The sequence below is a fragment of the Parasphingomonas frigoris genome (genome assembly GCF_036663815.1).
GTDB lineage: Bacteria > Pseudomonadota > Alphaproteobacteria > Sphingomonadales > Sphingomonadaceae > Sphingomonas.
Map to the genome: position 1 here is coordinate 498,861 of NZ_JAXOJQ010000003.1, position 57,096 is coordinate 555,956.

Annotated in this window: 49 protein-coding genes and 2 riboswitches (2 of these 51 running past the window's edge); of the genes, 23 read left to right on the forward strand and 26 right to left on the reverse strand. The window is 65.1% G+C overall.

All coding sequences use genetic code 11. The annotated features are described in order from the left end of the window. Window positions 1-1,721, reverse strand: partial view of an EcoAI/FtnUII family type I restriction enzme subunit R gene (gene hsdR / locus U1872_RS12785; RefSeq protein WP_332793277.1) — the 5' portion only. Its footprint begins 628 nt before the window's first position; the window shows 1,721 of its 2,349 coding nt (coding positions 1-1,721); it begins with the start codon at window positions 1,719-1,721; its stop codon lies beyond the left edge, outside the window. Window positions 1,722-1,813: 92 nt separating this feature from the next. Next, the gene (locus U1872_RS12790) at window positions 1,814-2,749 is read right to left on the reverse strand and encodes a hypothetical protein (RefSeq protein ID WP_332793278.1); all 936 of its coding nucleotides are present in this window, start codon (window positions 2,747-2,749) and stop codon (window positions 1,814-1,816) included. Window positions 2,750-3,210: 461 nt separating this feature from the next. On the opposite strand from U1872_RS12790, the gene U1872_RS12795 reads away from it, so the two are divergent. Together U1872_RS12795 and U1872_RS12800 are read left to right on the forward strand one after the other, a co-directional pair. Then, the gene (locus U1872_RS12795) at window positions 3,211-4,050 is read left to right on the forward strand and encodes a bis-aminopropyl spermidine synthase family protein (protein ID WP_332793279.1); all 840 of its coding nucleotides are present in this window, start codon (window positions 3,211-3,213) and stop codon (window positions 4,048-4,050) included. After that, window positions 4,047-4,619, forward strand: a complete 573-nt coding sequence (locus U1872_RS12800) for a hypothetical protein (protein WP_332793280.1) — start codon at window positions 4,047-4,049, stop codon at window positions 4,617-4,619. The genes U1872_RS12795 and U1872_RS12800 overlap by 4 nt, the downstream gene beginning before the upstream one ends. On the opposite strand, the gene U1872_RS12805 is transcribed toward U1872_RS12800, so the two are convergent. Genes U1872_RS12805 through U1872_RS12815 form a run of 3 tightly spaced genes read right to left on the reverse strand, consistent with a single transcriptional unit; the run spans window position 4,605 to window position 7,030 of the window. Next, the gene (locus U1872_RS12805) at window positions 4,605-5,267 is read right to left on the reverse strand and encodes a hypothetical protein (protein ID WP_332793281.1); all 663 of its coding nucleotides are present in this window, start codon (window positions 5,265-5,267) and stop codon (window positions 4,605-4,607) included. The two genes, U1872_RS12800 and U1872_RS12805, sit on opposite strands and share 15 nt — an antisense overlap. Then, window positions 5,260-6,252 (reverse strand): ImmA/IrrE family metallo-endopeptidase, encoded by a 993-nt coding sequence (locus U1872_RS12810; protein ID WP_332793282.1) that lies wholly within the window; start codon window positions 6,250-6,252, stop codon window positions 5,260-5,262. The genes U1872_RS12805 and U1872_RS12810 overlap by 8 nt, the downstream gene beginning before the upstream one ends. Window positions 6,253-6,310: 58 nt before the next feature. Further along, a complete protein-coding gene (locus U1872_RS12815; protein WP_332793283.1) occupies window positions 6,311-7,030 on the reverse strand; it encodes a hypothetical protein in 720 nt (239 codons plus the stop codon). 1,685 nt (window positions 7,031-8,715) lie between these two features. Between U1872_RS12815 and U1872_RS12820 the strand changes: the two genes are divergently transcribed. Next, window positions 8,716-9,231 (forward strand): zinc ribbon domain-containing protein, encoded by a 516-nt coding sequence (locus U1872_RS12820; protein WP_332793284.1) that lies wholly within the window; start codon window positions 8,716-8,718, stop codon window positions 9,229-9,231. Window positions 9,232-9,285: 54 nt separating this feature from the next. Here the strand turns inward: U1872_RS12820 and U1872_RS12825 are convergent, their stop codons facing one another. From U1872_RS12825 to U1872_RS12845, 5 genes are all read right to left on the reverse strand, one after another. Next, window positions 9,286-9,885, reverse strand: a complete 600-nt coding sequence (locus tag U1872_RS12825; RefSeq protein ID WP_332793285.1) for a hypothetical protein — start codon at window positions 9,883-9,885, stop codon at window positions 9,286-9,288. Between the two features lie 316 nt (window positions 9,886-10,201). Beyond that, window positions 10,202-10,471, reverse strand: a complete 270-nt coding sequence (locus U1872_RS12830) for a hypothetical protein (RefSeq protein WP_332793286.1) — start codon at window positions 10,469-10,471, stop codon at window positions 10,202-10,204. Between the two features lie 135 nt (window positions 10,472-10,606). Then, entirely contained in the window at window positions 10,607-10,747 is a 141-nt protein-coding gene (locus U1872_RS12835) for a hypothetical protein (RefSeq protein WP_332793287.1), read from the reverse strand. Then, the gene (locus tag U1872_RS12840) at window positions 10,744-12,396 is read right to left on the reverse strand and encodes a DUF262 domain-containing protein (RefSeq protein ID WP_332793288.1); all 1,653 of its coding nucleotides are present in this window, start codon (window positions 12,394-12,396) and stop codon (window positions 10,744-10,746) included. Before U1872_RS12840 ends, U1872_RS12835 begins: the two co-directional genes overlap by 4 nt. Window positions 12,397-12,413: 17 nt before the next feature. Further along, window positions 12,414-12,806, reverse strand: a complete 393-nt coding sequence (locus U1872_RS12845) for a hypothetical protein (protein WP_332793289.1) — start codon at window positions 12,804-12,806, stop codon at window positions 12,414-12,416. A gap of 2,051 nt (window positions 12,807-14,857) precedes the next feature. Between U1872_RS12845 and U1872_RS12850 the strand changes: the two genes are divergently transcribed. Continuing rightward, window positions 14,858-15,100: a helix-turn-helix transcriptional regulator gene (locus U1872_RS12850; protein ID WP_332793290.1), complete on the forward strand. Its 243-nt coding sequence runs from the start codon at window positions 14,858-14,860 to the stop codon at window positions 15,098-15,100. Further along, a complete protein-coding gene (locus U1872_RS12855; RefSeq protein WP_332793291.1) occupies window positions 15,025-17,220 on the forward strand; it encodes a phage/plasmid primase, P4 family in 2,196 nt (731 codons plus the stop codon). Before U1872_RS12850 ends, U1872_RS12855 begins: the two co-directional genes overlap by 76 nt. Here U1872_RS12855 and U1872_RS12860 read toward each other — a convergent pair. Then, window positions 17,217-18,518 (reverse strand): tyrosine-type recombinase/integrase, encoded by a 1,302-nt coding sequence (locus U1872_RS12860; protein ID WP_332793292.1) that lies wholly within the window; start codon window positions 18,516-18,518, stop codon window positions 17,217-17,219. The genes U1872_RS12855 and U1872_RS12860 overlap by 4 nt on opposite strands. Before the next feature lie 355 nt (window positions 18,519-18,873). Here U1872_RS12860 and U1872_RS12865 point away from each other — a divergent pair, with 355 nt between their 5' ends. Continuing rightward, window positions 18,874-19,239, forward strand: a complete 366-nt coding sequence (locus U1872_RS12865; protein WP_332793293.1) for a hypothetical protein — start codon at window positions 18,874-18,876, stop codon at window positions 19,237-19,239. Between the two features lie 63 nt (window positions 19,240-19,302). Here U1872_RS12865 and U1872_RS12870 read toward each other — a convergent pair whose 3' ends face one another. Together U1872_RS12870 and U1872_RS12875 are read right to left on the reverse strand one after the other, a co-directional pair. Continuing rightward, the gene (locus U1872_RS12870; RefSeq protein ID WP_332793294.1) at window positions 19,303-20,091 is read right to left on the reverse strand and encodes a glutaminyl-peptide cyclotransferase; all 789 of its coding nucleotides are present in this window, start codon (window positions 20,089-20,091) and stop codon (window positions 19,303-19,305) included. Then, complete coding sequence (locus U1872_RS12875; protein WP_332793295.1) at window positions 20,088-20,669, reverse strand: helix-turn-helix domain-containing protein; 582 nt, start codon at window positions 20,667-20,669, stop codon at window positions 20,088-20,090. The genes U1872_RS12870 and U1872_RS12875 overlap by 4 nt, the downstream gene beginning before the upstream one ends. Before the next feature lie 90 nt (window positions 20,670-20,759). Here U1872_RS12875 and U1872_RS12880 point away from each other — a divergent pair, with 90 nt between their 5' ends. Together U1872_RS12880 and U1872_RS12885 are read left to right on the forward strand one after the other, a co-directional pair. Next, the gene (locus U1872_RS12880; protein WP_332793296.1) at window positions 20,760-21,257 is read left to right on the forward strand and encodes a DUF6456 domain-containing protein; all 498 of its coding nucleotides are present in this window, start codon (window positions 20,760-20,762) and stop codon (window positions 21,255-21,257) included. A 98-nt stretch (window positions 21,258-21,355) separates the two neighbouring features. Further along, window positions 21,356-21,595: a hypothetical protein gene (locus U1872_RS12885; RefSeq protein WP_332793297.1), complete on the forward strand. Its 240-nt coding sequence runs from the start codon at window positions 21,356-21,358 to the stop codon at window positions 21,593-21,595. A gap of 6 nt (window positions 21,596-21,601) precedes the next feature. Here the strand turns inward: U1872_RS12885 and U1872_RS12890 are convergent, their stop codons facing one another. Together U1872_RS12890 and U1872_RS12895 are read right to left on the reverse strand one after the other, a co-directional pair. Continuing rightward, window positions 21,602-22,396, reverse strand: coding sequence for an ABC transporter ATP-binding protein (locus tag U1872_RS12890; RefSeq protein WP_332793298.1), 795 nt, complete (start codon window positions 22,394-22,396; stop codon window positions 21,602-21,604). Next, entirely contained in the window at window positions 22,390-23,397 is a 1,008-nt protein-coding gene (locus U1872_RS12895; RefSeq protein ID WP_332793299.1) for a FecCD family ABC transporter permease, read from the reverse strand. The genes U1872_RS12890 and U1872_RS12895 overlap by 7 nt, the downstream gene beginning before the upstream one ends. 99 nt (window positions 23,398-23,496) lie before the next feature. Between U1872_RS12895 and U1872_RS12900 the strand changes: the two genes are divergently transcribed. Continuing rightward, window positions 23,497-24,357, forward strand: a complete 861-nt coding sequence (locus U1872_RS12900; RefSeq protein ID WP_332793300.1) for an ABC transporter substrate-binding protein — start codon at window positions 23,497-23,499, stop codon at window positions 24,355-24,357. A gap of 12 nt (window positions 24,358-24,369) precedes the next feature. Here U1872_RS12900 and U1872_RS12905 read toward each other — a convergent pair whose 3' ends face one another. Next, complete coding sequence (locus U1872_RS12905; RefSeq protein ID WP_332793301.1) at window positions 24,370-26,310, reverse strand: TonB-dependent receptor plug domain-containing protein; 1,941 nt, start codon at window positions 26,308-26,310, stop codon at window positions 24,370-24,372. A 183-nt stretch (window positions 26,311-26,493) separates the two neighbouring features. Beyond that, a riboswitch (cobalamin riboswitch) is annotated at window positions 26,494-26,726 on the reverse strand. 167 nt (window positions 26,727-26,893) lie between these two features. Here U1872_RS12905 and U1872_RS12910 point away from each other — a divergent pair. Both U1872_RS12910 and U1872_RS12915 read left to right on the forward strand, forming a co-directional pair. Next, window positions 26,894-28,369: an ATPase domain-containing protein gene (locus U1872_RS12910; protein ID WP_332793302.1), complete on the forward strand. Its 1,476-nt coding sequence runs from the start codon at window positions 26,894-26,896 to the stop codon at window positions 28,367-28,369. Window positions 28,370-28,376: 7 nt separating this feature from the next. Beyond that, the gene (locus tag U1872_RS12915; RefSeq protein WP_332793303.1) at window positions 28,377-31,244 is read left to right on the forward strand and encodes a GAF domain-containing hybrid sensor histidine kinase/response regulator; all 2,868 of its coding nucleotides are present in this window, start codon (window positions 28,377-28,379) and stop codon (window positions 31,242-31,244) included. 13 nt (window positions 31,245-31,257) lie between these two features. Here U1872_RS12915 and cobU read toward each other — a convergent pair whose 3' ends face one another. Beyond that, on the reverse strand, window positions 31,258-31,779 hold the full coding sequence (gene cobU / locus U1872_RS12920; protein WP_332793304.1) for a bifunctional adenosylcobinamide kinase/adenosylcobinamide-phosphate guanylyltransferase: 522 nt from the start codon (window positions 31,777-31,779) through the stop codon (window positions 31,258-31,260). A gap of 45 nt (window positions 31,780-31,824) precedes the next feature. Between cobU and U1872_RS12925 the strand changes: the two genes are divergently transcribed. From U1872_RS12925 to U1872_RS12935, 3 genes are read left to right on the forward strand one after another with little or no spacing between them, the layout of a single operon-like run. Then, a complete protein-coding gene (locus U1872_RS12925; protein ID WP_332793305.1) occupies window positions 31,825-32,835 on the forward strand; it encodes a threonine-phosphate decarboxylase in 1,011 nt (336 codons plus the stop codon). Beyond that, window positions 32,828-33,766 carry an adenosylcobinamide-phosphate synthase CbiB gene (gene cbiB / locus U1872_RS12930; RefSeq protein ID WP_332793306.1) on the forward strand — a complete coding sequence of 313 codons (939 nt, stop codon included), beginning with the start codon at window positions 32,828-32,830 and terminating at the stop codon, window positions 33,764-33,766. The genes U1872_RS12925 and cbiB overlap by 8 nt, the downstream gene beginning before the upstream one ends. Further along, on the forward strand, window positions 33,754-35,226 hold the full coding sequence (locus U1872_RS12935; RefSeq protein ID WP_332793307.1) for a cobyric acid synthase: 1,473 nt from the start codon (window positions 33,754-33,756) through the stop codon (window positions 35,224-35,226). Before cbiB ends, U1872_RS12935 begins: the two co-directional genes overlap by 13 nt. On the opposite strand, the gene cobS is transcribed toward U1872_RS12935, so the two are convergent. The 4 genes from cobS to cobO all read right to left on the reverse strand — a co-directional run bounded on the left by cobS (window position 35,191) and on the right by cobO (window position 38,502). Further along, window positions 35,191-35,904 (reverse strand): adenosylcobinamide-GDP ribazoletransferase, encoded by a 714-nt coding sequence (cobS, locus tag U1872_RS12940; protein ID WP_332793308.1) that lies wholly within the window; start codon window positions 35,902-35,904, stop codon window positions 35,191-35,193. The genes U1872_RS12935 and cobS overlap by 36 nt on opposite strands. Further along, a complete protein-coding gene (locus U1872_RS12945; RefSeq protein ID WP_332793309.1) occupies window positions 35,901-36,470 on the reverse strand; it encodes a histidine phosphatase family protein in 570 nt (189 codons plus the stop codon). The genes cobS and U1872_RS12945 overlap by 4 nt, the downstream gene beginning before the upstream one ends. After that, window positions 36,467-37,480, reverse strand: a complete 1,014-nt coding sequence (gene cobT, locus U1872_RS12950; protein ID WP_332793630.1) for a nicotinate-nucleotide--dimethylbenzimidazole phosphoribosyltransferase — start codon at window positions 37,478-37,480, stop codon at window positions 36,467-36,469. The genes U1872_RS12945 and cobT overlap by 4 nt, the downstream gene beginning before the upstream one ends. A 177-nt stretch (window positions 37,481-37,657) precedes the next feature. Then, window positions 37,658-37,846, reverse strand: a riboswitch (cobalamin riboswitch). Window positions 37,847-37,896: 50 nt separating this feature from the next. Next, window positions 37,897-38,502 (reverse strand): cob(I)yrinic acid a,c-diamide adenosyltransferase, encoded by a 606-nt coding sequence (gene cobO, locus U1872_RS12955; RefSeq protein ID WP_332793310.1) that lies wholly within the window; start codon window positions 38,500-38,502, stop codon window positions 37,897-37,899. Between the two features lie 171 nt (window positions 38,503-38,673). On the opposite strand from cobO, the gene U1872_RS12960 reads away from it, so the two are divergent. Continuing rightward, the gene (locus tag U1872_RS12960; RefSeq protein WP_332793311.1) at window positions 38,674-39,363 is read left to right on the forward strand and encodes a response regulator transcription factor; all 690 of its coding nucleotides are present in this window, start codon (window positions 38,674-38,676) and stop codon (window positions 39,361-39,363) included. An 83-nt stretch (window positions 39,364-39,446) separates the two neighbouring features. Here U1872_RS12960 and U1872_RS12965 read toward each other — a convergent pair whose 3' ends face one another. Continuing rightward, window positions 39,447-42,095 carry a TonB-dependent receptor gene (locus U1872_RS12965; protein ID WP_332793312.1) on the reverse strand — a complete coding sequence of 883 codons (2,649 nt, stop codon included), beginning with the start codon at window positions 42,093-42,095 and terminating at the stop codon, window positions 39,447-39,449. 348 nt (window positions 42,096-42,443) lie between these two features. Here U1872_RS12965 and U1872_RS12970 point away from each other — a divergent pair, with 348 nt between their 5' ends. From U1872_RS12970 to U1872_RS12995, 6 genes are all read left to right on the forward strand, one after another. After that, window positions 42,444-43,751 (forward strand): Hsp70 family protein, encoded by a 1,308-nt coding sequence (locus U1872_RS12970; RefSeq protein WP_332793313.1) that lies wholly within the window; start codon window positions 42,444-42,446, stop codon window positions 43,749-43,751. 13 nt (window positions 43,752-43,764) lie between these two features. Further along, window positions 43,765-44,145: a reverse transcriptase-like protein gene (locus U1872_RS12975; RefSeq protein WP_332793314.1), complete on the forward strand. Its 381-nt coding sequence runs from the start codon at window positions 43,765-43,767 to the stop codon at window positions 44,143-44,145. Continuing rightward, complete coding sequence (locus tag U1872_RS12980) at window positions 44,145-44,759, forward strand: glutathione S-transferase (RefSeq protein WP_332793315.1); 615 nt, start codon at window positions 44,145-44,147, stop codon at window positions 44,757-44,759. The genes U1872_RS12975 and U1872_RS12980 overlap by 1 nt, the downstream gene beginning before the upstream one ends. A 140-nt stretch (window positions 44,760-44,899) precedes the next feature. Continuing rightward, complete coding sequence (locus U1872_RS12985) at window positions 44,900-45,493, forward strand: SRPBCC family protein (protein ID WP_332793316.1); 594 nt, start codon at window positions 44,900-44,902, stop codon at window positions 45,491-45,493. Then, window positions 45,493-46,674 (forward strand): zinc-dependent alcohol dehydrogenase, encoded by a 1,182-nt coding sequence (locus tag U1872_RS12990; protein ID WP_332793317.1) that lies wholly within the window; start codon window positions 45,493-45,495, stop codon window positions 46,672-46,674. The genes U1872_RS12985 and U1872_RS12990 overlap by 1 nt, the downstream gene beginning before the upstream one ends. Before the next feature lie 131 nt (window positions 46,675-46,805). Next, window positions 46,806-47,591, forward strand: a complete 786-nt coding sequence (locus U1872_RS12995; RefSeq protein ID WP_332793318.1) for an SDR family NAD(P)-dependent oxidoreductase — start codon at window positions 46,806-46,808, stop codon at window positions 47,589-47,591. 27 nt (window positions 47,592-47,618) lie between these two features. Here the strand turns inward: U1872_RS12995 and U1872_RS13000 are convergent, their stop codons facing one another. From U1872_RS13000 to U1872_RS13015, 4 genes are all read right to left on the reverse strand, one after another. Then, a complete protein-coding gene (locus U1872_RS13000; RefSeq protein WP_332793319.1) occupies window positions 47,619-49,112 on the reverse strand; it encodes a tryptophan halogenase family protein in 1,494 nt (497 codons plus the stop codon). Continuing rightward, window positions 49,109-50,089 (reverse strand): cupin-like domain-containing protein, encoded by a 981-nt coding sequence (locus U1872_RS13005; protein WP_332793320.1) that lies wholly within the window; start codon window positions 50,087-50,089, stop codon window positions 49,109-49,111. Before U1872_RS13005 ends, U1872_RS13000 begins: the two co-directional genes overlap by 4 nt. Further along, entirely contained in the window at window positions 50,086-50,817 is a 732-nt protein-coding gene (locus tag U1872_RS13010) for a SapC family protein (RefSeq protein WP_332793631.1), read from the reverse strand. Before U1872_RS13010 ends, U1872_RS13005 begins: the two co-directional genes overlap by 4 nt. A 116-nt stretch (window positions 50,818-50,933) precedes the next feature. Next, the gene (locus U1872_RS13015; RefSeq protein ID WP_332793321.1) at window positions 50,934-54,071 is read right to left on the reverse strand and encodes a TonB-dependent receptor; all 3,138 of its coding nucleotides are present in this window, start codon (window positions 54,069-54,071) and stop codon (window positions 50,934-50,936) included. Between the two features lie 354 nt (window positions 54,072-54,425). On the opposite strand from U1872_RS13015, the gene U1872_RS13020 reads away from it, so the two are divergent. Next, entirely contained in the window at window positions 54,426-55,436 is a 1,011-nt protein-coding gene (locus tag U1872_RS13020) for a LacI family DNA-binding transcriptional regulator (protein ID WP_332793322.1), read from the forward strand. 135 nt (window positions 55,437-55,571) lie between these two features. Then, on the forward strand, window positions 55,572-57,096 hold the 5' portion of the coding sequence (locus U1872_RS13025; protein ID WP_332793323.1) for a glycoside hydrolase family 3 protein. Its footprint extends 1,007 nt past the window's final position; 1,525 of the gene's 2,532 nt are visible here — the first part of the coding sequence; the start codon lies at window positions 55,572-55,574; its stop codon lies beyond the right edge, outside the window.

Sequence of the window (57,096 nt, forward strand, 5' to 3'; positions counted from 1 at the left end):
TCCGGCGGGACGGGATCATCGTCGTTGTTGGGTTCGTAGATGACGACCGGCGCACCGTCGAAGGCGTCATCGCGGAACAGCTCGGTCGCCTTTTTGAAATCCATGATGGTGAAAAAGAACTTGTTGTTGTCCTCGTCGATCCGCGTCCCACGGCCAATGATCTGTTTGAAAATGGTCATGGACCTGATCGTCTGATCGAGCACGATCAGCTTGCAGGTTTTGGCATCGACCCCGGTGGTCAAAAGCTGCGACGTGGTGGCGATAACGGGATAGGGCTGTTCGGGGTCGATGAAATTATCGAGCTGGGCTTTGCCTTCGACGCTATCGCCCGTGATTCGCATGACATACCGGGGGTTGTCACGCGCAATCTTGCCAGCCGCGTTGACAATGGCCTTCCGCATCCGTTCGGCGTGGTCGATGTCCTCGCAAAAGATGATGGTCTTTGCCATTGGATCGGTCGCGTTGAGGTATTGCATAACCCGCTTGGCGACGAGCTTTGTCCGCTGATCCAGAACAAGAATGCGATCCATATCGGCCCGGTTGTATTCGCGCTGCTCCACCGGGTTGCCAAGGTCATCGACCATCCCCGCCGGGGGCGTCCACCCCAGGACGTCCTTGTCGATGTCGATGCGAACGACCTTGTAAGGTGCAAGGAAACCGTCCTCGATGCCCTGCTTAAGGCTGTAAGTGTACACCGGATCGCCAAAATAGGTGATATTGGATTCGTATTCCGTTTCCTTGGGCGTGGCGGTCATGCCCACTTGAATAGCACCGTTAAAATAATCGAGAATTTCGCGCCATGCGCTATCTTCCGATGCGCTCCCACGATGGCATTCGTCGATCACGATCAGATCGAAGAAGTCACGGGACACGGACTTGAAAATTTTTTCGGATTCCGCCGGGCCGGTCAGCGCCTGATACAACCCCAAATGGATTTCATAGGCGGGGTCGATCTTGCGATTCCGCACCTTGGTCATGGCCTCGCCGAACGGCTTGAAGTCGTTCACCAATGTCTGGTCCACAAGGATGTTGCGGTCTGCGAGAAAAAGGATGCGCTTGGCCTGTCCAGCTTTCCACAAGCGCCAGATTATCTGGAAGGTCGTGTAGGTCTTGCCCGTACCCGTCGCCATGACCAGCAACACGCGCCGTTGCCCTTTTGCGATTGCCTCAATCGTCCGGTTGATAGCCTCAACTTGGTAGTAGCGCGCTTCTTTGCCCGAACTGTCGAGATAATAGGGCTGCTCCACCAAGGGTTTTTCGTCCGGCTCAATGCCGTGGAACAGGCAATAACGCGCGTACAGCGATTGCGCGTCGGGGAATGCGTCCATTCCAAGCGATTTCTCTGTGTCCTCACCATCGGCGGCGGCGCGATTGTGTTCCGCAAAGCCATCACCATTGGAACTAAAGGCGCTCGGCAAATCCAGAATGTCGGCGTAGCCGAGCGCCTGTTGCAAGCCATCGCTGACGCCGTGCTTATTGTCCTTCGCTTCAACGATGGCAAGCGGCAGACCGGGCTGCCATGATAAAACATAGTCAGCGAATTTCTTTTTCTTCTTGTTTCGAGACGAAAGATTGCCCCGCACAATGACGGGGCCGGGTGTCAAAGTGACCTCGCGACGAACTTGTTTGAATTGATCCCAACCGGCCTGTTTGATGGCAGGTGTGATGAACAAGTCACAAATATCGCTTTCACTCAGTTTTCGCTTGTCAGCCTTATCCACACCGCCCCCTTATCGTCGCAATAGTGCAAGAATTTGGTCGTGGACGCCACCATATTTGCACTCGGCTACAGTTAGATGCCGCCTTAACCCGGTCATGCCCGCAAAAGCTGGAACGACACTTTGTAGCGGAAGAAGCTGACGCTTGGCACCATCGCTAGCGCACGACGGATCCGGTGGTCGTCATCGAGGGCTATTACAGCACCTTCGACCGTTTGTCCTTCTTCCGCCAGCTCATATTGCACGAAGCCCATGTAGCGAAGGATTTGGCCGACAACCGCATCGCTCGCCCGCCCCTTTTTCAATTCGACCACAAGGAGGCGCTTTCGATCCTTGCTGATCGCCAGAATGTCCAGCGCGCCAGTGTCTGTCGGATATTGCTGACCGACAATTTCGCCCTCGTCGGTGTAGATGTCATAGTCGCGGCCAAGTTCAGTCTGGCTCCAGTTGGAAACCAGAAAATCTTCCAGATGCTTCTCCATGCCGAATGCAACAGGGTCTTCGACCAAGCCTTCACTCGTCATGACCGGAGCGAGGGCTGGCGCGGGCAAGCCGCCGATCAGAGCCTCAATCTCTTCGGCATGGCCATTGATGTTGGAGACGGTCCCGATTGATCCGGCCGAGTTCCGAAGTGCCTCGCTCATCGCTGCCCGGTCGATATAAACTTCATGCCAGTGGACTGTCCGACGATGCGGGAGAATTTCGCCGTCCGCATACCAGTATTCGCCCTCAATTTCGCCCACGCGGTAGCGGCCTGTGCCATCCGGCGAAAGGATCACGTCGCCAGGACGCAGCATTTTGGAAACCGTCCAGATGGCTCCGCAGGCCAAGCCGGCCGCCACCTTACTCTTGTCGGGGTGGATTTGGAGATAAACCGGCACATAGGTCGCATTGAAAGGTCGCCACGTCTCAGTGAGTTTGCCGGCCAGATCTTCGTGGATGTCGAAATGCGTGCCTGTGAACCCGCCCTCGAAGCACGCCCTGGCATGGACGCTTTTTCGTCCGAGCATGACGCGGTAATAATTTTTCATTGGTACTGCCCCCGTTTTGGCTGCTCCAGACGGACAGCTGCGTAGAGCAGCCGCCTGACGGGCTACCTAGCATTTCATGTGCGCTGTATCTGCCTTATTTTCCCTTGTTTTATTAGACGAGCCAGCAAACGCGACATACTCGTTCGCTCGATACTGCCAACGAAATTCTCGCCAACGCGATGCTTCAGGGCCGGGGGAGGCTGCCCCTTGGAGTGACACACGGCGCCTCGCCCGATCCCCGAAACCTGCCAGTTGTCCACGATCTGGTTGTAATTAATATCAGTCGCTGAGCGTCTCTTTAGGACACTCTCGTCCGATCGACGCCGGCATTGTCAAAACCATGAAAGCTCTGGCCCAAACGATGCCGTTAGTTCATTCGTAGCGGATGCAATTCGTGTTTCTGGTAATGTTGCGCGCTGCGCTAATCCGTTAGCGTCCCCGCAAACAGGGAATTGATCAGCATGACCAAGGTGCGACGGCAGATAGATCTTCAGATCGCGGTCAACGCGGTTTCAGACGTCGTCCAGAACCGACCCAAACCAATCCGGAGCATTGACCAGATCTACATGAAGACCGGCGACATGGTGATGCAGGCCGAGCTGGTGGCACACTGGGCCGACAAAAAGAAACTCGCTTTCATCGGCGACGGCGACGCAATAAGCGTCTGCGTTGCCTATCTGAAAAGCGAGGGGATCATTGACTATGGCCCCACTCAGATCACGGTCTTCGACTTTGACGAGCGGCAGGTCCAGGCGATAAAGAGCTTCGCGGAGCGCAAGCACATACGGCACCTCAACGCCGAACTTTACAATGCCCGCGAAGCGTTTCCCAAGGCGAACAGGTTCGACCGCTTCTACACCAATCCTCCCTGGGGCCAGTCGAACGACGGAGCCAGCGTCCACGTCTTCATGGAGCGAGGCATCGAAGCCTGCGGCTACGGCGGTCAGGGAATGATCGTGATCGCCGACGACGAGGAGCTCGAGTGGCCGAAGCGCGTATTGTCGACGACGCAGAGGCGCGCTTCCGAACTTGGCTACTTCGTCAACCGCATGCAGCCGTTGATGCACTCCTACCACCTCGACGATGACGCCCTGCTCCGATCCTGCAACCTTTTTGTCGAGGCACTTCCCGGCAACGTAACGCGTGGAAAGAGCAGAGCGATTGAGAAGGAGCGACTGGTCAACTTCTATGGACGCGACCAGAACCTCCGGATGCGCTACATCCGGTCGAACCGTCCGCTCACGCTTGAAGGCGCGGACGAGAATGAGTGGCGACCCGAGAACTACGAGGACACCGAATGAGCGACATCATCCATCCAGGCGCCGGCGTCTTGTACATGAAGGTCGGCACGCATGCGAAGGAGGGTTTGGCCGAGATCATCGCGCGCAAGCGCGAAGAGATCGACAAGGCCGGGTTCGCCATGTGGGGATACGGCGGCAGCACTTGTTATCCGACGTCGATGGTCCAGCCGTTCGCACGCGCATTCGCCGAGAAGAAGCAACCCATCCACCTCGTCATGCACAAGATGAATTCCCGGCACTACGCGGAGCAGGTCCGCGCCGCCCGCTTCTCGGTGGACGGCCAGAGGTGGGAGACCATCCCGGAGGCCATCAATGTGCTCGGTTCACGCTACGCGCTGATGATCAAGAACCTGCGAGAGCACGAGGACGAGCTCGACCTGGGCGCTACCCGCGTCGCGGTCGGCCGTAACGAAGGGCGCCTCGGCAGCCGTTACGTCCAAGGCCAGGCCGACAAAGCCTGTCTCCTTGTCACCGAGCCCGAGCTGGTCAACGCTGAACACAAGAAGGTGAAGATCGACCTCGTGGCCGAGCTCATCGACCCGTACGCAGTTTTTCTAAGCGAGCGCTGAACCAGCGAGCAGCAGGATCCCCGCTCGCTTGCGGACGTCGCCCACGAAGCTCTCGCAGGCCTGGCCGAGCTGCCCAGGATCCCATTCGGCCTGACCGCACGAGCATGCGAGACGCATGCCGCCGTCGACTTCGGGCTCCGCACAGATCTTGTCGCGCACGGCTTTTGCGCCGACGAGGCCGGCGATCGCGGCAACGACTTGCTCAAAGCATGCCAAGCGCCCCACGAGAACGTCTCTCGTAGGTGTACCGTCCGTAAGGTCGGCGAGCGCTCCGATCGCACGCTTGTCACCCGTCACGAGAAGAGGCAGCCCGCGCTTGACCACTATCGCCGCCAGCTGCGCTTCTCCGGCATCCAGAGGCAGTCCCTTCGCCTGAGCGACCGAGGCGAACTCCGCCGCTAGCATGATCTCCAACTCGTCCGGCTCGAGACGACCCAGCGTACCAAGAAGCGCCGCCAGTTCCGCCTGCGCCAATCCGATGTCGCGCACGCCGCGCTTGCGCGCCATCTGCCTCGCCGCGATCAGGTGGGTCAGGCCGAGCGCCATCGGCCGCCCGTAGGATTTAAGGACGTCACCGCATTCCGCCGCCATTCGAAGGGCGGCGGCCTTCAGAAGCACGTCGGTGTCGACGGCGGCGCCGTCAGACATCGCCTATCCCCAGCGTCCGCTCGATGAAAAAGGCAGTGTCGGAGCCAAGCCTACCTAAATCGAGTTGCGTACGCGCGACTTCGTTGACCAGATCCGACACGACGATCGGTTCGGGCTGGATCAGCTTCATCGCCGCCATTGCGACGGGCCACGCATTCCGACGGTGGGCGACTGCCAGTGCGAGCGTCCCCGGATCGATGCCGTATATGGGACTGGCCCGCATCACAGCGTCGGCCAGCTCCGCATGGTTGAAGGTATCGAAGTCTATGCGGATGTCGGGATCCGGGTCGCCGAGCAGCACCTCGAGGGCGTAGCGGTCGGCCGCGGACTCCTCCGCATCATGATCCGCCTGTCCCGCGGGATCCTCCGCATCGACTAGAACATCGTCTGGCGGAACATGGCCGAGCGCAACGTGGCCAATCTCGTGGGCCAGTGTGAAGGCGACCATGGCGGGGTAACTCGCCTCGCGGCTGAAGAGGATGGCGTGCCGACCGCGCTGGCCAACCACCATCGCGTGCATCGCCTTCTGCGCGAGCGGCCAAACCCTGAGGTGCGCGACCGGGACCCCGATGGCCCAGCAGACTGTCAACAAGCCGGCCAAGTCCGGAACGCCCATCTCGAGAAGAAGCGCCCTGAGTTCTGTGGCGGGAAGCCCGACAAGATCACCATTGCGCGCGGTCGCCTCGATAAGCGACCGGCCTACGCTGACCCCAAAGGAGTTAAGCGCCGCGATTGGTATCTCATCCTCGGCGCGCAAATGCTTGAACCGCGCCCGGTCCCGCCAGACGAAGTCCACTCGCTCACCGACCAGCTCCCTCGGCGCAAGACCAAGGTTCCTAGCGACTGCTAGTCTCAACTCGGTCCGCGCTGACACCGATGCCTCCGCCTCGTTGCTCCACCACTCTGGCCACGCGGCATCGACGGCGGCACGGCTCAGACCCGCGGCGCGAAGTTCAGATCTCAGCGATTCCGCGTCGCCAATCATCCCAGACCAATCCTCTGCACGTCGGCTGCGTCAAGACTAGCAGGACTTGCACCTGAGATCAAACAGCGAACAGGGAGGCCTGATGAGCAGGGGAGTATGGGGCGACAGGGCGCCCATGGGAGCGCGCACCGTCGACCAAATCAAGCCATGCAGCCTCGTCTGCCGGCTCTTCCTCGAGCGCAATGCGCGCCGGGCCGGAGAGCTCGATCGGGTCGATCAACTTCACCCAAAGGCTTCCGGTTAGGCGGGCACGCATGGCGATACGGTAGTTGGCCGACCCATCCGGTGCACAACGCTCAAGAAGCGCGGTGACCTGCGACGCCCCGACCGCCCCACCTGCTCCGTAATTGCGGCAGGCTGCCGGGTCGAACGGCCCTTCGTCCGCAACGTTCAACGGCACCTCCGACCGGCAGATTAGCGCGTAATGGAAGTCGCGGCTTCCAGCTCTACTCGTGACGAGAACGTTTCGGGGGATCGGACGCACCGTACCTTCGGCATCAATATAGCGTTGCCACACGAGCACCCGCTCGGGAGCCACGTCGCGCAACTTCGGCTTGGACTTCATCACCGAAAACAAGACGTCGATCGCAGCGGCCGTTCGCACAAGCGCTGGAATCGCGCGTGACGGCGCGTTTCCAACTCCCCAGAAGAACAGGCCGTTACCGCTCCGACGCTCCAGATCCTTCCGACGCACGATCCGCGAAAGCCCCTCTCCGGCCTCGGACTGCATCCGGGTCCAGCAGAAACGCTCCGAAACCATACCCACCGCCAGCGACACCGCACACTCCAATTGTTTCCATAAGCATACCAGGTTGCATACAAGCCTGCCACAGAATTCTCTATTTTTGCCTTTCTCGGTGTGGATAAGGTCGGTATGACCCTGCGGATAACCCTCGCAAAACATACTTGCGTGACTATGCGTGTAATTTATTCCAATATCATTCCGTGAAGGCGGGACGGACACCGAATTGGAATATCATCGCGGATGTCGAGCCAACGACTTGGCTTGAGCCGGTTGAGCGGGCGTCGGACGATCGCCTGCTGATACCAGTCAGCCTCCGCAAGCGAGTCTCGTGGAGCGAACCGAGCTCAACCTTGGGGCTTATGGCGACGATTGGCGCCGACGGCGGCGTGACCGTCATCCCGATGTCCGATGCGAGCTCGGAGCTTCTAGCAATCGGCTCGGTCCTCGCGGCGAGTGAAACGGAAGAACGCGGCCGTCTCGCCTTTGCGGCGATGGCGATATACAGCCGGATATCCCTACAGCCTGATGGTCGACTACGTCTTTCGCCCCCCTTGGCACATCACCTGTTCCCCGACGACGGGGGGAGGGTGTGGGTGGGGGCGCACGGAGGCGCGATCACCCTTTGGTCGGAGCGTGACTGGGCAACGACCCTCGCGCGGACGTCATCGGCTCTCCGGGAGGCGATGACGGCTGCGGCCGAGAACCTATCGCCCTAAAGCAGATAGATCGCCGCCGCGACGTTCACCCGCGCGGACGGGCGGGCACCGACCGCGTCGCTACATCACAAGGGTCCGGCATAGCAAACCAGCTTAGGCCGGTGCACTCAATGCCATTGCTCCTGAGCGGCTTAAGCAAGCGGCAAGCAACCTCGTATACATCGCTGAATACACGACGGCAGTCGCCGGGTTCGGGCTAGCGCTCTCGAAACGGGATAGGCTACGGATGCCCTGCTCTCAAGGGAGAGGGTCGCTTCCCGGCCGCCTTCGCAATAACTTATGCGCGGCATATCCGCCGTGTTTTCCTTCGCTGATTGAGGAGATCAGCGAATGCGTAAGGTCCACTTATTCATCACTGCCAACGAAGTCTTGGTTGAGGCCGCCCACGCCGCGCGCCGAGCGGCTAGGGCCTGCCGCCGCTGGGAGCTGGGAGGCCCATCGGAGCCGGTCGGGGATACAGCAGACGCCGCGCTAGCAGCCACCGAGCGGGCGATGAGCGCGATACGGCAGGAGGACGACGCCGTTCTGACCATTAGCGACCCCGGGACGAGGCGGGGTCGGTTAGCGCTGGCCGGTTATCTACTCCTGTTGGCGGGCACTGACGAACATGGCGAGAGCTGGGACCTTACGTCCGCGGGGGCGACATTTCGCCGCGCGGCCGTCGCATAAATAAGCTGCGTCGGTTGCCTGCGCCTAATCTCGACGATGTTTGCAAGCGCCCCAATGATTGCGCAGAGCCGTTCCGCGTGCTCAAATGATCCCGGAGCCGCCACGCACGGCTCTGGGGCTTAGTAACCCCTTACTGAACGGTTTGGATCGCCCGCCGCGGTCCACACATCCTTGACCCTTATGGTCGGGGAGCCTGCGACGCATGTCCAGGGCTCTCCAGCCTAAAGGTCGTAGGGACCGTTTCAGTACGGTTTACTAACTCCCCGATCACCAGGGCTTGGTGTGATGTCGAAGCGGGGGCGTACCGCGATCGACATCTCGGGGAAGTTCGAGATGGCTCTCATCAGTTGTAACGAATGCGGGTCGCAGGTTAGCGACGCCGCGAAATCGTGCCCACAATGTGGCGCAAAGGGCAAAACTCTCGTCGGACAGAAAAAGCCCGGAAAATGGGGGAAGACAGCTCTGGGATTTTTCGGGGTGTTTATTCTCGCCGGTGTCGTCGGAAACATAGGCAGCCCGCCGCATGTTCAAACAGCGGCCGAACGAGTGGGGGAAAAGCTTCTTGAAAAGCGCGGCGCCAATATCGCGCTGTATGCAGCGTCGCTTCGGGCTACTATGCGTGATCCAACGTCGTTGTCGTTTGACGAAGTGTATTCCAATGACGACGGCTCACTCGTGTGCTTCAAATATCGAGCTAAAAACGGCTATGGCGGCACCAATCGAGATATTGCCGCATTTTCACCAGATGGGGGCTCTCAGAATCGGAAGCTGGTCAAAATGATATGCGCCGACAAGGTCATGAAAGACGTGACCGAACAGGCGAAGGGTGCGATCAAGCTCCTGGAATGATCGTGAGTCTGAATCTTTTAGCCTGGTGAAGCTTAAGGCGGGGGGCTTTGTCATTTACAAGCCGAGCGTCCTCAGCGCCTGCACCACCTGAGGGCGCATCTGCCACTCGAAATGCAGGGTCTCCATGTTTCGCGACAGTGCTTCGAGCATGGACGTGTCGGGATATTCAGTGTCCATGGAGGTGTCCCGCGCGATCGCGCAGGTCCAAATCTCCGTCCCATCCTCCCTACGTGGCGGACCAAATCCGATCTCTTCCGCAACACGCTGTCCCAGTTTGCCGTAGTGGAGATTGGCTCCTTCGTAACCGGAATAGCCGGCTGCTTCCGCCAACTTTGTAGCCGAGATGAGATGATCGGGGGCGGCCAAGTGTGCACGCAGCATGGCGATGTAACTATCTGGCATGTCTGGCAGCAGGTGCCCGAACGCACGCTCATATACGTTGGCCGGCGGCGCACCCTCGGCATCGCACTCCGAAACGGCAAGCTGCTCCATTCGGTCCAGTTCGCACTTAAGACTAGCGATCGCTTCTTCCCTGGTGGCGCCGGCCGCCTTCGCGACGACAGTTTTGTGTAGAATAGCGTTAGCTGCCCAAGCACCGGCCAGCGGACCAGATTTGATTCCATAGCGACCGTGTACCTCTGTTACGAATGCCATTCGGCTGCGCTCCTCAGTGTGTCTGCCAGTAACTTACGAGGTCCTACCGCGAAATCTACGGGGTGTAGGCGCACTTTTGCAATTACCGGTCGGTGGCCATGCCGCCGTGATCAAGGGAACGGATGGCACTGCAATGACTGGTCCCAAGTAAAGGCTTGTTGCTAAGATTTGGGCGCATTCCGGACTGCCGGTTACGCCAATGGAGTGGTAACGATTATCACGTCGAACATGCAGGCGTAATGATGTCCCGAGCCTTCGATCAGCGCTACGGCGAGATACCTAGCAGAGCCAATTTCGAATTTTGACTCGTCGGTCGTCAAGCGAGCCTCATCGCCACAGGCAGCCCCTCGTGCAGCTTCAGATCGATCGCGATCGGCGAGGCGTCGTCGATAGGATTTCGCATCGCGACCTTCAGGCCGTCCAGAATGGAAGCGTTCTCTCGCTCGATCCTGGAAAAGAGGCCATCTTCCCTGTGAGGACAGCCTCCAGGGAACCGGATTTCTACCTCTGACATATCTACCAAGATCCTCCCTATGAATGTCAGGGTGTCAGGTTTTTTTTGGGAAAGTCGAGAAGTCGCATCCATCGAATATCGTCGCATCGCATCGAGATATTTCGTGGCCCTGACACCGCCTTGCCCCGCGCGTGTCAGGAGGTGTCAAAAAACCTCTGGCTGATCGTTCAGCCTCGGCATTATCGGTCGTCCGGACGGTTACGGTAATCAAAAGATCGCGTCGGCCTTCAACCTTATGCCTGCGATCACTCGGACCGCTTGGTCCCCCTTCACCATCGTCTTGCGATCGAGAACAAAACCTTTCGCTTTCATCCGCTGCGACAACCGCCCCTTGACTGAGCCGGTCATGCCAGATTCCAAACGTTGGACATGCGGGCGAGCAGTTTGGACTGCCGCTCCTTCAGCACGTCCGTGGTCCAGACCGGTTCCTGACGGACTTGGCTGGTTAAAATGAACGACGTGTCACCATTCTCGGCAAAGTATTTCGTTTTCTTGAAGTCGAAGTCGTAGTTGCTGGCGGCGGGGTTTTTGTATTTCGACAGCAGCACGAGATTGGCCAAGCGATGGACCCAGCCGTCCCGCATTTCAGCTTCGGGGAAGTTCGCGATCCATTCGCTATCCGGAGCGGGCGTCTGCGGTAGCACGTGTTCGATTGTTATTAGGCTATGGTCGTAATGGGCTGTTCCGTCTGTCAGCATGCCGTCTAGCCGCAGCAGGATCGGCCGCCGTGTGCGCTGATTTAGATAGACGTCGCCGTCCAGGGCTCGAAGCAGGTCCTGCTTCTCTTCCGAGCTCAGGTCAAAGGCGACGCCACCAGCTAGTGCGGTACCCGCTTCGATCTCCGTCAGCAGAGCGCCATAGCGTCCGAGGCGGTCGTTCACGTTCGCGCGCGTTATAAATAGGAAGTAGGCGAGGCGATCCAGTCGCATGATAAAGGCATCGATCGCAACGTCGTCATCGTGATGGTCGACCATGAATTTGATCGCCGGCGGCTGCCAGTCCTGGTTGTCGATCTGATGGAGCCCTTTGAGTAGGCGATGTCTCACCGGCTTGGAGAGGTCGGGTTCGAGTATGCGCCCAAAGACATCGGCGCTCGGCCGGAGTTCCTCGTCAATGAATTGCAGCGGGCTATCCTTCGGCTTCACGTAGTCGCGGAACTCGTTCTCGATCGTCGCGCGCATTTTTTGCTTCCGGTGGATCATCCGGAGATGGGCGAACAGATCGCCGAACGCCTCTCGGCCGAGACCGTCCTCGAGAACTTCCCACTTCTCGTTGTACGCGACCTGGAGCTTTTCGTCTGGGATCGCGCCAATAATCTCGGACTTCAGTATGTCGGTCGCGGTGAGATCCAGCCCACGGTCGTTCATGACCGAAAAAATGCGGTAGGCCGACTCCGGGTTCGATGCCTCGACGATTACGAGAAAGCATCGCTGCACGCAGAACGGCAGAAGCCGATCCCGCGTCTCCGGCGTCATCTTGGTCAGTGCGGCACGTAGAAAGTCGCGATTGGCGATCATTCGCCCCCTAGCGTCCGTGTCGGCTGCTTCGAGCACGCCACCGGGCTCGCCGTCCTGAATGCGGATGCGGAAGAAGTCGGCGTCGCGTTTGCGGACCGTTAGTCGCAGGACGTCCTCGGTGCCCAAGAGCGAGTTGCCCTTCTGACGGAGGAAGAGGTCGATGTTCGATTTTTCAACGTCGTTCGATGCCAATTCGCGCAGCACGCTCATGAGGATGGTAAGCGTCGTCAGGCGCTGCTGGCCGTCGACGACGTCGGACTCAGGCTTCTGCGGATCCTTGATGACGACAACGCTGCCGAGGAAATACGGCGGCCTGCTTCCAGGCGGGGCGCTTCCGGCGGCCCAGACGAGGTCGTCGAGGAGTTCGCCTGCCTGCTCGGTCGTCCACGAGTAGGGGCGCTGGTAAGGTGGGATCCGGAAAACGTAGTGGTCGCAGAAGACATCCTTGAGTGCCTTCTCTGCGGCCTTGATCGTGTCCATTCGAAAAACTCCCTAACTCAATACTTGCAGGCGTGACCGTAGATGTTGGCATCCGGGCTGCTGATACCGCGGTATACCTCGAAGGCCTTCCCTAAGATGATATTCGTCACGACGACGCCCTCGTCGGTGATTAGCTCCTCGAACGTCGCGTTGAGCGCGTTAATATAGGACTGCAGGAAGCAAGCTGCGGTGTTTTCCATGGTACAGATCGTAGCTTTCATCCGGATCACTGCAACCCGATCCCGCGGACGGCGACGCATCGACGTGCGATCTGAGGCTCTCAAGCGCAGCCGTCCGCGCCCACGGATGTTCACTACGCGATCGAGCACGGGCGTCGGGCAGACCTCTGCGCCGTAGCTGCCCGGGACGCTTGCCAGCCGGTCGACGCCCCGCAGCATCGCGTGTACCATGCTTCCCGCTTGCGAACGGCGGGTTTGGGCGCAAGTTGACCTTCAGGGCTCATCCAGGAACGACCGTTTTGTCTCAGCTCTTGCTACTCGGCAGAACTAGGGGAGCACACAATCGAACGGTGGCATCGAAATCCTATACCTGGCCACAAACAGGATGAATTCTGGCAAGGAGAGGGTCGCAAGCGCTTCCCGGTCGGAGAAATCTGCATCTCAAAGTATGATGCGTCTGCGTGTAGCTCGTTGTGTATCCGCGGCGATCTAGAATTCAATCTCAAGCCATCTCAAATCTGTGATCACCATGATAGCAGGATGCTAAATGGTTACCGGTTCCTGATCTATCCGCGGTGCTGACGTAGCTCCGGACCCGTCGGAGGTATTCGTCTGGGATTTAGCGCAGCCGCCGGACCCAGCATCGCTATCCGCCGGGGCGGCGCGCGACGGATAGGTACGAGGTCGCCACCTCTGCCACCGGCGCGCTAATTCGCTCGAACGGATACTGTCATGACGCCCTGACACTCCTGACACCTCGTCGGACCGTCAGGGATACCGGACCATGTCCGCCAATCGGCGTCGCCAGCCGCCTCTTCTTCTTCCAATTCCTCCCCCCGTCAGGGTGTCAGGGGGGTGGTAAAAAGGCGGGTCGCCTCTTTCTTCGGCTCTCATGGGTATCGATCGGGGATCACTGGCTTACTGACAGCGAAATATCTTCCAACGTCAGGGGCCGTCAGTTTCATGCGGCCGCAAGGGGGGGGACTTGTCGTGTAATTGGCACCGGACCTAGTCTCGAGTCGGGATAGTTGATTCTTGACTCGAGGAGATGGTGATGACTACCGACGCTGCAAAGCCGGGCCGCGGGCGCCCAAAAATAAATGTCGATAGCGAGATATTGGCCTTCGTTCGGGCCGAACAGGCCAAAGGCCGATCACTGTCGAGCATCGGCAAATCCGGGCTGACGATTTACGAGCAATGCCCCCGGGAAGGCGGACCGGTACCCGTGCGATGGCTCAGGGGGAAGTATTTGGAGACGACGTTTCGCAAGATCGAGGAAGCGAACACTCCGATATGGCTCAGGCCGGGCTATGTAGGCGGGGAGATACTGTTTATGGGCAGAGCAATGCCTGCGCCTCTCGGCTGTGTCGCGCTAGGCACCCGTAAAGCTGGCCGACCGAGGAAAAGTCGGGGGTGATGCACACTATCCGCTTTCAACGACCAATTTCCCTGTTGCAATGGGTGACCCTCTTTACGAGCCGGAGGGTCACATGAGTCGGAACGTTGAAACTGCGCATCAGGAGATCGCCGAGTGCCGCGATCGGGGTGCGAATGCGCTAGCGGTATCCCCGAATAACATGGAAAAGGGTCAGGCCGATGTTGCGTGACTTTAGAGCCATCGTCATCCGCGAAAAAATTCTAAGATATGAGAATTCCAACTGGGAATTCGAACAAGATTTTGGAACGAGTGTCGCGCACCTTGATCAAGGCTCCTGGCAAGCAGCGATCCGTGGGCGATCAACATTCAAGATGCTCGCCGAGAACATCGACGTTGATCTCGAATTATTTCTCTTGTCACTTCGAGGTCGATGTTGTCCCTATAAACTAGATGTCTGTGTTAATGGTAAATGTAATGTATTTTCAGCGCAGTATAATAATACAGGTATGAAGGTTATAAGTTACACCCGCGGTACGTGGGAGACACATTACTTTGGTCTACCGTCCACAAAATCTAAGGCATCGCCATATCACACGGACCGGTTCATGTGATGTGCGTAACCTTGGACAGCGTATAGATGCTATCACGCCGAAAAACCGCTGAACATATCACTCTAAACTAGCAATCTTCGAATTTTGGCAAACTCCCATTCCGCGTGCGGGGGGGGAGGGTGTCGGGCGGCGCCTGCCGCCGTGTTGGGAGAGGGGGTGGCTAGTGCCCCCGATACGTCCCGTGATTTTACGGGTGGTGCCGATAGCGGACGATCCAGACCGCATGTCAACTCTGATACGCGGTCATGCAGGGATTGTTTGCTCCTGTCGGCTCGACAGCAGGAGTCAATTACATGGAACAGGAAAAAGTTTCGGCCGCCAGCGGCCCCCGCGCATCAGACCGCTACCTCCGCCACAAGGAGGTGCTTCAGCTCGTCGGCGTCTCCTGGATGAGTTTGCGCCGATGGGAGCAGCAGGGACGCTTTCCCAAGCGACACAAGATCGGGGAACGTACCGTCGTATGGCTGGAGTCCGAGATCAACGCGTGGATCGCGGACAACCGCGACCGCGCCGCGGGTGGGCAGAACGCGTCGTGACAGAGACCCTCCTAACAGAAGCATATGCGCTTCTTCATCTCGGATACGTTCCGCTTTATGTTGCGCATAGAACTAAGGCAGCGAAGCAGCCCGGTTGGCAGGTTATGCAGCCGTCCGAGGAAAGCATTGCGCGCGATTTCGCACGCCGGAGCAATCTAGGCGTCCGGTGCGGTGACCTTAGGGCTGATGGCACGCGATTGTTGGCGCTCGACATCGACCGCGACGACGTGAATTTAATCCGCTGCGTCGAACAGGCAATTGGTGAGGTGGTGCCTACCAAGATAGGCAAGAAGGGCGCGACCTATTTCGTGCGGGTCGACTATGAGCAGAAGACGAGCAAGCTGAAGCTGCACCGGGATGGAAAGAAGGAGCCTGTTATCGATATCCTGTGCCTTGGCGCACAGGCAGTCGTGCCGCCGTCGATCCATCCTGACACCCTGCTGCCGTATCGTTGGATCGCAGGCGCGCCGCTTCACGAGGTCGATTATCGAACTCTTCCAGTATTCGGGCCCAGCTTAATTGATGAAATCCGGGGCTACCTCGAAAATGCCGATGACCCGATTTACGCGCTGAACGACATGGAGTGGAAGGGCGTGGGGGGAGCGGGGTCAACGCACGATGTTTGCGTCTCGGCCGTGATGGCGATGGTGCGCCGTGACTGGTCTGATGGGGAGATCCATGATCGCACCAATCGGGCGAAACGGCTGGCCTGTGAAAATGCTGGTGTGGCCTATAACTGGCCAGAGGCACAGAAGGTAATTCAAGAGTGGATTGACAGCGCCAAGGCGAAGGTAGGCACGGCGCCACGCAAGTTAAGACGCGTAAGCCACGGCGTACTGGCCGACGGCTTTCTGTCTCAGGCTCGTGACCATTTCCGGTACGATCGTGAACGTGCGTGCTGGTACTTTTTCGACGGCATCTGCTGGCGCCAGCAGAATGAGTTCCGGCTGCGCTACGCCATCGATCAATATCTGCCGGATGAATTGCGCGATAGTCAGCGGATCTCGGGAGTCGAGCGCTCCCTGCGAGATCGACCCGAATTTTCCATGGATCAAGGTAGCTGGGATCCCGACACCCACTTGTTCAACACGCCTGCTGGGACGGTCGACCTCAAGACGGGCGAGGTCCGGCCCCAGCAGCCGCAGGACTATATCACTCGGTGTGCCGCCGTCTCCCCTGCCGAAAGCTACGAAGGAGCGCTCTGGCTTTCGAAGCTGCCGGAATGGTTCGGAGATGATGAGGCGGAACTGCGCTATATCCAGAAGCTTGCAGGGCTGTTCCTTATCGGCGGTAATCCTGAAGCTTGCTTGCCGCTGTGGATCGGCCCGGGCGGGGACGGCAAATCTGTCATCTCCAATACCTTCCGCTATATCCTCGGAGACTATGCCCGAACCTCGACCGATACCGCCTTCCTCGAGAACCGGCATGGCCAGCATCACGAGGAAATTGCCTGGCTCAAGGGTGCGCGGTTGGTCCTGGTCAACGAGATCAACGGCGGACTTGCATGGAACGATGCTCGGATAAAATCAGTGACCGGCGGCGAGAGTCAGTCGGCATCCTTCAAGGGCGGGCACCTGTTTGAGTTCCAGCCCGAGTTCAAGCTGCTGATTACCGGCAATGAAGCGCCTAGCCTGCGCTCGGTCGGTCCAGAGTTCCGGCGACGCTTTCATGTCCTGAAATTTACCAGGGGAGTGACGGCACCAGACCCATACCTGACGGAAAAACTCCGGGCGGAGGCGGGCGCAATCCTACGTTGGATGATCGACGGCGCGGTCCTTTATCATCAAGAAGGGCTTAAACCGTCCCCGGCAGTCAAGGCGGCAACCGCCGAATATTTCGAGGAGAACGACACTCTCCAGCAGTGGCTCGACGACTCGACGGAAGCGGGTCCGGATTTCCGAGAGAAGGCAGACCGCGTTTATGCCAATTACCAGGCTTGGGCGACTGCCCAAGGGTTCAAATACCCGCTCACTCGACCCAAATTTACAGCCAAGCTCAAGACGAAGGGTATCATCTGCAAGCCTGCTTCGCTTCGCGGCGAGATCAACTCAGTGCGGTGCTATATCGGCATAAAGATTGTGGCGGAGCATGATAGCAACGGCCAGTTTGCGCCTTTTTAGACGCTTGGTCCTGTCGGCAGCGGCGTACGCGGGGGCATATTCGGCATGCGCGCAATCGCGCATATTTTGGTCATATGATCTGACCAGGTGTTGAGAGCTTCTTTCCGTTCGTCGTCATACCGGTGGTGCAGGTAGTGGGCTCCGGCCCCCTTCCGGGTGCTGCCAACGTGGCCGATGACTTGATCGGCGATATCCGGGCGGAAGCCAAGGCGCTGAAGGCCGGTGGCTATGGTTCGACGAAAATCGTGGACGCACCAATTTTCCGGTTCTTTGTCGTTGGTCTGGCGCCAAGTCTCTCGCATTCGCCGATCGATCCGACCCTTTACCTTCTGATCGCCGGACATCGGCCGAGTTGGATTTCCGGCCGCCGGGAACAGCATATCGATGCCCGCATAACGCGGCACGGCGTCCAGCACTTCCAGCATGGCATCCGTCAGATAGACGGTGTGGGAATAGCCGTTCTTGTACCGCTCTGCCGGAATCGTCCAAAGCCGAGTTTCGAAATTAAATTCTGACCAGCGTGCGCCCCGGACTTCCATATTCCTGCCGCCGGTCAGGATCAGCAATTTGATCCAACAACTCCAATGCCCTTCGACCTCACTGGCCAGCCAGATCGCGCCGACCTCATCGTCGGACAGCACCCGAGTCCGGATGGAATTCGCATTCTTGGTTTTACGGATGCGAGCGAACACGTTGCGTTCGACGTGGTCGCGTTCGATCAGCCATTCGAAGAATGCGGCTCCTTCTTGACGCACTTTGTCCGCCATCGGCCGCTTGCCCTGATCGACCAGCGTGTCAATTGCCGCGAGGGCATGGGTTTTAGTTATCTCGGTGACGCAGAGACCGCGCACGGTCGGCAAAATGTATTTGCGGAAAATGCGATCTTTCTCGCCGCGGGTTCTAAGCTGGCTGGCAACCAGCCGCATGTATTTTTCCCACATGCGCTCGGCGTCCAGGCCCTCCTTGGTAGCGTCCTGCCGACGCTGCTCTATTTCCAGCCGGCGTTGGTTCAACTTCTCGCCGTGCGGGTCTCCGCCGGCCTCAATATTGCTCCGAAATTGCCCGGCGAGCTTGCGCGCGTTGCCCAGGGTCAATCTCTTAGCGTTGCCCAAGGTAAGTTTCTTGCGTTCACCATTCGCGCGGTAGTTTAGGCCGTAACTCGTATGGCCAGCGGGTGTGTGAACCAAGACGAAGCCCGGAACGCCACCAAGGGAGCGGTGCTTGATCGTCGTTGGAAGAGTTGCTGTTAACTTCTCCACTTCCTTCACGGTCAGTGGTTTTAGTCTGGATGCGCCCATAATGTGCTTCCCGTGTATCCGGCCGTGTACACGAAGAGCTCGTGTCTTGGCGTTAGCGTCTATATACGGGTATAGCATAACAATCGCTTAAAATCAATATTTTACGATAAAATGCGGCCCTTTCCTGTTATTCTATGATAGTACACTATAATAATATTACGCTGCTTTACACCGAGAATGTCGGCGGTTCGAGCCCGTCATCGCCCACCATTCCCTCTCCTGCACCAGCGCCGCCGCCGGCGTCGCCGCGTCCCGCGACAGGCTGGGTCCGAAATGGAGCCGTATCCGCGAAGCAGAGCGGCAAGTCGTGATATCTGTTCCCCGCCACAATTGGGCACAACAAGGGAGCAGGATCATGGCTACGGAACACTATCCTTCGTTCGACCACAAGATCATCGAGCAGTCGCTGGCCGCCGCGCACGAGAATGGCGAAATGCTGCGCCATTCGTTTTCGGCTGGCGAACCCACGCTGACCGACGGCGCGCTGACGATCGCCGCGCAATGCATCAGCGTGACTGTCACCAACGGCAAGGTGTGCCTCAACCTTCCGCTCGGCATCGGCAGCAAATGCTTTGCGGTGCCGGCGTGGGTGCCCAACGGTACGGCGGTGCAGGCATGCCTCCACATCTGCACCAAATGGGGCATTCCGTGCGGCATCGAGCTGACGCTGTCGGTCGCCGGCAAGATGATCCTCAAGAAGGGCTTCGGCTGCAGCTGCTGAGCCCAGGCCCAGCGTTGCGGGCGGGGGTGGCGTCGCGCCGTCCCCGCCCTTTTCCTGTGGCGATCAGCGCACGCGCGGCGGCAGCGCGATCTCGAACAGGCTCGGCCAGTTCTTGCCCGTGACATAGAGCTTATGCGCGACGCGATCATAGGCGATGCCGTTGGGCACCGAATCGGGATCGGTCAGCGCCACCTTCGCGACCAGCGGCGACACGTCGATCACGCCGGTCACCACGCCGTTCGCCGGGTTGATCCGCGCGATGTACGGCGTCATCCAGATGTTGGCGAGCAGCTCGCCGTCGACATATTCGATCTCGTTGAGCCGTTCGAGCGGTCGGCCGCGCAGCGTCACGGGCAGCCGCCGCACCACCTTCTGCGTCACCGGGTCGAGATAGCGCAGCACCGGCGTCCCGTCGGACAGGATGAGGTTGTGGCCATCCTCGGTCATCGCCCAGCCTTCGCCGGTATAGCGGAAGCCACCGGCGCGCTGGAGCCCGGGCAGGGTCCAGCGAAAGCCCTGCCCGCCATGCCAGGTGACGCTGAACAGATGCTGCTTCCACGCGACGATCCCCTCGCCGAACAGGCTTGGCGCGAGCTTGACGCGCGCGAGCACGCGCCCGGTGGCGAGCTCGACGCGGCGGATGTCGGACTGGCCTTCGCGCCCGGTGCTTTCATAGAGCGTGCCGCGGTCGATCAGCAGGCCCTCGGTGAAGGCGCTGGGGTCATGCGGATAGGTGCGCACGATCTGCGCCTGCGTGACGACCGGAGCTGCCACGGGCGGCGCCGCATCAGGGGCGGGGGCGGCGCTCGCCTGGAGCGCGAGCAGACCGGCGGCGAGGAGCGTGCGGATCACAGGCTGCGCACCAGCGTGACCGCGGTCGCGATCCACGCGGGATCGGCGACGACCTGCTGGCGCGCGCCGGGGCCCAGCGGCAAGAGATGCAATTTGCCCCCCACCGCCTCAGCCGGATTTTCACGCCCGATCAGCCGCCCGAACAGGAAGCGCCCAGCCGGGCGCGGCACCAGCACGTCTCGGTTGAGCGCGCTGGCGAAGCGATCGGGTGCCAGCCGCGTGCACCAGATCTGGTCGCCCGCACGATAGTCGCCGACGCCGGCCTGCACCGACACCGCGACATGCTCGGGCGCTGCGGTCGGCGGCACGATCGTCGCCGCGGTGCGCGGGGCATGCGCGCCGCTCGTATCGAGCAGGGCGGCGACCGCGATGTCGCTGCGATCGGGCAAGGTGACGAGCGCCGCCGCCTGCACGCCGAGCGCCGCGGCGATACGGTTGAGCCAGCCGATCGAGACGGTACGCGTGCCCGTCTCGAGCCGCCCGATCGTCTGCGCGGTGGTCGGTGGAACGCAGGCGCGGGCGACGTCGTCGAGCGTCATCCCCTTCGCGCGGCGCACTTCGCGAATCGCGGTGATCATTACCAGCTCCTAACCATATCGGTTTTTATCTGTCCTACAGACCAGCGCCCGTGGCAACGCCTTTCGGGTATCAAGCACGGGAGAGATGGCATGCGCGACCTGGTCGAACGCGAGATGGTGGATGGGCGGATCGAGCCGGCGCCCGGATCGGAGGCGGGGTCGAAGTCGGGGCCGGCACCGCGTCGCGCGCGCCGCACCGTCACGGTCAATCTCGCCGAATCACCGCTCGGCTGGCTGCGTTCGCGCGGGCTGGTCGATGCGCGCCAGTTCGAGGCGGGCGAACGTTTGCGCGCCGACTATGAGCGCGCCGCGCTCGCGCCGCGTGTGACGATGCAGTGGCGCGCGCGCGTCGACGGCGGCGCGGCGGCGGCGATCGATCCGACCCTCGCGCAGATCTCGGCAAAGCGCCGCTTCGACGCCGCGCTCGACGCCGTCGGTGGCGGTCTGCGCGACGTGTTGTGGCGGGTGGTGTGCGCGGGCGAAGGCCTGCCCGCTGCAGAAAAGGCGCTGCAATGGCCGCAACGCGCCGGGCGCGTCGTGCTGACGCTCGCGCTCGACCGGCTCGCCGATCATTACGCGCTGCGCTGACGCTCCCACGCGCACCCCGCATCCGCTTCCAAGCGCCTATCGCATCTTAACCTTGATCAGGCACGCTTCGCTAAGGCTCCGCGCGGCAAGGAACGGTCATGCACCGATCGAGCCTTACAGCGCACCTCCAAAGCCAGATCGAAACGCAACTCGCGCTGGCTGCGCTCGCAACGGTCGACCGGATTCGGGCGATGCACGAGGATCTCGAAAAACTGTACCGCACGCAATTGGTCGCGGTGGTGCTCGCCGAACGGTTCCCCGGGCGCGATGCACCGCCGTTTCCGCTGCATCTCGCCGCCACCGCGCTGGCCCAGCCGGCGCGTCTTCCGCTCGACTGAAGCCGCTCAATCGCGCGGGCGCGGCGGGCCCGCCAGCCGGTCGAGCGGGACGAGCAGCGCCGCGCCATCGACCGCGCCGCGCCAGGCCCGGATGCCATAAACCGTCGCGAGCCGTGCGTCGCTGAGCACGGCGTCGGGCGGTCCGTCGGCGACCAGCCGCCCGCCGTCGAGCAGCAGCAGCCGGTGGCAGAAGCGCGCGGCGAGCGACAGGTCGTGGAGCACCGCGACGATCAGCGCGCCGGCGCGGGCCTGGGCCTGCAGCAGCGCCATGATCTCGAGCTGATGGCCGGGGTCGAGCGCGGTCAGCGGCTCGTCGGCGATCAGCGCTGGGGCGCCCGTCGCCAGTGCCCGCGCCAGCATCACGCGCGCGCGCTCGCCGCCCGACAGCTCGGTGACGATGCGCTGCGCCAGGTGGGTCGTGTCGGTCGCGAGCAACGCCGCGTCGATCGCCGCCTGGTCGGCCGCGCCGATCCGCGAGAAGGGCGCGAGATGCGGCAAGCGGCCAAGCCCGACCAGCCGCGCGACGCTGAGCGGCCAATGCACCGTGTCGCTCTGCGGGAGATAGGCGATCGTCCGCGCGACGGTTGCCCGCGAAAGCGTCGCGCGGTCCGCCCCGTCGATCGTCACACGCCCCTCATGCGCGACCAGCCCGAGCAGGGCGCGCGCGAGCGTCGATTTGCCCGCGCCGTTGGGGCCGATCACGCCGATCAGCGCGCCGCCACCGAGCGTCACCGAGACGTCGGTAACCACGCGTACCCCGCCGAGGCGCACCGACAACGCTTCGGTGGCGAGCGTCACCACAGCCGGCGCTCGCGCAGGAGATGGTGGACGAACACCGGCACGCCGAGAAAGGCGGTCAGCACGCCGAGCTTGAGCGGGCTCGCCGTCGGGATCAGCCGCGTGCCGAGATCGGCGAGCGTCAGCAAGGCGGCGCCGGCGAGCGCGGCGGGCAGCAACACCGCCGACGGGCTGCGGTCGGTATGCGGCCGCACCAGATGCGGCACGATCAGCCCGATGAAGCCGATGCTCCCCGACACCGCGACCACGCCGCCGACGCCGATCGCGATGCCGAGCATCAGCCGCAGCCGGACGCGCGCGAGATCGACGCCGAGCGCGCTCGCGCCATCCTCGCCGAGCGACAGCGCATCGAGCGCGCGCGCGTCCCACAGCAGCAGCGCCATGCCGATCGCGACGCACGGCAGCGCGATCCAGACGTCGGCGAAGCTGCGATCCTCGAGGCTGCCGAGCAGCCAGGTGGTGATCTCCATCGCCGCGAACGGGTTGGGCGCGAGATTGAGCGCGAGGCTGATCCCGGCGCCCGCTAGCGTCGCCACCGCGACCCCGGCGAGGATCAGGCTGAGCGAACTCTCGCCGCGCCGCGCCAGCCACACCAGGGGCAGCAACGCGACGAGCGCCGCGACGATCGCCAGCACCGGCAGCACGACCGGATGCACACGCGCCAATTGCCAGTAGATCGCGACCACCGCGCCGAGCGCCGCCGCGCTCGACACGCCGAGCACGCCGGGGTCGGCGAGCGGGTTGCGCAGATAGCCCTGCATCGCGCCGCCGCCCATGCCGAGCATCGCGCCGACGAGCAGGCCGAGCAGCAGCCGCGGCAGGCGCAGCTCGAACAGGATCGCGCGGACGATCGGATCGCCATGCCCGGTCGCCCCGGCCCACAGGGAAGCGAGCGGAATGCGCGCTGGCCCGACCAGCAGCGAGCCCAACGCGATGAGCAGGACGAGCGCGAGCAACCCGGCGACGAGCCATGCGGGATTGCGCGCGGGCGGAAGCTTCGGCACGGCGGTCCTCGTCATGAGCGGTGCGACCCGCATCGACGGGTCGCGCGCGGTGAGCCGCTGGGGTAGCCGCACCGCGCCGCAAAGCGAAGGAAAACAGAGGTGCGCCGACGGTCCGTCCTGCTGGTTGCGTTGGGCGCGTTCGTCCTGCTCGGCGCGGCCCCCCCGCAGGCGGCCCCGCGTCGGATCGTTTCGCTCAACATGTGCGCCGACCAGTTGCTCGTCGCGCTCGCCGACCGCGGACAGATCGCCGGGCTGACCGAATGGGCGCGCGATCCCGAACTGTCGGCGGTCGCGGTGACCGCGCGCAGCCTGCCCTTCACGCACCGCAGCGTCGAGGAAGTGCTCGCGCTACGGCCGGACCTCGTCGTCGACGCGCCACCGCGGCTCAAGCAGGCGCTGGCGGCGCATGCCGGATACCAGGTCGGGACGGTCGACCTGCCGTTCAGCACCGGCCTCGCCGATATCGAGCGCTCGGTCACGACGCTCGCCGCCGCGATCGGCCATCCCGAGCGCGGCACCCGGCTGATCGCACAGATGCGGCGCGATCTGGCCGCGATCGGGGCGCCGCCCGGGCGGGGGCGGGTCGCGGCTTATTATCAGCGCGAGGGCTATCTGACGGGCACGGGCACGCTGGTCGACGAAATGCTCCACCGCGTCGGCTTGCGCAATCTCGCCGGCCGGCTCGGGCGGCCGGCCTTGTCGAAGCTGTCGCTCGAGGAGATGGCGCTGGCGCGGCCCGACTTCCTCGTGCTCGAGGCGAGCACGCAGCCGGTGACCGATCGCGGCACGGCGGCGCTGACGCATCCCGTGCTCGACGCCGCCGTGCCGCCCGCGCGCCGCCTCTACATTCCGCAGGCGATGACGGTGTGCGGCGGCCCGGCCTATCCGCGCGGCGTGGCGCTGCTCGCCGCGCAGATCCGCGCGATCGATCACCGCGACCGCCCCCGCAACCGCCCCTGAGCGCCGCGACCATCAGAAGCGCACCTTGACCCCGCCATAGCCGGCGCGCCCGGCGGTGGCGTAGCTGAACACCTCCTCATAGCGCTCGTCGGTCAGATTCTCGATCCGGCCATAGACCGAGACCGTCTTGCTCAGCTTGTACTCGGCGGCGAGGTTGACCAGCACATATTCCTGCAGCGACACCGTCACCGGGACAAAGCTCGGGTCGGTAAAGGCGACATCGGTCTGCCGCCCGTTGTAGCGCAGCGTCAGCGTCGTCGAGAAACGCTGGTCGGCGCTGAACACCGTCGTGTTGAGGCTGGCGATATGCTTGGGCCGGCGCACCTCGACCGCGCCATTCTCGCGCGCATGCAGATAAGTGTAGGCCAGGTCGAAGCGCAGCTGCGGGATCGGCGTCGCCGCGACGAACAGCTCGACGCCGTGCTGGCGCGACAGCGTCGTGCGGTTGGCCGGTGTCGCGACGAAAGCGGGCGCGGGAAAGGTGGTGAAGATCTCGTCCTGCAGCCGGCTGTCGAAATAGGTCACGCCGACCGTCGCCTTGGTCCCGGCAAGGCTCTGTTCGGCACCGACTTCCCAGCCCTTCGACTTTTCGGGCTTGAGGTTGGGGTTGCCGATGTAGACGCCGTCCGAATAGCCGTAGAGCTCGTAATAGCCCGGATTCTTGACCCCGGTGCCGTATGCCGCGCGGATCCGCGTGCCGCTGTCGAAGCGGTAGCTGCCCTGCGCGCGCCACGTCGTGACGTCCTCGAAGCGCGTGTTGAGATCGCGCCGGATCGATGCGCCGAGCGACAGCCGGTCGTGCACCAGCAGGTCATATTGCCCGACCAGGCCGATATTGTCGGTGTGGCGCTCGCCGTTGAAGGCGAAGGCGGTGATCGGTGCGGTATTCTGGAAGGTCTCGCGCTCGACATCGACCGCGCCGGTCACGCGGCTTCGGAAGGAATCGGGGCCGAAGCGGAAGCTCGATTCGAACGTGCCCTTGTAGCGGCGGCCGGTGTCGCCCGAGTCGAACCCTGCCGCGGTGTAGCCCTTGCGCGTCGTGTCGGCGATCTGCCCCGACAGCGCGTTGGTCCAGCGCCCGTCGGCCAGCGTGAGCTCGGCGCGGACCAGGCCGTAGACGGCGCGGTTGGTGAAGCGGTTGCCGGGCGTGTCGACAATCGTGCCGAACAGCGGGCTCGCCGGATCGGTCTGCGTATCGTTGAGCAAGCCGTCGGTATGGCTGTAGCGACCGACGCCGGTCAGCTTGAAGGTGGTCGACGGCGTCCAGGTGAGCTTCGCGCTCGCGCCGGCGCTCGTCGATCCGATGTCGCGCGTCCCGCCGCGCGCGGTCGGCGTGCCGTCGGTGCGGTAGAGCGAGCCCGACACCGCATAATCGAGGTCGCCCGCCACGCCCGCGACGCGCGCTCCGCCCGAAGCCGTGCCGAACGATCCGCCCTCGGCACGCGCGGTGATGCCGGGCGCTTCGGCGCCGGTCAGCGTGATGTACTGGATCACCCCGCCGATCGCGTCGGAGCCGTAGAGCGACGATTGCTGGCCGCGCAGCACCTCGATCCGGGCGGCCTCGTCGGCGATCAACGTGCCGAAATCATATTCGCCGAAATAGGGGTCGGACGCCTTGATCCCGTCGATCAGTACCAGCACGTGGTTGCTCTCCGACCCGCGCACGCGGACCTGGGTGAAGCCGCCGACGCCGCCGACGCGGCTGACCGCGAGGCCGGGCACGTCGCGCAGCACGTCGGACACGATCCGCGTCTGGCGCTGCTCGAGCGCGGCATCGTCGAGCACGGTGACCGAGGCGCCGAGATCCTTGACCGCGATGCCGTCGCCCGAGCGCGAGGCGGTGACGATGATCGCGTCGCCGCTGTCGTCGGTGGTGGCGAGCGTCGGATTGCTCTGCGCGAGCGCGGGCGTCGCGGCGATCAGCGCCAGAATGGAGACGAAAGACTTGGTCATGGCAGTACCCCCGGGGCGTCGCGCGACAGACGCGGCCGGGGCAGGTGCCGGTCTCGGCGAGCGGTCGAGCAACGACGGGCGGACGCCGAGGCACCCGTTCAGCCACGCAACCGCAACGGCCCCCGCCGCAGGATTCGTCGCTCAGACGGAGGACCGTGCCTTGGCCTGTTCCTGGACCACGACAAGAGCGACACCACGCCGGCAGGTCTCCTGGCTCACGGGTCAAGGCTTGCTGCACGCCTTCCCAGCCGATGCGCTTTCGCATCGCCCAGTGGCCGTCCGGAGCGCTTCCGGACCCGTGCACCGCGCTCGCCGCTTACAGTTGCAGGGACAGCTGTGGAGTAGGGGGCCGAAGCCATCCGCACCACATTCCCGTTTTAAGCCCCTTGCGGGGCACCGACGCGATCTGAGCGGCGCGACCGCGGTCGCACCGTTCACGCTCGCCCATACGCGCAAACGCCATGCGCGCCAATCGCAATGTCGCGTGGCGCCGCCCGCCGGACCGGACCGGCTTGATTTCAATCAATGTCGAATGCTAAAGTTGGGCATAGTGCTACAGAGAAGCACTCTGTGGCGAGAACGAATGAGCAATTGCGTGACCGGGGTGTCGGGCCTCGACGAGATCCTCGCGGGTGGCCTCGCTCGCGGGCGTCTGTTCCTGGTCGAAGGGGCGCCCGGCACCGGCAAGACGACGATCGCGAGCCAGTTCCTGATGGCCGGCGTCGCCGCCGGCGAGCGTGTGCTTTACATCACGCTGTCCGAGACCGAGGAAGAATTGCGCGACGGCGCGGCGTCGCACGGCTGGCATTTCCCGCCCGAACTCGACGTGTTCGAGCTCGTCCCGCCCGAAAGCCTGCTCGACGACGACCAGCAGCAGAGCCTGCTCTATTCGTCCGATCTCGAGCTCGGCGAGACCACCAAGCGCATCTTCGAGGCGTTCGAGCGGATCAAGCCGGCGCGCGTGGTGCTCGACTCGCTGTCGGAAATCCGCCTGCTGGCGCAAAGCTCGCTGCGCTATCGCCGGCAGATCCTCGCGCTCAAACATTATTTCTCGCGCCACGATTCGACCGTGCTGATGCTTGACGATCTCACCGCCGACGTGATGGACAAGACCGTCCACAGCGTCGCGCATGCGGTGATCCGGCTCGAGGAACTCTCGCCCACCTACGGCGCCGAACGGCGGCGGATGCGCGTGCTCAAATATCGCGGGCGCAAATATCGCGGCGGCTATCACGATTTCGTGATCGACACCGGCGGGGTCCGCGTCTTCCCGCGGCTGGTGTCGGCCGAACATAAGGCCGCGTTCGCGCGCGAGCGCATCCCGCTCGACAATCCCGAGTTCAACGCGCTGGTCGGCGGCGGTTTCGAGCGCGGCGCCAGTACGCTGATCCTGGGGCCGGCGGGCACCGGAAAATCGCTGCTGACGCTGAGCTTCGTCCAGTCGGCGATCGCGCGCGGCGAGCGTGCCGCGATGTTCGTGTTCGACGAGGAACTGGGGCTCTTGTTCGAGCGCGCCCGCGGGCTCGGCATCGATCTCGCCGCGATGGTCGACACCGGGCAGCTCGTGATCGAGCAGATCGACGCGGCCGAGCTGACCCCCGGCGAATTTTCCGAGCGCGTCCGGGTCAGCGTCGAGCAGCGCCAGGCGCGGACCGTCGTGGTCGACAGCCTCAACGGCTATCAGGCGGCGATGCCCGAGGAGCAGGCGCTGATCCTGCACATGCACGAACTGCTGCAATATCTGAACCGGCAGGGCGTGATGACGTTCCTGACGGTCGCACAGCATGGGCTGGTGGGCGATATGAAGTCGCCCGTCGATGTCACCTATCTTGCGGATACGGTGATACTTCTGCGATATTTCGAGGCGCAGGGGCGGGTCCGAAGGGCGATCTCGGTCGTTAAGAAGCGGACCGGCCCCCACGAGGACACGATCCGCGAATTCATGATTGGCGACCGCGGGATCACGCTGGGTGATCCGTTGGTCGGGTTTCAGGGCGTGTTGCGCGGCGTACCGATGGTGTTGGGGGATGGTGAAGGGCTGCTAGAACCGAAGGCGTGATCGACCGTTGAACCGCACGTTTGCAGAAGGTGCCGTGGTGCTCGCACCACGTGGACGCGACGGTTCGGTCGCCACGGCGATGCTGGCGGAGGCCGGCCTCGTCGCCGAGACGGTGCCCGACCTGATCGCCTTGGCGGCAGCGCTGCGCCGCGGCGCGGGTTTTGCGATCATCACCGAAGAAGCGTTGCGCGGCGGCGACCTGCGCGATCTGGCGGGCTTCCTCGGCACCCAGGAGGAATGGTCGGACTTTCCGTTCATCCTGTTGACCGAGCGCGGTGGCGGGCTCGAGCGCAATCCCGGTGCGGTGCGGCTGCTCGAGACGCTCGGCAACGTCACCTTCCTCGAACGGCCGTTCCATCCGACGACGTTGGTCAGCCTCGCCAAGGCAGCGCTGCGCGCACGGCTGCGGCAATATCAGGCGCGCGCACGACTAGAGGAAATTCGCGACGGCCAGGCGAGCCTCAAGCTGGCCCTGGCGGCGGGTGGGCTGGGCACCTGGGCGATCGACGCGCCCGCCCTGACGCTGACTGCCGCGCCCGAATGCAAGGCGCAGTTCGGTCGCCCGCAGGATGCCGCGTTCGACTATGCCGATCTGATCGCGACGATCCATCCGCAGGATCGCGACCCGGTGGAACGCGCGATCGCGCATTCGATCGAGACCGGTGGCGATTTCGACATCGAGCATCGCTGCATCTGGCCCGACGGCTCGCTGCACTGGATCCAGTTCACCGGCCGCGCCGAACGCGATCGCAAGGGCGCGATCCGCCGGCTGGTCGGCGTCTCGCACGAGATCAGCGAGCGGCGCAACGACGAGATCCGCCAGCGCGCCTTGCTCGAGCTGGGCGATGCGCTGCGGCACATGACCGATCCCGACCGGATGTCGTTTCTCGCCGCGCGGATTCTCGGCGAAACGATGGGGGTCAGCCGCGCCGGCTACGGCACGATCGATCCGGTCCGCGAGACGATCACGGTCAAGCGCGACTGGAACATGCCGGGGATCGACAGCCTCGCCGGCACGCTGCACTTTCGCGATTACGGCAGCTATATCGAGGATCTCAAGCGCGGTGAGCTCACCGCGATTGCCGACGTCCGGCGCGACCCGCGCACCGCCGCGACCGCGGATGCGCTCGAGGCGATTTCGGCGCGCGCCTTCATCAACATGCCGATCGTCGACGGCGGACATTTCGTCGCCTTGCTCTATCTCAATCATGTGGCGGTCCGCCCGTGGTCGGACGACGACATCGCCTTCATCCGCGACGTCGCCAACCGCACGCAGTCCGCGATCGAGCGGCGCCGCGCCGAGACCGAACTCGCCACACTTGCCGAATCGCTCGAACGCGAAGTCGCGGCGCGCACCCGCGAGCGCGACCGGACGTGGCAGAATTCGCAGGATCTGCTCGCCGTGGTCGACGCCGACGGCTGCTTCCGCGCGGTCAATCCAGCGTGGACGGAGATACTGGGTTGGGCGCCGCGCGAGGTGGTCGGGCGCGAGCATATCGAGTTCATCCACGGCGAAGACGTCGACGCGAGCGAGGCGGCGCATCTGCGCGCGCAGCGCGGCACGCTGCGCCAGTTCGAAAATCGGGTGCGCCACAAGGATGGCAGCTATCGCTGGGTGTCGTGGGTCGCCTCTGCCGGCGACGGCCTCGTCTACGCCAGCGGCCGCCACATCACCCCCGAGAAGGAGGCGCGGCTCGAGCTCGAGGGCGCGCAGGAGCAGTTGCGTCAGGCGCAGAAGATGGAAGCGGTCGGCCAGCTGACCGGCGGCATCGCGCACGATTTCAACAATCTGCTGACCGCGATCTCGGGCAGCCTCGAGCTGATGCAGGTCCGCGTCCGGCAGGGGCGCTCGGCCGATGTCGAGCGCTATATCGAGGCGGCGCAGCAGGCCGCACGGCGCGCGGCTGCGCTCACGCACCGTCTGCTCGCTTTCTCGCGCCGCCAGACGCTCGATCCGCGGCCGACCAACATCAACCGGCTGATCGTCAGCATGGACGATCTGCTGCGCCGTTCGGTCGGTCCGACGATCGAGCTGGAAGTGGTCCAGGCCGGCGGGCTGTGGACCGCGCAGATCGATCCCAATCAGCTCGAAAACGCGCTCCTCAACCTGTGCATCAATGCGCGCGACGCGATGCCCGACGGTGGGCGGATCACCGTCGAGACCGCGAACAAATGGCTCGACGCCAAGGCTGCGGCCGATCGGCGCCTGCCGCCGGGGCAATATGTCTCGCTGTGCGTCACCGATACCGGCTCGGGCATGTCGCCCGAGACGATCGAGCGCGCGTTCGATCCGTTCTTCACCACCAAGCCGCTGGGCGAGGGCACCGGGCTCGGCCTGTCGATGATCTACGGTTTCGTCCGGCAGTCGGGCGGGCAGGTGCGGATCTATTCCGAGCTCGGGCAGGGCACGACGATGTGCCTCTACTTCCCGCGCGTGATCGGCGCCGATACGACAGAGGAGGTGGTCGCGCCGAGCGTCGAGCCGCTGCCGCTGGTGAGCGGCGAGACCGTCCTCGTCGTCGACGACGAGGCGGCGGTGCGGATGCTCGTGACCGACGTGCTCGGCGAGATCGGCTGCAACTATCTCGAGGCGGCCGATGGCCCATCGGGGCTCGCCATCCTCGAATCGACGACGCGGATCGACCTGCTGATCACCGACGTCGGTCTGCCCAAGGGGATGAACGGTCGCCAGCTCGCCGACGCCGCGCGTGTCCACCGACCCGACCTCAAGATCCTGTTCATCACCGGCTATGCCGAGAATGCGGTGATCGGTAACGGCCATCTCGACGCCGGGATGCACATCCTGACCAAGCCGTTCCCGATGGAGACGATGGGCGCCAAGATCCGCGAGCTGATCGGGCAAGGCGAGACCTGAGCAGCGCGCCCGGTCAGCCCTTGATCCGCAGCGGGATCCCCGCGACGACCAGATCTACCTGCGATACACTCGCCGCGACGCGCTGGTTGAGCAGCCCCGCGGTATCGCGGAAGGCGCGGGCGAGCGCATTGTCGGGCACGATGCCGAAGCCGACCTCGTTCGAGACGAGCAGGATCGTCGCGCGCGCCGCGGCGATCTGCGCGAGCAGCGCGCTGCCCGCCGCGTCGATATCGGCGTCGGCGAGCAGCAGGTTCGACACCCACAGCGTCAGGCAATCGACCAGCAGCGTCGCGCCCGGCGCATCGGCGGCGGCGAGCGCCTCGGGCAGCGCGAGCGGCGCCTCGATCGTTCGCCAGCGCGAATCGCGATCGGCGCGGTGGCGCGCGATGCGCTCGGTCATCTCGCCGTCGAACGCCTGCGCGGTCGCGACATAGACGAGGTCGCCGCCGGTCGCCTCGGCCATCGCCTGCGCGTGGCGGCTCTTGCCCGAGCGCGCGCCGCCCAGCACCAGCAGGCTCGTCGTGATGGTGGACATCGCGCAACTCCTTATCGCGGCTTGCACAGCGCAGGCGGATTGGCGATGGCAAGCGCGATGCCGCATGTCGAGCCTTCCGTCAGCGCGCTGACCACCCATGGCGGCCGCATCGACGTTGCGATGCTGCGCTATCCGGCCGCGCCACGCCCGTGGATCGATCTCTCGACCGGGATCAATCCGCGCGGCTATCCGCTCGCCGGGATCGCGCCGTCTGATCCCCAGGCGTTGCCGTCGCCCGCCCGGCTGGCCGAACTCGAAGCGGCTGCAGCGCTGGCGTTCGGGATGCGCGCCGGCGCGATATCCGCTTTGCCGGGGAGCGAAATCGGCTTGCGCCTGCTCGACACGCTGGGTTTGCCCGGGCCGCACTGCGTCGTCGCGCCGAGCTATGGCACCCACGCCGCCGCCTTCCCGCACGCGACGCCGGTCGCGGCATCCGCGCTGGGCGATAGCGTGTGGGGCACGGCATTGCTCGCCAATCCCAACAATCCCGACGGGCGGATCGTGGCGCCGCAGACGCTGCTCGCGCTGGCCCGCGCGCGCGACGGGTGGCTGGTGATCGACGAGGCGTTCGCCGATGCCGTGCCCGACGCGAGCGTGCTGCCGCTGCTGCGCGCCGACGATCGCGTGCTGGTGTTGCGGTCGTTCGGCAAATTCTATGGCCTCGCCGGGGTTCGGCTCGGTTTCCTGTGTGGGCCCGAAGCGGTGGTGGCGCGGATGCGCGCGCGGCTCGGCGACTGGCCGGTCTCCGCCGCGGCGATCGAGATCGGCCTTGCAGCCTATCGCGACACGCCGTGGCAGTCGCAGACCCGCACGGATCTCGTGGCCTCCGCCGCTGCGCTCGATATCGTATTGCGCCGCCACGGCTTGATCCCGCGCGGGGCGTGCCCGTTGTTCCGGCTGGTCGAAAGCGAAGCCGCCGCGCCGCTGTTCGAGTGGCTGGCGCAAGCGGGCATCCTCACGCGGCCGTTCGCCTATGCGCCGCGCTGGCTGCGGCTCGGCGTGCCGCGCGATCCGGCACAGCTCGCGAGGCTGAATTTGGCGCTCGGCGATGGGTGAACCGATCGCGCTCGCCGCGCTGGCGCTCGATGCGGGTTTCGGCTGGCCGGCCGCGCTCTATGCCAGAGTCGGCCATCCGGTCGGCCTGTTCGCGCGAGTGATCGATGCGTGCGAGCGGCGCTGGAACGACCCCGCGGGCTCGGCGGTACGGCGCCGGATCGCGGGGGTGGCGACGCTGCTGATCGTCGTCGCGATTGCCGGCGGCGGCGCCTGGCTGCTCGTGCTGGCGGCGCGCGCGGCGCTCGGCGGCGCTGCGTGGGTGGCGCTGGCGTTGCTCGCCTGGCCCGGGCTCGCGCAGCGCAGCCTCGACGATCATGTCCGCCCGGTCGCGCTGGCGCTCGAGCGTGGCGACCTGCCCGCCGCGCGCACTGCCGTCGCGCAGATCGTCGGGCGCGACACCGCCACGCTCGACGAAGCCGGTGTCGCGCGCGCGGCGATCGAGAGCCTCGCCGAAAGTTGGTGCGACGGCGTCGTCGCGCCGCTCTTCTGGCTGCTGCTGCTCGGCCTGCCCGGTTTGTGGGCCTATAAGGCGATCAACACCGCCGACAGCCTGATCGGCCACCGCGAGCCGCGCTGGGCGATGTTCGGCTGGGCCGCGGCGCGCACCGACGATCTCGCCAATCTCGTGCCCGCGCGGATCTCCGGGCTGCTGCTGTGCCTGGTCGGTGGCGGCGGCTGGGCGACGCTGTGGCGCGATGCGGGGAAGCATGCCTCGCCCAATGCCGGCTGGCCCGAGGCGGCGATGGCGGGCGTGCTCGGGCTGCGGCTGGCCGGGCCAATCGGTTATGACGGGGTGGTGCAGGCCAAGCCGTGGATCGGCGACGGGCGTGCGGACGCGAGCGCGGCCGACGTGCGGCGCGCCTTGTCGGTCTATCGTCGTGGCTGCGCTGTGCTGTGGATCGTGGCGGGAGGAATCGCATGGGCGCTGTGATGCTGCAGGGCACCGGGTCGGACGTCGGCAAGTCGGTGCTGGTCGCCGGCCTGTGCCGCGCCTTCGCCAATCGCGGGCTCAGCGTGCGCCCGTTCAAGCCGCAGAACATGTCGAACAATGCCGCGGTCACCGCCGACGGCGGCGAGATCGGTCGCGCGCAGGCGACGCAGGCCTTCGCCGCGCGCGTCGCGCCGCATGTCGACATGAACCCGGTGCTGCTCAAGCCGCAGGGCGACCGCACCTCGCAACTCGTGGTGCGCGGGCAGGTGCGCGGTACGCTGGCGGCGGCGAACTGGCGCGAGGGGCGCGCCGGGCTGCTGAGCGAGGTGCTCGCCAGCTACCAGACGCTGCGCGCACAGGCCGATATCGTCGTGATCGAAGGCGCGGGCAGCCCGGCCGAGATCAACCTGCGCGGCGGTGACATCGCCAACATGGGCTTCGCGCGTGCAGCCGGGGTGCCCGTATTGCTCGTCGGCGACATCGATCGCGGCGGCGTGATCGCCTCGCTCGTCGGCACGCGCGCGGTGATCGATCCGGCCGATGCGGCGATGATCCACGGCTTTCTCGTCAACAAGTTTCGCGGCGATCCCGCCTTGTTCGACGACGGCTATCGCGCGATCGAGGCACATAGCGGCTGGCGCGGCTATGGCGTGATCCCTTGGCTGCCCGAGGCCGCGCGCCTCCCGAGCGAGGATGCGGTGGTCCTCGAACGCGCGCCCGCGGCCGGCGCCGGGCGGATCGTCGTCGCCTGCCCGATCACCGCGCGGATCGCCAATTTCGACGATCTCGATCCGTTGCGGCTCGAACCCGATATCGATCTGGTGATGGTCCCGCCGGGCACGCCGATCCCCGATGCCGCGCTGATCATCCTCGCCGGATCGAAGGCGACGATCGCCGATCTCGCTTTCCTGCGCGCGCAGGGGTGGGACATCGACATTCGCGCGCACCATCGCCGCGGGCGGCCGGTGCTCGGGCTGTGCGGCGGCTACCAGATGCTCGGCCGCACGATCGCCGATCCCGACGGCATTGAGGGGCCGGCGAGCAGCGTCGCCGGGCTCGGCCTGCTCGACGTCGCGACGGTGATGACCGGCGCCAAGACGGTCAGCGCGGTCAGCGGGACCGCAGCGGGCGCCCCATTCGACGGCTACGAGATCCACATGGGCGCCACCACCGGTCCCGATACGCTGCGCCCGGCGGGCCACTTCGCCGACGGGCGCGCGCAGGGCGCGGTCAGCGCCGATGGCCTGGTGACGGGCAGCTATGTCCACGGCCTGCTCGGCGATGCGCGGCAGCGCGGCGCATGGCTGGCGCGGATCGGCGGCATGGGGCAGGGGCCCGACCATCGCGCGTCGATCGACACCGCACTCGATGCGATCGCCGCGACGCTCGAGCGGCACGTCGACATCGACGCGATCCTCGCTTTGTCAGAGACGGCCCGCGGCGACGATCGCGAGGAGTAAGGCGGTCTCGACCAGCTCGATCCCGGCTCCGTGGCAATCGCCGGTGATCCCGCCGATCCGCCGCCGCAGCCACAGCCCGAACGCCGCGATCGCCAGCGGCGCCGCGACCAGCGCGTGCAGCACCACCGCCGCGCCGCCCAGCACCAGCGCCCAGCCGATCAGATCACGCGCCCGCACCGCTGCGGCGACCCGCGCGCCGAGCCCGTCGCGCAGCGGCGGCAACCAGCGCGCCCAGCCGAGCGGGCCGATCCGCGCCGCGAAGGGGACGAGCACCAGTAGTCCCCAGCCCAGCGTCCCGACCGCATGGAGCAGCACCAGCTTGGCGAGCAGCTGCAGCACGATCGCCACCACGCCGAAGCTGCCGACATGCGGATCGGCCATCACCGCGAGCAGTCGCGCACGCTCGCGGTGCGCCGCGCCGAGCCCGTCGGCGAGGTCGGCAAGCCCGTCGAGGTGCAGCGCGCCAGTGATCGCGACCCACGAGAGCAAGGCGGCGAGTGCGCCGATCCACGGGTCGATCAGCCCGCCCGTCCAGCCGGCGCCCGCGACGATCGCCCCGATTACCAGCCCGACGATCGGATAGTAGCGGATCGCCGCGGCGAAATCGGCGGCGTCGCCCGACACGCGCGGCAGCGGCAGCCGCGTGAGGAACGCGAAGGCGACGAGCAACCGCTTCATGTCACCAGCCCGACGATCTGCGCGCTCGGCGCCGGCGCGCGCCACACGCGCAGGCTGAGCAGCGCGGCATAGGGCAGGTCGAGCGCCCAGCTCTCCCGCGGGCCGAGCCCGCACAGCACGCTGAGCGCCGCGCGCATCGCGCCGCCATGCGTCACCACCAGCGTCGGCGCGGTGATCGCCGCACAGGCCGTGGCGACGCGCGCGACGAGGCTCGACCAGCGTTCGCCGTCGGGCGGCGGATTGGCGTCGGGATCGTCCCAGAAGGCGCCGAGCGCGGCTTGATCGAGCGACGCCGGCGCAAGCCCGTCCCACGCGCCGAAATCGAGCTCCCGCCAGCGCGGATCGCGCGCCGCGGAGAGCCCGCGCGCGCGCGCGATCGCGTCGGCGCAGGCGCTCGCGCGGATCAGGTCGGAGGCGATCACCGCATCGACCGCAAGGCCCTCCGCCCGCGCGACACAGGCGGCGAGCCCCGCCGCGGTCACTGGGCTGTCGGTCCGCCCGAGCAAAGTGCCGGTGTGCAGCGGCGCACCGTGGCGCAGCAGATGGAGCAGCACCGGCGCGCTCATCCGGTCGAGACGCCGGCTTCGCCGAACGTCGCCATCTGGTCGTGCGCGGCGAGTGCGGCGCGGATCACGCCCGCCGCCAGCGCCGCGCCGCTGCCCTCGCCGAGCCGCAGCCCGAGCGTCAGCAACGGCGTCAGCCGCAGCGCCGCCAGCAGCCGCGCGTGCCCCGGCTCGGCCGAGCAATGCCCGGCGAGGATATGGTCGACGATGCCGGGATGCTGCGCCGCGATCGGCGCGATCGCCGCGCTGCAGATAAAGCCGTCGAGCACCACCACCACCCCGGCCACCCGCGCCGCAACGACCGCGCCCGCGATCGCCGCGATCTCGCGTCCGCCGACACGGCGCAGCGTCTCGAACGGGGTGTGCGCGGCATCGGCATGGAAGGCGATCGCGGCCTCGACCGCGGCGACCTTGCGCGCGAGACCCGCGGCGTCGACACCGGTGCCGGGCCCGACCCACGCCTCAGCACTGCCGCCAAAGCTGCGCGCGCACAGCGCCGCCGCGGTGGTCGAATTGCCGATCCCCATCTCGCCGAGCACGAGCAGGTCGATCCCGCGCTCGACCACCGCCGCGCCGGCGTTGATCGCGTCGAGGCATTCCGTCTCGGTCATCGCCGCGGCGCAGGTGAAGTCTTCGGTCGGCCGATCGAGCGCGAGCGGCACGACGACCAGCTCGAGCCCGGCCGCGGCCGACAGCGCGTTGATCGCCGCGCCGCCACGGCGGAAATTGGCGACCATCTCGGCGGTGACGGCTGCCGGGAAGGCACTCACCCCGCGCGCGGTGACGCCGTGATTGCCGGCGAATATCGCGACGCGGCCATGGTCGATGCGCGGACGTTCGCGGCCCTGCCACCCCGCCATGAAGATCGCGATATCCTCGAGCCGGCCGAGCGAGCCCGGCGGCTTGGTCAATTGCGCCTGGCGCGCGCGCGCTGCCGCCGTCGCGCGCGCATCGGGCGCGCGGAGCACGGTCAGCGCCGCTTCGAACGCGGCGACCGAGGCGAAGCCGCTCATGCCGCGGTGGCGCTGCTGGTCGGCACTGAACGGAATTTGGCCATGGTCTTCCCCGTCTCGACGCTCGGAGACCGGGCCCGACGGAGCGGTGGTGCGACCCATCGCCCTGCCGGACGCAGGTCGGCGATGTCGTCACGCGGGTTTCTCCCCGCTTCGCCCGGCGCACCCTGGCCGGTCGAAAGACGACTGCGACGGGCAGGTCTCCTGGCTCACGGGTCGCCGCCGCTTCGGCCGCCTTCTCAGCACCCCGGGGGCGCCAATGGCATGTGGCCGACCAGCTCGCCGCTTACAGTTGCAGGGGCAGCCGGGGTTGTCCCGTTCCCTTTTCATCCCCGTCGCCGGGAAACCTGTCGCATCGCGGCGCCTAGCGGGGGTGTGCGCGACGGTCAATCAGGCTGGGCTCAGACAGGCTGGGCTCAGAACTCGATACCGGCCTGCGCCTTGATTCCCTGGCTGCGGAACGGATGCTTGAGCAGCGTCATTTCGGTGACGAGGTCGGCCGCGTCGATCAGCCCCTGCGGTGCGTTGCGCCCGGTGATCACGACATGCTTGGTCGGCCCGCGCGCGGCGACCGCCGCGAGCACTTCGTCGAGCGGAAGATAGTCGTAGCGCAGCACGATGTTGAGCTCGTCGGCGACGACCATCGCGTAGGACGGATCGGCGATCATCCGCTTGACCTCGTCCCACGCCTGGCGCGTGACGGCGATGTCGCGCGCGCGGTCCTGCGTGTCCCAGGTGAAGCCCTCGCCCATCGGCTTGAACTCGACCAGCTCGGGGAAGGCATCGAAGATCGGCTTCTCGCCGGTCGTCATCGCGCCCTTGACGAACTGGACGACGCCGACCTTCATGCCGTGCCCGATCGCACGCACCACCATGCCGAGCGCGGCGGTGGTCTTGCCCTTGCCGGTACCGGTGTGGACGATCAGCAGCCCCTTCTCGTCCGCGCGCGCGGCGACCATCGCCTGCTTGGCGGCCTGCATCTTCTTCATCTTGGCGGTGTGTTCGGCTTCGTCGTGCGGCACGCATATCTCCTGGGTCGGCGGCGCGGTCGGTCGGCGGCGGGGGCTCTCGCGTCGCGGATAGCCGAGCCGGCGGCCGCCGACCAGTCGCCTGCCGCGCGGCGCTATTCGGTTGCCGGTCGCGCCAGGGCGCGATAGCCCGTTTGGATCGGGTCTTTAGTGCGGGGGGGACGCATGCGCCTGCTGATTGCCGAAGCCGATGCGCGCACCGCGCGCGCGCTGGTCGCGGGCTTGCGCCATTTCGGGCACGATCCGGTCGTCGCCGAGGATGGCCGCGCCGCGCTGCTGCTGGCGACCGACCAGACCTTCGAGGCTGTGCTGCTCGAGGTGACGCTGCCCTATGTCGACGGCTTCGCCGTGACGCGCGCGTTGCGCGATGCGGGCTTTGCCGGGGCGATCGTGATCGTGACGGTGCATGGCGACCTCGCCGATCGGCTCGCCGGGCTGGCGGCGGGGGCGGACGATTATCTCCTCAAGCCGATCGACCCGGCCGAGATCGATGCCCGGCTTGCCGCGATCCTGCGCCGCGCGGCGCGCGCGAGCGAGGCGGGGGTGATGCGAGCGGGCGACATCGAGGTCAACGAGGTCAAATATCGCGCGCTGCGCGGCGGGCGCGTGCTCGCGCTGCCCCGGCTCGAATTCGCCATGCTGTGCGAATTGATCCGCCACAAGAACGGCATCGTCACGCGCGCGATGTTCTACCGCGACGTCTGGCGGCAGGAGGTCGAGCCGGCCACCAACCTCGTCGAATCCTATATCCGCCGACTGCGCGGGCATCTCAATGCGCCGGGCGAGCCCGATCCGATCGCGACGATCCGCGGCGTCGGCTACATGCTGGTCGAGCCGCAGCGCGAGCCCGACTGACCCCACGCCGACGCGGTCGCGACAAACAAAACCCGGCCCGAGCAGGGCTCGGACCGGGCTGTGTTGGTGCGAAGCGCGAAGGATCAGAACTTGGCGGAAAGTTCCAGGCCCCAGGTGCGCGGCGCGTTGAAGTTGGCATAGTCGCCGAGGATACCGCCGTATGCGGTCGACACCGGCTGGCCGTTGGAACCATAGTTCACCACTGGCGACGAGTTGGCCGACGAGCGCCGATAGATGTAGGTCGTGTCGAGCAGGTTGCGCGCCCACACCGCGACGGTGACCTTGTTATGGTCGTTCACCGAGATGTCGGCCAGCGCGAGGCGACCGTTCACGACGAAGCTGGCGTCGGTCTTGGTGTTCTCGAGCTGGAAGCTGTACTGGCTGCTCGCATAGTTGCCGTCGAGGTGAAGGCGGACGCTGGCGTCGCCGATATGGACCGGGGTCACATAATCGATCGCAGCCGATGCGGCGTTGGTCGGCGTGTAGACGATGTAGAGCTGCTGCGGCGGAGCGCCCGGCGTCAGCGGGTTCACCGCCGACGGTGCCTTCCAGTAGGTGTAGGCGTAGGAGCCCGTCAGCGTCAGCTCCGGGATCGGCTTGACGGTCAGGTCGACCTCGATGCCGCGGATCTTGCTGTCACCGGCATTGGTGGTCTGCTCGATGTGGCTGCCGTTGGTCGGGCTCGACCCGTTGGTGTCGAAATAGTCGAAGTCGAACTGCGTATTGCTACGATCCATGATGTAGCCGGCGACGTTGAGGCGAGCACGATGCTCCCAGAAGTCCATCTTGGCGCCGACTTCGTACGACTTGACCGATTCCGGACCGAAGGCGTTGAACTGGAGCGAACGGTCGTTCGCGCCGCCGGCGCGGAAGCCCGTCGCATACTTTGCATAGAGGTGGATGTCGCGGGTCGCATCGAACGCGATGTTGAACATCGGGTCGAAGCGGCTGACGCTGTTCTTGAATGCGAACGCCTGGGCCGCGTTGTTGACGACGTAGAGCGTGCCGTGACGGTCATCCTTGGTCCAGCGGCCACCGGCGGTGACATGGACGACGTCGCTCAGCGCTTCCGGCGTGAAGGTCAGGTTGCCGAACACCGAGTAATTGTGGTCCGACGCCTGGCTGGCGCGCGTGATGAACTGGCAGCTGTTGGCGAACTGCGGGACGGTCGTCGCCAGCGTGTTGTTGCACGACGCGTCATACTGCTGATAGCCCGAGTTCGCGCCGCTGATCGGGTTCGCATTGCCCGGGATCGGGCTGCGGACCGTGAAGGCGGTGCCGGTGCTGTTCCACTGGTTGGTCAGCGGCGTTGCGGCATATTCGCTGGCCTTCTCGGTGTAATAATAGGCACCGACGACATAATCGAACTGCGGCACGCTGCCGACCGCCTGGACTTCCTGGCTGAACTGGTTCTGCTTGAGGAACGACAGGCTGTAGCGGCTGAACGTGCCGGTGGTGTTGATCGCGGCCGGGTTCGCGGTGTTGGGCACGAACGGCGAGAAGGAGCTGCGCTCCGGGCCGCCGGAGTTGTCCCACTGGTCGGTCTTGACGCCGCGCCATGCGGTGATCGAGCGCAGCTCGATCCACGGCGCGAGCTTGTACTTCAAATTGGCCGAGAAGCCGTGCGTGATGTCGACGCTGGGCTGCTGCGGAACGCCGACGTCGGCGACGTGCTGGCGCTCGGGGTGGACGCCGACGAGCGGTGCCCGGGGAGCGACGCAGATCGGCCGGCCGGCCGCAGCCTGCGCCACGGTGATCGTGCCGCCGCAGGCGGTGCCGGTGCCGGGCACGAACAGCGATGTGCCGAGCACGCCGGTCGCACCGTTGGTGTACGAGCCGACGGCGTAGTTGTTCGGGTTGTAGTTGATCAGCTGGCTGTACTGCGGCGTGTTTTCGTCGCGCGCATAGTCATAGGCGAGATCGGCGGTGAAGCCGTCGATCGGCTGCCAGCGCGCAGCGGCGCGGCCGCCCTTGCGGTCGTAATAGTTCCAGCCGGTCGAGCCCGCGAGCGGGTTCTTCACGGTCGGATCCTGGTGCTGGTAGACGCCGTCGAACTTCAGCGAGATGTCGTAGAAGGACGGCAGGTCGAGATGCACGTCGGCGTTGTGGCCGCCATAGTTGCCGACGCCGGCGTTGATGCGACCGCCGAGCACGCCGGTCGGCGCCTTCGACACGAGCGACAGCGCGCCGCCTTCGGTGTTGCGGCCGAACAGCGTACCCTGCGGACCCTTGAGCACTTCGATCCGCTCGATGTCGAACAGGGCAGCGTTGAGGCCCTGGGTCTTACCCAGCGCGACGCCGTCGATATAGACGCCGACGCCGCCGTCACGCGCGGTCTGGTTCTGATCGTACGGGACGATGCCGCGGATACCGATCGTCAGCGCCGACTGGCGCGCCTCGAAGGTCGCGACGCGGAGCGACGGGATCGAGCCGTCGGCGAGGTTGAACAGGCTGAGCACGTGGCGATCGGTCAAGCCTTGCGTGTTGAGCACGCTAATCGAGATCGGCGTCTTCTGCAGGTTGGTCTCGCGGCGCGTTGCGGTCACCACGATGTCGCCGATGCCCGCGCTCTGCTCTTCGGGTGCGGCCACGGGGGCCTCGACGGTCGGCGCCTGAGTGGCGGCCGCGACAGCGGCTGCGGGCGCGGTCTCTGCCAGTGCCGGCGAAGCGGCGAGGGCGGTCAGTGCGCCGCCCATGAGCAGCTGCAGGCGGAAGCCCGAACGAACGGTCATTGTGATTTCCCCATGAACCTTTTGAGCCTGTTGGCTCCGGTCCGGGTCGGCTAGCCTCCGATTGGGTCACGAATGTTACGCTCAATGTAACGGCTACGCGGCGTCAACGTCATCTTCGCGTCATCTTATACATCTTCGAAGGCCTCGTCGCGTAGTTAGGCGCGCTGAGGCTGCGCCAAGCTTGGTGAGAGTGATCCGAAACCTTCGTTTCCCGGACGGTTGTCGGCGACCGTGTGACATACTTGTCACGGATTGGTGGTGTGCGGCACCCGAGCGCGAGCACGGTCGCAACGCGGCGATTCGGCATCATTTTGCGTGGCGCCGCCTTTGCGCCTAGGGGCACGCAGCATGTCTACCCTGCCCCCCGCGACGATCGGCCTCGATTTCGGCACCACCAACTCGGTTGTCGCGCTGTCGCGCGGCGATGAAGCGGACCTCGTCCTGCTCGACGGCCCCGAGGCGCCCGACGCGGTGTTCCGCTCGGCACTGTGTTTCTGGGAGGATGACGCGCCGCATCCGGGCGTCCCGCGTGGCCTCGCCGCCGATGCGGGGCCGTGGGCGATCCGCGAATATCTCGAGTTTCCGCAGGACAGCCGCTTCCTCCAGTCGTTCAAGTCGGTCGTCGCCAGCGCGAGCTTCGAACATGCCACCGTTTTCGACCGGCGGCTGCGCTTCGAGGAATTGGGGGAGCTGTTCCTCGCCAAGCTCGCGGCCCGCTCGCGCGGTGCGCTCGATGGCCGCGCGCCGCGCGTCGTCGTCGGGCGACCGGTCGAGTTCGCCGGGAGCCGGCCCAACGAAGCGCTCGCGCGGCAGCGCTACGACGCGATGTTCGGCACGCTCGGGGCCGAGATCCATTATGTCTACGAACCGATCGGCGCGGCGTTCAGCTATGCCGCACGGATCACCGATCCGGTGACGATCCTCGTCGCCGATTTCGGCGGCGGGACGAGCGACTTTTCCGTGGTGCAGATCGCCGCGCCGGGGGCGGCACGGCGTTGCATCCCGCTCGGCCATTCAGGCGTCGGCATCGCCGGCGATCGCTTCGACTACCGCATCGTCGACCGGCTCGTCATGCCGTTGCTCGGCAAGGGCGGCAGCTACCGCTCGATGGGCAAGACTCTCGACATTCCGGGCGGCTTCTTCAACGATTTCAGCGACTGGTCGCGGCTCGCCTTGATGCGCAATCGCCGCACGCTCGCCGAGCTCGACAAATTGCGCCGCAACGCGCTCGATCCCGATGCGATCGGCCGGATGATCGCGGTGATCGAGCAGGAGCTCGGCTATCAATTGTACGACGCGGTCGGCCAGGTGAAGCGCGCGCTGTCGCACGACGACCAGGCGCATTTCCACTTCGCAGGCGCCGGGCTGAGCGTCGAGGCCGATGTCACGCGCGCGCAGTTCGAGGCGTGGATCGCGCCCGACATCGCGCGCATCGCCGAGGCGGTCGACCGCGCGCTCGCTGCGGCGGCGACCCCGGCGGACGCGATCGACCGCGTGTTCCTGACCGGCGGCACCTCGCTGACGCCGCGCATCCGCCGGCTGTTCGCCGAGCGGTTCGGCGATGACCGCATCGCCACCGGTGGCGAGTTGACCTCGATCGCGCACGGCCTCGCGCTGATCGGGCAGCAGGACGATCTTGCGGCATGGGCCGCGTGAAAAGGAACACAGCATGAGCGACCGGGTAAAAGTCTATTTCGACGGCGGATGCCGGCCCAATCCGGGCAGGATGGAATATGCCTATGTGATCGCGGGCGTCGAACATGCCGAACTCAACGCCGGCATGGGATCGAGCATGGATTCCGAATGGCTCGCGCTGATCGCCGCGTTCAAGGGTGCGCAGGCCCTGGGGCTCACCGATTTCGTGCTGCTCGGCGATTCGGTTGCGGTGATCGACATGGCCAATGGCCGCACCAAATGCCGTGGCGACAGCGTGCCGCATCTCGCGACCTTCCGCGCGCTGTTCGAAGGCGGCGCGATGCCCAACCTGCGCTATATCAAGCGCACGCAGAACCTCGCCGGGATCGCGCTGGAGCGCGCCCGCAACCGCTGATGGACATGCTCTACAGCTTCCGCCGCTGCCCCTATGCGATGCGGGCGCGGCTGGCGCTGCTGGTGAGCGGGACGCCGTTCGAGCTGCGCGAAGTCGTCTTGCGCGACAAGCCGGCGGCGATGCTCGCGGCGTCGCCCAAGGGGACGGTGCCGGTGCTGGTGTGCAGCGACGGGCGGGTGATCGACGAGAGCCTCGACATCATGCGCTGGGCGCTTGCGCGCGGCGACCCCGAGGGCTGGCTCGCCGGGGACGACACCGCGCTGCTCGACCTGTTCGATACGCAGTTCAAACATCATCTCGATCGCTTCAAATATGCCGAGCGCCACGCCGCCGATCCGCTCGTCCACCGCGACGCCGCGCTGGCCTTGCTCGAGCGACTCGAAGCGCGCCTGGCGGTGCAGCCCAATCTGTGCGGCACCGCGCCAGCGCTGACCGACATGGCGCTCCTGCCGTTCGTCCGGCAGTTCGCCGCAGTCGACCCCGCATGGTTCGCCGCCCAGCCGATCGCGAGCGTGCAGGCGTGGCTGGCGCGGCACGTCGCCTCTCCGTTGTTCGCGCGCGCGATGGTGCGGCTGGCGCCGTGGGTTCCCGGCGCCAGACCGATCCTCTGGTAAATCGATGCAAAAAATAAACAGCGTCAAAGATTGATCGAAGTCAAGTTGTGCCCAAAAGGTTGTTCCGCAAGGGAAACAACGCGGGAACAGAAGTATTGCTCGACGATTATCATGTCGTTCGTACAATATGGAGACGCGGCATGGCCGATACCCAATCCCCGGTGGGCAGCGATGACGCGCCGCTCACCGCATCGAAGCATCGTGCCGCCGCGATAGACGCCGCCACTGACAGTCTGGTCGAGGATAAGGGCGATTCGCTGGTCGGGCGCGCCGTCACGATCAATCGCCCGCGCGCCGAACTCTATGCCTATTTCCGCGACTTCGCCAATCTGCCGACCTTCATGGACAATATCGAGCGGGTCGACGTGCACGATGCGACGCGCTCGCACTGGGTCGTCAAGGCACCCGGCGGCCGCACGGTCGAATGGGATTCGGCGATCACCGACGAGGTCGAAGGCGAGTATTTCGTGTGGGCGTCGCAGCCCGGCGCCGACATCGAAAATAGCGGCCGGATCGAATTCCGCGATGCCGGCGCGCGCGGCACCGTGGTCACGGCCAGCCTGATCTACGATCCGCCCGGCGGCGTCGTCGGCAAGCTGATCGCCAAGCTGTTCCAGCGCGAACCCGCGATCCAGGCGCGGCGCGACCTGCGCCGTTTCAAGCAGCTGATGGAAACCGGCGAAGTCGCCACCGCGGCCTCGACCCGCGCCCAGTTCGAAGAGGACCAGAAGTAATGCGCGCACTTGCCTGGCACGGCCGCCACGACGTCCGCATGGACACCGTTCCCGACCCCGAGATCATCAACCCGCGCGACTGCATCATCAAGGTGACCGCGACCGCGATCTGCGGCTCGGACCTCCACCTCTACGACGGCTTCATCCCGACGATGCAGTCGGGCGACATTCTCGGCCACGAATTCATGGGCGAGGTCGTCGAGACCGGCGCCAAGTCGACGCTCAAGAAGGGCCAGAAGGTCGTCGTGCCGTTCACCATCGCGTGCGGCAGCTGCTACCATTGCGGGAAGCATCAATATTCGGCGTGCGACAACGGCCTGCCCGCCGACAATCAGGATATCGCGCAGACGCTCTACGGCCAGCCGATGTCGGGGCTGTTCGGTTACAGCCACATGACCGGCGGCTATGCCGGCGGCCAGGCCGAATATGTCCGCGTGCCGTTCAGCGATTTCGGGCCGATCGTCATCCCCGAGGGGATCGACGACGAGAAGGTGCTGTTCCTCTCGGACATCCTGCCGACCGGCTGGCAGGCGGCGGAATATGCCGAGATCGAACCCGGCGACACCGTCGCGGTGTGGGGCTGCGGTCCGGTCGGGCTGTTCGCGGTGCAGTCGGCCTTCCTGATGGGTGCCGAGCGCGTCATCGCGATCGACCATTTCCCGCACCGGCTCGAACTTGCGAAGAAATTCGGGGCGGAGACCATCAATTTCGAGGACTCGTCGGTCTATGACGCACTGATGGAGATGACTGGCGGGATCGGTCCCGATGCGGTGATCGACTCGGTCGGGCTCGAGGCGCACGGCTTCTTCGTCGACAACGTCATCGACCAGATCAAGAAGTCGACCTTCCTCGGCACCGACCGGATCCATTCGATCCGCCAGGCGATCTACGCCTGCCGCAAGGGGGGGCGCGTCTCGATGCCGGCGGTCTATGGCGGCTTCGTCGACAAGTTCCCGCTCGGCGCCTTCATGGAGAAGGGGCTGACGCTCAAGACCGGGCAGACCCACGTCCAGCATTACCTGCCGGGCCTGCTGACCGCGATCCTCGAGGAGAAGGTCGATACCACCTTCCTGATCTCGCACCGGCTCGGGCTCGAGGATGCGCCGAAGGGCTACAAGATGTTCCACGACAATCAGAACGAAGTGACCAAGGTCGTGTTGAAGCCCGGCCTCACCGTCTGACCTTCTTCCTCCCCTCCCTGAAAGGGAGGGGCCGGGGGTGGGTCGGCCCGTGGCGGCGCCAACCCTCTCCCTGGACCAACCCACCCCCAATCCCTCCCTTGCAGGGAGGGGAGACCGAGAGGACTTCCCCCATGGCCAACAAATTCGCGATCATCACCGGCGCCTCGACCGGTATCGGCTTCGAACTCGCCACGCTCGCCGCCAAGGATGGCTACGACCTGCTCGTCATCGCCGACGAGGCGCTGATCAACGACGCCGCGGCCGACTTCAAGCAGTTCGGCACCGACGTCCAGTCGCTCGAAGCCGATCTGTCGACCACTGACGGCGTCGACGCGCTGCTGTCCGCGGCGGGCAACCGCCAGATCGACCTGCTCTGCGCCAATGCCGGCCACGGCCTCGGCCACGGCTTTCTCGACCAGACCGTCACAGACTGGCGCCATGTGATCGACACCAACATCACCGGCACGCTCTATCTGCTCCACAAGACACTGCCGGCAATGGTCGCACGCGACGCCGGCAAGGTGCTCGTGACGGGCTCGATCGCGGGCTACATCCCGGGCAGCTTCCAGGCGGTCTACAACGGCTCGAAGGCGTTCATCGACAGCTTCACCGAGGCGCTGCGCAACGAGATCAAGGAGTCGAAGGGCGTGACGCTGACCACGCTGATGCCCGGCCCGGTCGAGACCGAATTCTTCGACCGCGCCGACATGATGGACACCTCGGTCGGGGTGAACCCGAACAAGAGCGACCCCGCCGATGTCGCCAAGGATGGCTGGGACGCCGTCATGTCGGGCAAGGCCACGATCGTGTCGGGCTGGAAGAACAAGGTGCAGGTCGCGATGACCGGCGTCGTCCCCCCGTCGATGCTGGCCGAGCAGCATCGCAAGATGGCCGAGCCCGGCACCGCCGACCAATAAGAACGTGCGTCTCGGCGGCTGCTGCGCTCAGCGCGCGCAATAGCCGTCGAGGAACGCCTGATGCGTCGGCATGCGACCGACTGCCCCTGCGATATTGCCCTTGAGATCGGCAAAGGCGCGCGCGAGATGCGCGTCGCTCAGCACATGCCCCATATGGTGGTAGCCGTCGGGCTCGAGTCTCTGGCCGAGCATCACCTGAAGCCACGAATCCGCCTGGAACAAATCGTCGGCACTTTGCGGCGTCAGCGCGGACTCTTTGAACAAGGCGATCCGCTGCGCAAGCGTATCGGGAATCTCCATCTCCGCGCAGCGTTGCCAGAACGGCTCGGGCCGTTCGTTCAGATGATAATGCAGGATGATAAAGTCGCGCACGCGCTCGAGCTCGGTCTCCGCCAGATCGTTGTAACGCCGCACGACCGAGTCCCGGATCCCGGCGAACGGGAAGGATTGGATGAGCCGGGTGATGCCGATCATGATCAGATGGATGCTGGTCGATTCGAGCGGTTCGACGAAGCCGCTGGCGAGCCCCAGCGCGACGCAGTTCCGGTCCCACACGCGCTTGCGCCGCCCGGTGATATAGCGGATCAGCCGCGGCTCGGTGATCGTCTCGCCGTCGACCTGCGCCAGCAATTTCTCGCGCGCCGCCTCGTCCGACAGATAGTCGCTGCAATAGACCAGCCCGTTGCCGACGCGGTGCTGGAGCGGGATCTGCCACTGCCACCCGGCCTCATGCGCGATCGCGCGCGTGTAGGGGCGGGCCGGAGCGACCGCCTTGGTCTGCACCGCGAGCGCACGGTTGGTCGGCAGCCAGTGGCTCCAATCCTCATAGCCGGCCTTGAGCGTCTGCTCGATCAGCAACCCGCGAAAGCCCGTGCAATCGACGAACAGATCGCCCTCGACGCGGCGCCCGTCGTCAAGCTCGAGCGCCTCGATGAAGCCGCTCTCGGCATTCTGCACGACGCCACCGATCTTGCCCTCGATCCGCGTGACGCCGCGCTTCTCGCTGAAATCGCGGAGGTAGCCCGCATAGAGCCCGGCATCGAAATGATAGGCATAGTTGATCTTGGCGTCATCGGCGGTGGCGAACTTTCCGGCCTCGGCAGCGGCAAGCTCGAAGCAATAGGCGCCCAGCTCATCGGCGATCCCAGCCGCGCGGCCACGCAGCCACATATGCTGAAAGTCGCCCATCCAGATCGACTGGCCGACGCGCCCGAACGAATGGATGTAGCGATCACCGCCCTGCGCCCAATTCTCGAACGCGATGCCGAGCTTGAAGGTCGCCTGCGTCGCGCGTAGAAAGTCGCGCTCGTCGAGCCCGAGCAGGCGGTGGAAGGTGCGGATCGTCGGGATCGTCGCTTCGCCGACGCCGACCGTGCCGATCTCGTCGGATTCGACCAGCACGATGTCGAGCAGCGGCCCGAGATGCTTCGCCAGCGCCGCCGCCGCGATCCAGCCGGCGGTGCCGCCGCCCGCGACGACGACGCGCTTGATCGTCTGGTCGGGCGAGGGGGCTGCGGTCATCGGTTGAGCCTTTGCAGAAGCTGCGCGCGCAGCCGCCGCGCGGAGAGATCGGTCAGTGGGGCCAGCGCGCCGCGTACGGCCTCGGGGAGATGCGCGGCGGGCTGGTCAGCCGGGCCGAACACATAATAATCAAAAAGCGAGCGCCATGCCTGCTTCTCGCTGTCGGGCCGGTCGCGCAGGCTCAGCAGCCCGTGCATCAAGGTATGCATCGGGTTGTCGAGGAAGCGCGGCGCGACGTTCCACCAATAATTGACCAGCACGTTGAAGCCGTCGAGCGCCTCGACATTATGCCACCACAACGCGGGATAGACGAGCACGTCGCCGGGTTCGAGATCGAACACCTGCGCGCTGGCGAGCGCTTCGGCGAAGCGGGGGTAGCGCGCGAAATCGGGCGCGCGCGGATCGACCATGCTGACGACCTGACCACCCGGCGTCGGTTCGAGTGGCCCCGGGTAGAGGTTGGCGATCTGCTCGGGCGGGAACAGCGTGAAGCGCCGGCGACCGACGACGCAGCAGGCGATGTTGTTCGACATGTCGAAATGCGTCGCCGCAGTGGTGCGATTACCGATCCAGATGCTGGCGAGCGGTGTCGCGCCCGCGAAATCGGCGGTGAGGTCGTTCTCGGCGCGGAATCCCGGAAGATAGGTGTCGAGGTCGGTCGAGCCGACGTACAGCGATGGCGCATCGGGCGCGTCGAGCGTCGACAGCATCCGGTCGAGATAGGCGTCGAGCGCGACGCGCGATGCGGTGAAGTTCATCGCCGTGCCGCTGTCGTCGTAGAAGAAGCGGCCGCTGATCTCGGGTGCGCCGGTATAGCCGACCACTGCTGCCCCGCGGTAGAAACGCTTGAGATAAGCGGCAGCGGCGGCAGGCCCGTCGAGTCCGGCGCGCACGATCGGCCAGTCGCGCACCAGGCCGCGCAACAGCACCGGCCGTTGCTGCGCGATCAGCGCGTCGGGGTGCAGCGGCGCGGTCATGCCGCCGCGCGTCGCTTGCGGTTCTTGAGCTCGATCAGCCGCGACACGTTGCCGAGCGAGGCGGCGACGAGGAAAGCGTGTTGCAGGAAGCCCGCGCGGTGCAGCGCGTCGAGCGCGGCGGCATCGAGGTGGGCGAGCCGCGCTGGGGCGATCGTGTAGCAATCCGGCACGCTATAATGCGTCTCTTCGTCGAGCGCGATGTCGAGCGTGATCGGCTCGATCAGATCGGCCTGCTCGAACGCAGCCAACATCGGCGCGCGCAGGGCGAGCCCGTCGTGGATCAGGCGCAGCACCTTGACGACATGGTCGAGATAGGGCGATTGCCCGCCATGCGGCAGGAACACCGGCTGGCCACCCGGCGCACCGACTCGCGGATGGTCGAGGTCGACATGGAGCATCGGCTCGCGTTCGACGCCGCCGTCGACTGCCCGTTCGACCATGCCGATCATGAACGGCCCGCGCTGGTGGACCGCCGGGACATGGCGGGCGTTCCAGCCGCCCGCATCGAGGAACAGATTTTCGTCGCGGTCGAGCCCGAGCAAGGCGACGGCGTAGAAGGCACCCTCCGCATCGCGCCGGAACAGGATCGGATAGTCGCGCTGCGCCGCCTCGAATTCGGTCGCGAAGACGACGCACTGGTTGACCGCATCGCCGAAGCCGGCGGCATGACCGATGGCGACGCGCAGATCGGCATGCGCGATCGTGTCGAGGAGAACGGTGTTGGTCATGCTGACGTGGTAATCGCCGATCGAGGAAGCGCCAAGCAGCGCCAATGTATCGTGTCGTGTCGTGCACTACCCGGACGACGCTTCCCCCCAAGCATCGTCCGGCCAGGCTTCACGCGCTAGAACCGATAGCGCGCGCCGAACAGGAAGCGGCGCTGCAGCTCCTGTGCGAACCAGACATTGTTTTCCGAGCGGCCATAGGTGCGCAGGCTCGAATTGGTGAGATTGATCGCCTCGAACGACAGCGCGATCTGCTTGTTGAGATCATAACTGATGTTCATGTCGAGCTGGCCGAACGGCTTGGTGTAGACCGGGCTCTTGAAGCTGTCGCGATTGAGCGACGACAGGAACTTGTCGCGCCAATTGTAGCTCAGCCGGGCCGATATGCCATTCTTGTCGTAGATCAGCGTGGCGTTGGCGGTGTTGGACAGGCCGGTCAGCGCGAACTGGTCGACCCCCGGGTCGCCGCCATTGTTGAAGGCGACGTCGCCCTTCACATAGGTGAAGCTGGCCGAAACGCCGATCCCGGTCCGGCCGAAGAAATATTGCCCGGCGAGCTCGAAGCCGTAGATCTCGGCATCCTTGTTGTTGATCGGGCGCGAGATCGCAAAGGTGTAGAGCGGGTCCGACGCCGTGCCGTTGATGTCGACCGCCGAGAGCACTTGGTTGACGAACGCCTGGTCGACCGTCTTGGTCACCGCGCTGTAGTGCGCGTTGAACTGGCTCGCCGCCGCCGCCGCGCCGTCGCGCTGGATCAGCGCCGAGTAGGTGAACAGATTGACGTCGCTTATATCGGCGCCGAGTGTCGTAAGCGCTGCCTTGGCCGTTCCCGACAGCGTCCCCGGCGCGCCCGATGACGGGTCGCGCAAGCCGAACAGGCTGCCGTTCGACAGGCCGGTGCCGATGAAATTGTGCACGCGCTTGTCGAAGAAGCCGGCCGAGACATAGCTGTCGGGCTTGAAATAATATTCGAACGACAGATCGATATTGTCCGAGATCAGCGGGGCGAGGTTGGTATTGCCCGCCGTTGCGGTGGGCACCCCGCCGATCGCGGTCGGGCGACCGGGGACCGCGGTGATGCTCGTCGAGGCGAAGAGATTGTCGTAATTCGGCCGCGCGATCGTCCGGCTCGCCGAGAAGCGCCCGAGCAGATTGCGCTTGAGCTCGACCTGGAAATCGAACGACGGCAGGATGTTGTCGTACGAACCGATGCTGACCAGCGGTTGCGGGCTCGATCCGACGGTGATCGTGAAGTCGTTGTCGGCGACCCAGGCGATCTGGTTCGGTACCGCCTGGAGCGAGGTCGCGACGTCCTTGGTATGCTCGTAGCGACCGCCGGCGACGAGGCTCGCCTCATGCCCCGCGATCGCGCCCTTCCAGGTGACCTGCGCATAACCCGCGAAGATCGTCTCCTTGACCGAATTGTTCTGGCGGTTGGTGACCCCGATCGCGTTGCCGGCGTTGGCATAGAGCGGCGACAGCGCATTGTAGAGTTTGGTGGTGTCGCCGCGGAACGCGATCAGATTGGCGCCGGTCGCCTTGGGGTCATAGCTGCTGAACTTGCACAGCAGGCAGAATTGCTGGAGCACGCCCGGCGCGGCCTTCTGGACGTCGCCCGGGAAATCGACGCTCCAATTGCCAAGCGTCTGCTGCGTCGCGACGAGTTGCTGGTTGGTATCGGCGTCGCGATACAGCCCGCCAAAGTCGAACCGGCTGCCGCCGCCAAGATCCCAGCCGAGATCGGCGCGGACTTCCTTGACCTTCTGCGTCTGGCTGGTGGTGTAGGTGCGCGCGATCGACGAGCCGACATCATTGACGTCGAGGATGCCGTTATGATTGCCGCCAGGCAGCGCCGAATCGTTGACGACGATATCCTGCACCGGGATCGGGCCCGAATAATCCACCGAATGTGCCGAGATCACGGTGGCGCCGAGGCCGACCAGCGTCGAGCTCGTCCCGTTGGGGTTGTTGGGCAACACCGACGACTTGCCGTAATGGCCATCGACCGTGAGCGTCAGGTTGGGGGCGATGTCCCATTTGGCGTTGAGCCCGTAATCCTCGAGCTGGTTCTTCTGCGCGCGCGCCTGCTGCTCGAAACCGGTATCCTTGGCGCCGGCAATCGTCTCGTGGAGATAGGTGGTCGTCGCTACCGCGGGATTGCTGTCGAAGGTGACGACGTCGAACGGGCGGTTGAACCAGTTCGACTCGTCCGAACGCTGCTCCTCCTGCAGCGTCCGCGCATAGAGCGCGTCGGCGGTGATCGTCAGCGCATCGGTCGGCTTGAACTGGACGATCGCCTGGCCGTTGAGCCGCTCATATTTGTTGTCCGAGAAGTGATAGCGGCTGTCGTTCGGCACCGAGACCAGCTGGCTGGGGCTGGCTGGCCGGTTGTTGATCTTGGTCGCAGCGTTGACGAAGCCGTTGCCGGGATCGAGGAATTCGGCGAGCGTCCTGATGTTCCACCCGTTCGACGTCGCCGACACGGTCGAGAAATGGCGCTGCTGAAAGCTGCCGAACAGCGATACGCCGAAGGTCTGGTCGGGGTTCGACCAGCTGGCGAGCCCGGTGACTTCGGGCGTCACCACCGATCCGCAATCGACGCAGTCGCTCGCGCTCGTATCGTAATTGAGCTTGCCGCCGAGCGAACCGTTGAAGCCCGACGTGCGCGAATCGAGCGGGCGGCGCGTGACGACGTTGATCGTCGCGCCGATCCCGCCTGACGGGACCGCCGCGCGGCCGGTCTTGTAGACTTCGAGCGTCTTGACGCCTTCCGAAGCGAGGTTCGAGAAATCAAACGAGCGCGTCACGCCGACCGCGCCATCGGCGCTCTCGTCGCCGCCGACGGTCTGGACGTAGGACGATGCCAGCGTGCGGCCGTTCAGCGTTACGAGGTTGAAGCTCGGGCCGAAGCCGCGGACGGTGACCTGCGCGCCCTGGCCGTTGACGCGGTCGATCGACACGCCGGTGATGCGCTGGAGCGATTCGGCGAGGTTGGTATCGGGAAACTTGCCAATGTCTTCGGCCGAGATCGCGTCGACGATGCCGGTCGAATTGCGCTTGATCGAGATCGAGCGCTCGAGCGAGGCGCGCACGCCGGTGACGACGATATCGTCGGGTGCGCTGGTGTCGGCCGAGGGCGTGCCTTGCGGTGCAGGCGCGGTTTGCGCGCGGGCGACTTGCGGCAGCCCGAGGCCCGCGGCGAGCGCGATGACAGAAGCCGACCAGATGTGAGCTGACGCGTTGTGATAGGCCTTCATGGACCCCCCTCCCTGATATGTACGGCCGTCGTCGACCGCGTTTGCATGCTCCGGTCTCTTGCCGAACCGATCGCCAGATAGCGCTATCTGATTGTCCTACGTTGTCAAGATAATTCGTTTTTGCATGCTTGTTGCGTGGCATCTTACGCCACACCGCTGAACCTATTGCAATGCACAACAAACACGCGTTCGCATATGCTTAGGTGGATCGGGTCCCTGGACGATCGACGGCGGGGCGTCCTAAGATAGGGCCGAACCGTATACGATTCGCACCTTCTCGACTGACAACGCGGTCATGACCCCTAGCGCGAGCGCGCGCGATCTGGTCTAGTCGCACCGGATGGTTTGGACGACATGAAGCGAACGACGATTGTGGATGTGGGCCGTGCCGCAGGGGTGTCGGCCAAGACGGTGTCGCGTGTGCTCAACGGCGAGCCGCACGTCAGCCCCGATGTCCAGCAGCGCGTGCGCGCGGCCGCGGACGCGCTCGATTATCATCCCAACGTGTTCGCGCAGGCGCTGGTTCGGCGAAAATCGAACATGATCGGGCTGGTCTACGAAAATCCCAGCCCGAGCTACGTCGTCGAGCTGCAGAAAGGCGTGCTCGAACGGCTGGTCAACGAACGCTATCGGCTGGTGGTGATCCCGATCCGCTCGGCGCAGGAAAATGCCGCGGAAGTCGTTGGTATGCTGCGCTCGGCCGCGCTCGACGGCGTGGTGCTCGCGCCGCCGGCGTCGGATCATCCGGTGATCCTCAAGCAGCTCGAGGAGGCGCGCATCTTCTGTGCGCGCATCGCGCCGACGCGAATGATCGACGCTGCCCCGAGCAACCTGCTCGACGATGTTGCGGCGGCGCGCGAGATTGCGGCCTATCTGATTGGTCTGGGCCATCGCGAGATCGCGATCATCCGCGGCGATGCGACGCATCCGTCGAGCGAGGCGCGGATGCTGGGCTATACCCAGGCGTTTCATCAGGCGGGTGTCGAGCTGGCGTTCGACCGGATCGAACCCGGGCTGTTCACCTTCGAGAGCGGCCTGCTCGCGGGACGCAACATCCTCGCGCGGCCCGACCGGCCGACCGCGATCCTCGCGCAGAATGACGATATGGCGGTCGGCGCGATGATGGCCGCGCGCGAGCTCGGGCTGTCGATTCCTGATGACCTGTCGGTGGTCGGCTTCGACGATTCGGAAGTGTCGCGGATCACCTGGCCACGCCTGACGACGATCCGCCAGCCGGTGTTCGAGATGGCGGTCGCCGCCACCGAGATGGTGATCGCGCAGCTCGAGGGCCGCCCGCCCGAGCGGCGCGTGCTGCATCGCCATACGCTGCTGATCCGCGAATCGACCGCGCCGCCGCGCGCCTGAGCGATCGCGCCGCGCTGCCGTGCATCGCCCGACCGGCTTGACAGGCCCTTGTCAACGTTGTCAATAGAAGTGGGTATGTGCGGAGGGCCGACGGTTGTCGTGGCGGCCGGTCGGAGCGCGACGTAGGGGTAGGATATGGGGTCGAAATCGATTGCGCGTGGCGCTGTGCTTGGCGTCGCGATCGGCACGCTCAGTCTGTCGACACAGCCGGGCGTCGCTGCCGAGCGCGCGGTCGCCAGCGCGCCGAAACCGGCCAGCGCCCCGGTGGTGCACCCGGCGCTGTGGCCGAGCCCGAAATGGCCGCTCGCGCCCAATGTCGCGGACGAGGCGCGCATCGCCGATCTGCTCAAGCGGATGACGCTCGAGGAAAAGGTCGGGCAGGTGGTCCAGGCCGATATCGACAGCATCACCCCCGACGAGGTGCGGCGCTATCATATCGGCTCGGTGCTCAACGGCGGCAATTCGGGGCCGAACAAGGACGATTTCGCGCCCGCGCCGAAATGGCTCGAGCTCGCCGACGCGCTCTATGCCGCCTCGGTCGACACCAGCGCGGGCGGGCAGGGGATCCCGATCCTGTGGGGGATCGACGCCGTCCACGGGCATAGCAACATCATCGGCGCGACGCTGTTTCCGCAGAACATCGGCCTCGGCGCGATGCGCGATCCCGACCTGATCGAGCGGATCGGCGCGGCGACCGCCGTCGAGATCCGTACCACCGGGCAGGAATGGACCTTCGCGCCGACGATCACCGTGCCGCAGGATTATCGCTGGGGCCGCGCTTATGAGGGCTATTCGTCGAACCCCGATCTCGTCGCCAGCTATGCCGGGCGGATGATCGTCGGCCTGCAGGGCAAGCCCGACGGCAGCCGGATGCTGGCAGGACCGCACGTGCTTGCCAGCACCAAGCATTTCATCGCCGACGGCGGCACCTTCGAGGGGCGCGACCAGGGCGACGCGCGGATCAGCGAGACCGAGCTGCGCGACGTTCACGGCAAGCCCTACATTCCCGCACTCGAGGCCGGCGTCGGCACGGTGATGACGAGCTTCTCGAGCTGGCAGGGGCAGAAGATCGGGGGCAGCAAGGGGCTCGTCACCGACCTGCTGAAAGGCCGGATGCACTTCGGCGGCTTCGTCGTCACCGACTGGAACGCGCACGGCCAGATTGCCGGCTGCACCAACGACAGCTGCCCGCAGGCGATCAATGCCGGGGTCGACATGTATATGGCGCCCGACAGCTGGCGCGCGCTCTACGGCTCGCTGCTCACCCAAGTGAAGGACGGCACGGTGCCGATGCCGCGGCTCGACGATGCCGTCGCGCGGATCCTGCGCGTCAAGCTGCGGCTCGGGCTGTTCGAGGCGGGCAAGCCGTCGTCGCGCCCGCTCGCCGGCGACTGGAGCCTGCTCGGCGCGCCAGCGCACCGCGCGGTGGCGCGCGAGGCGGTCGGCAAGTCGCTCGTCCTGCTCAAGAACAGCGGCGTGCTCCCGCTCAAGCCCAATGCCAACATCCTCGTCGCGGGCGACGGCGCCGACGATGTCGCGCGGCAATCGGGCGGCTGGACGATCACCTGGCAGGGCACCGGCCTCACCAAGGCGATGTTCCCCGGCGCGACCACGCTGTGGGGCGGCATCCACGCTGCGGTGAAGGCGGCGGGCGGCCATG

Excerpts from the sequence above, each read along its gene's own strand:
- U1872_RS13020 (WP_332793322.1), top strand. The coding sequence starts at position 54,426 with ATGAAGCGAACGACGATTGTGGATGTGGGCCGTGCCGCAGGGGTGTCG.
- U1872_RS12945 (WP_332793309.1), bottom strand. The coding sequence starts at position 36,470 with ATGAGCGCGCCGGTGCTGCTCCATCTGCTGCGCCACGGTGCGCCGCTG.
- U1872_RS12965 (WP_332793312.1), bottom strand. The coding sequence starts at position 42,095 with ATGACCGTTCGTTCGGGCTTCCGCCTGCAGCTGCTCATGGGCGGCGCA.
- U1872_RS12835 (WP_332793287.1), bottom strand. The coding sequence starts at position 10,747 with ATGACCGGCTCAGTCAAGGGGCGGTTGTCGCAGCGGATGAAAGCGAAA.
- U1872_RS13015 (WP_332793321.1), bottom strand. The coding sequence starts at position 54,071 with ATGAAGGCCTATCACAACGCGTCAGCTCACATCTGGTCGGCTTCTGTC.
- U1872_RS12875 (WP_332793295.1), bottom strand. The coding sequence starts at position 20,669 with ATGATCACCGCGATTCGCGAAGTGCGCCGCGCGAAGGGGATGACGCTC.
- U1872_RS12960 (WP_332793311.1), top strand. The coding sequence starts at position 38,674 with ATGCGCCTGCTGATTGCCGAAGCCGATGCGCGCACCGCGCGCGCGCTG.
- U1872_RS12980 (WP_332793315.1), top strand. The coding sequence starts at position 44,145 with ATGGACATGCTCTACAGCTTCCGCCGCTGCCCCTATGCGATGCGGGCG.
- U1872_RS12925 (WP_332793305.1), top strand. The coding sequence starts at position 31,825 with ATGGCAAGCGCGATGCCGCATGTCGAGCCTTCCGTCAGCGCGCTGACC.
- U1872_RS12880 (WP_332793296.1), top strand. The coding sequence starts at position 20,760 with ATGCGCGACCTGGTCGAACGCGAGATGGTGGATGGGCGGATCGAGCCG.
- U1872_RS12825 (WP_332793285.1), bottom strand. The coding sequence starts at position 9,885 with ATGGCATTCGTAACAGAGGTACACGGTCGCTATGGAATCAAATCTGGT.
- U1872_RS12800 (WP_332793280.1), top strand. The coding sequence starts at position 4,047 with ATGAGCGACATCATCCATCCAGGCGCCGGCGTCTTGTACATGAAGGTC.
- U1872_RS12990 (WP_332793317.1), top strand. The coding sequence starts at position 45,493 with ATGCGCGCACTTGCCTGGCACGGCCGCCACGACGTCCGCATGGACACC.
- U1872_RS12830 (WP_332793286.1), bottom strand. The coding sequence starts at position 10,471 with ATGGATGCGACTTCTCGACTTTCCCAAAAAAAACCTGACACCCTGACA.
- U1872_RS12860 (WP_332793292.1), bottom strand. The coding sequence starts at position 18,518 with ATGGGCGCATCCAGACTAAAACCACTGACCGTGAAGGAAGTGGAGAAG.
- U1872_RS12810 (WP_332793282.1), bottom strand. The coding sequence starts at position 6,252 with ATGATTGGCGACGCGGAATCGCTGAGATCTGAACTTCGCGCCGCGGGT.
- U1872_RS12975 (WP_332793314.1), top strand. The coding sequence starts at position 43,765 with ATGAGCGACCGGGTAAAAGTCTATTTCGACGGCGGATGCCGGCCCAAT.
- U1872_RS12805 (WP_332793281.1), bottom strand. The coding sequence starts at position 5,267 with ATGTCTGACGGCGCCGCCGTCGACACCGACGTGCTTCTGAAGGCCGCC.
- cobS (WP_332793308.1), bottom strand. The coding sequence starts at position 35,904 with ATGAAGCGGTTGCTCGTCGCCTTCGCGTTCCTCACGCGGCTGCCGCTG.
- cobT (WP_332793630.1), bottom strand. The coding sequence starts at position 37,480 with ATGAGCGGCTTCGCCTCGGTCGCCGCGTTCGAAGCGGCGCTGACCGTG.
- U1872_RS13000 (WP_332793319.1), bottom strand. The coding sequence starts at position 49,112 with ATGACCGCAGCCCCCTCGCCCGACCAGACGATCAAGCGCGTCGTCGTC.
- U1872_RS12905 (WP_332793301.1), bottom strand. The coding sequence starts at position 26,310 with ATGACCAAGTCTTTCGTCTCCATTCTGGCGCTGATCGCCGCGACGCCC.
- U1872_RS12850 (WP_332793290.1), top strand. The coding sequence starts at position 14,858 with ATGGAACAGGAAAAAGTTTCGGCCGCCAGCGGCCCCCGCGCATCAGAC.
- U1872_RS12790 (WP_332793278.1), bottom strand. The coding sequence starts at position 2,749 with ATGAAAAATTATTACCGCGTCATGCTCGGACGAAAAAGCGTCCATGCC.
- cobU (WP_332793304.1), bottom strand. The coding sequence starts at position 31,779 with ATGTCCACCATCACGACGAGCCTGCTGGTGCTGGGCGGCGCGCGCTCG.
- U1872_RS12865 (WP_332793293.1), top strand. The coding sequence starts at position 18,874 with ATGGCTACGGAACACTATCCTTCGTTCGACCACAAGATCATCGAGCAG.
- U1872_RS12995 (WP_332793318.1), top strand. The coding sequence starts at position 46,806 with ATGGCCAACAAATTCGCGATCATCACCGGCGCCTCGACCGGTATCGGC.
- U1872_RS12840 (WP_332793288.1), bottom strand. The coding sequence starts at position 12,396 with ATGGACACGATCAAGGCCGCAGAGAAGGCACTCAAGGATGTCTTCTGC.
- cbiB (WP_332793306.1), top strand. The coding sequence starts at position 32,828 with ATGGGTGAACCGATCGCGCTCGCCGCGCTGGCGCTCGATGCGGGTTTC.
- U1872_RS12935 (WP_332793307.1), top strand. The coding sequence starts at position 33,754 with ATGGGCGCTGTGATGCTGCAGGGCACCGGGTCGGACGTCGGCAAGTCG.
- U1872_RS12855 (WP_332793291.1), top strand. The coding sequence starts at position 15,025 with ATGGCTGGAGTCCGAGATCAACGCGTGGATCGCGGACAACCGCGACCG.
- U1872_RS12910 (WP_332793302.1), top strand. The coding sequence starts at position 26,894 with ATGAGCAATTGCGTGACCGGGGTGTCGGGCCTCGACGAGATCCTCGCG.
- U1872_RS12885 (WP_332793297.1), top strand. The coding sequence starts at position 21,356 with ATGCACCGATCGAGCCTTACAGCGCACCTCCAAAGCCAGATCGAAACG.
- U1872_RS12985 (WP_332793316.1), top strand. The coding sequence starts at position 44,900 with ATGGCCGATACCCAATCCCCGGTGGGCAGCGATGACGCGCCGCTCACC.
- U1872_RS12845 (WP_332793289.1), bottom strand. The coding sequence starts at position 12,806 with ATGGTACACGCGATGCTGCGGGGCGTCGACCGGCTGGCAAGCGTCCCG.
- U1872_RS13005 (WP_332793320.1), bottom strand. The coding sequence starts at position 50,089 with ATGACCGCGCCGCTGCACCCCGACGCGCTGATCGCGCAGCAACGGCCG.
- U1872_RS12970 (WP_332793313.1), top strand. The coding sequence starts at position 42,444 with ATGTCTACCCTGCCCCCCGCGACGATCGGCCTCGATTTCGGCACCACC.
- U1872_RS12820 (WP_332793284.1), top strand. The coding sequence starts at position 8,716 with ATGGCTCTCATCAGTTGTAACGAATGCGGGTCGCAGGTTAGCGACGCC.
- U1872_RS12795 (WP_332793279.1), top strand. The coding sequence starts at position 3,211 with ATGACCAAGGTGCGACGGCAGATAGATCTTCAGATCGCGGTCAACGCG.
- U1872_RS13010 (WP_332793631.1), bottom strand. The coding sequence starts at position 50,817 with ATGACCAACACCGTTCTCCTCGACACGATCGCGCATGCCGATCTGCGC.